Here is a 55,715-nt window from a genome sequence, read left to right as displayed (position 1 = left end):
CGGGCTGCGCCTGCCCGCCCCGGCGTCCACCGAGGGCAGGCTACGACTGGACCGTCCGGACGCGTACCGCGACGAGCTGGCCCGGCTGTACGAGCGGGTCCGCGCCGGGCGTCCCGGCTGGTCCCGGCGCGACGAGCGCTGGTGGTCGTACCTGCTGGCGGACCTCAAGGCGCACCGGGGCGGCGCCACCGAGCGCCGGGTGCTGCTGCACGAGGGCGCCGACGGCCCCGACGGGTACGCGCTCTACCGGACGAAGGACAGCTCGACGGCCACCGGACCGCAGGCCGAGGTGCAGGTCGGCGAGGTGGTGGCGGCGACGCCGGAGGCGTACACGGCGCTGTGGCGGCTGCTGCTCTCGGTCGATCTGACCCGCCGGCTGTCGTTCCCGATCGCGGCCCTGGACGAGCCGCTGCTGCGGCTGGTGGACGAGCCCCGTCAGCTCTCCCCGCAGCTCGCCGACGCGCTCTGGGTACGGGTGGTTGACGTGCCGGCCGCGCTGGCCGCCCGGCGCTACGCCACCGACGTCGACGTGGTGATCGAGGTCACCGACGAGCTGCTGGAGAACACCGGCCGCTGGCGGCTGGTCGGCGGACGCGACGGCGCGCAGTGCACGCCCACCACCGCCCCGGCCGGGCTGGCATGTGACGTACGCGCTCTCGGTGAGCTGTACCTCGGCGGCGCGAACCCGTACGCGCTGGCCGCCGCCGGCCGCGTCCAGGAGCTGATCCCCGACACCCTGACCACGCTCACCCCCGCCTTCACCTGGCACCGCACCCCCTCCCCCATGGAGGTCTTCTAACCCTCGCCCCGGCCCTCACCCGGTTCCGCGGGCGGACGCGGTGCGCTCGATCAGGGCGTGGGGGCGGTACGGTCGGGAGATGGGTGAGGCGGAGCGACGGCGACGGCGGCTGCGGCATCACGGCGAGGGCGGCGCCCCGGCTGACGCCCCCGCCCCCGGCACCGCTCCCGGCAGCGGCGACACCGCCGAGGCAACCACTGCCAGCACCGCACCCGTACACGATGAGGTGGCGCCCCGGCCCGCGCGCGGTGGACGGCCGGGCGAGCCGGAGCCCCGCGGTCGCCGCGCCGCGCCCGCCGAGGAGGGCGAGCGCGGGCTGCGCGGGCTGGTCGGCTCCGGCTCGTCGCAGGTGAGCGTGACGGCCGCGCTGCGGGCACGCGACGCCGCCCGCCCCAGCGAGGAGGACCTCGCCGAGGCCGAGCGGCGGGTGGTGCTCATCCGCCGTAACTGGGTGCCGCGCGAGGAACTGCCCCGCAACGGGCGCTGAGCCCGCGGAGGTCCGCTCAGGCAGGCAGCTCGGGCAGCTTGCGGCTCTGCTCGTAGGCGGCCACCTGCTCGATGCGCCGGCTGTGCCGGGGGTTGCCGGAGAACGGCGTGGTCAGGAACGCCTCGACCAGCGCGGTCGCCTCGTCGAGCGTGTGCTGCCGGGCGCCGATCGCGACGACGTTGGCGTCGTTGTGCTCGCGGGCGAGCTGGGCGGTGTCGACGTTCCAGGCGAGCGCGGCCCGGACGCCCGCCACCTTGTTCGAGGCGATCTGCTCGCCGTTGCCGGAGCCGCCGATCACCACGCCGAGGCTGCCCGGGTCACCGGCCACCCGGTCGCCGGTGTGCAGGCAGAACGCCGGGTAGTCGTCGTCCGGGTCGAAGACGTGCGGGCCCACGTCGACCACCTCGTAGCCCTGCTTGGCCAGGTGGTTGGTGAGGTGCACCTTCAACTCGAAACCGGCGTGGTCGGATCCCAGGTAGACGCGCATACCGCGCAGTCTGACAGGCCCGCCTCCGGGCCGGCGCGCGGGCGGCGACCCGGAGGCGGTTCGTCACACGGTCAGTGCGGCAGCTCGGCCACCACCAGGCCGGCCCGCGCCTTCGGGGTGAACCAGGTGCTCTTGCGCGGCATCTTCTCCCGGGCCAGGTTCACCGCGACGAAGTCGTCCACGGTCACCGGCGCGACGAGCACCGCCAGCTCGGCCCGGCCGGCGTCGACCTCACCGACGAGCCAGCTCGCCGGGTAGTCGCCGCCCACGTACGTGATCCGCTTGTCGCCCGGGTCGAGACCCAGGGCCTCGCGCAGCAGCAGGCGCTCGACGAGCGCGTGGTCGAGGTTCTCCAGCCGGCCGGCGCCGACGTGCGGCAGCGTCACCGCGTATCCCCGGCCACCGAGGTGGAGGTGCACGACGCCGCCGGTGGCCGGCACGTCGACCGGCCCGTCCGCCGGGGTGACCTCCGCGCCCGCTGCGCGCAGCCGGTCGAGCAGCTCGTCCGGGGTGGCGGTCAGCTCGCTGACCAGCCGGTTGTAGGGCTGGATGGCGACCGACGCGGGCGTGGTGATCACCGAGAGGAAGCGCGGGAACCCACCGGTCTGCGCGGCCAGGCTGCGGTGGTTGCCGTCCGCCACCACCAGCTCCCCGCCACCGGCCAGCGCGGTCAGCTCGTCCTGTGCCGCACCCGGGCCCAGCAGCCAGATCGCATGGGTACGACCGGACTGGTCGACGTCGGTCGCGGCGGGCGCCCCGGCCGCCTCGGTCGCCGCCGCGAGCGCGGCGTGCAGCTCGTCGCCCCGGCCGGTCTGGAGCAGGAGTACGGGCGAGAGCAGGTGACCGAGCGCCTCGGCCAGGGCGACGCGCTCGCGCACCTTGGCGATGAACACGTCCTCGTTGCGGATCACCAGGCCCGGCTCGTCGGCGCGGGTGGAGATCTGGTCGGTGTCGACCATGGCCCACAGCCCGTACGCGCTCTCCTCGCCCGGCGCGCTGATCCGGTAGAGCACCACCACCTGCTCGGCCGGCGTGTAGCTGCCGTCCGCCTTCGCCTCGGCCAGGCGCGCCACCGCGTCGGGCAGCGCGTCGAGGAAGGACTTCCCGAGGCTGCCGGGCGCCCGGTGGGGCATCTCGATGCCCAGGGCGCTGTGCGGATTCGCCTCGACGATGGAGGTGATCTCCGCGTCGTCGGCGAACTCGTCGTAGTTCTGCGCGCCGGTGCCGCCAGTGGTGATCCAGGCCCGGGCGATCGGATGCACGACCGTCATGTCCGCTGACGCTACCCGGGCCCCGATCGCCGCCGCCGTCCGACTCACCCGCTTACCACCAGGTGACAGCGCCGGGCCCCGGGCCGCTCAGGCGGTGGGGTTGCGGTGCCGGCCCGGAGCGGGACGGCGGGTCGGCGGGGCGGTGCGGGAGCCGGCGTTGAGGCGTACCGTCGTCGCACCGACGGCGGCCGGGTGGGCGGCGGCACCGGGCCGCGACGGCGCGCGGCCGGGGCGGCCGGGCTCGACCGGCGGCGTCATCCGCGAGGTGGCCACGACCCGGGCCACGCCGACCACGATCGGCGGGGCCAGCAGGTCGGCCACCTCCGCCGGGCCGGCCGGCCAGTCGCCTTCGGTCACCGACCAGTACGTCGCACCGGGGTCCTCGGTCGCCTGCTGCGGCGCGTCGTCGGACATGCGGCGGTGCTTGGCCATGGGAACGCCTCCAGGAGCTGCCGTGGTACGGCCCCGCACGGGCCGTCGGCTGGGACACCCGGTGAAACGAGCCCCGCACCGGCCCGGTGACGGGCGGTGCGGGGCTCGGGGCGGATCGCCGCGAGGGCGCGGGGGTTGCCAGAGGGCCCTTGCCCACCCCTCAGTCGAAGACGGGGCCCTGCTCGCGGGTGCGCTTCAGCTCGTAGAAGCCGGGGGTGGCGGAGACCAGCAGCACGCCGTCCCAGAGGCGGCCGGCCGCCTCGCCCTTCGGCGCCGGGGTGATCACCGGGCCGAAGAAGGCGACCTGCCCGCCGTCCGGACCCGGCGCGTGGATCACCGGGGTGCCCACGTCGGTGCCGACCGGCCGCATGCCCGCCTCGTGACTGGCGCGCAGCGCGTCGTCGTACTGGGTGGAATCGGCCGCGTCGGCGAGCGCCGGGTCCAGGCCGACGTCGGTGAGCGCGCCCACGATCATCTCCCGGCCCAGCTCCTCCTGGCGGAGGTGGATGCGGTTGCCCATCGCGGTGTAGAGCTTCGCCAGCGCCTCGGCGCCGTGCGCCTGCTCGACGGCGATGCACACCCGCACCGGGCCCCAGCCCTTGACCATCAGGTCCTGGTACTCCTCCGGCAGTTCCCGGCCGTCGTTGAGCACGGACAGGCTCATCACGTGGAAACGGATGTCCACGTCCCGGACCTGCTCGACCTCCAGCAGCCAACGGGAGGTGATCCACGCCCACGGGCACAGCGGGTCGAACCACATGTCCGCGGTGACACGTTCGGTCACTGTGACTTCCCTTCACGACATCGCCGCGCCGGGACCCGGCGCGATCACCTTCGATCCTCACCCGTACCGCACCGACCGGTACCGGAATGAGAGCGTGACCTCGACCACCGGGAGCGGTCCGTACATGGAAGACTCGGTTCGCAGCGCGCCGTCACGAGCGGCCGGGCGATAACCGGCGCCACGGGGCGCGGCGAGACGAGCGGGATGGAGACGAACAGTGCCGGGAGTGCGCAACCTGACCCAGGTCGAGGCTACCGAGCGGGCCCGCCTGCTCGAGGTGACCGGGTACGACATCAGCCTTGACCTGTCGACCGCGGTGCAGCCCACCGGTCGCACGTTCCGCTCGGTGACCGAGGTCCGGTTCCGCTGCGCCGAGCCGGGAGCGACCACGTTCATCGAGACCGCTGCCGAATCGGTGCGCTCGGCCACGCTCAACGGCGAGCCGGTCGACCTGTCCGGCTGGTCCGCCGAGAAGGGACTCACCCTCAGCGGCCTGGCCGCCGAGAACGTGCTGGTGGTCGACGCCGACTTCGGCTACTCCAACAGCGGGCAGGGCCTGCACCGCACCGTCGACCCGGTGGACGGCGAGACCTACCTCTACAGCCAGTTCGAGACCGCTGACGCGCAGAAGGTCTACGCCTGCTTCGACCAGCCCGACCTGAAGAGCGTCTACACCTGGCACGCCACCGTCCCGGAGCACTGGCGGGTCGTGTCGAACATGCCGGTGGCGCGCGAGGAGGCCGCCGGTGAGGGTCTGAAGACGGTGCACTTCACCGTCTCGGAGCGGATGAGCACCTACATCACCGCGCTCTGCGCCGGGCCGTACCACGAGGTGCGCCGCACCCACGACGGCATCGACATGGGCTACTTCTGCCGGGCCAGCATGGCTCCCCACATGGACGCCGACGACCTGCACCTGATCACCACGCAGGGCTTCGACTTCTTCCAGGAGAAGTTCGGCGTGCGCTACCCGCTGCCCAAGTACGACCAGCTCTGGGTGCCGGACTTCAACGCCGGCGCGATGGAGAACTTCGGCTGCGTCACGCACGCCGAGTCGCACTACATCTTCCGCTCGCAGGTCACCGACTTCGAGTACGAGCAGCGTGCCAACACGATCCTGCACGAGCTGGCGCACATGTGGTTCGGTGACCTGGTCACCATGCGCTGGTGGAACGACCTGTGGCTGAACGAGTCGTTCGCCGAGTGGGCCAGCCACTGGTGCAACACGCACGCCACCCGGTTCAACGACGCGTGGACCACGTTCCTGTCGATCCGCAAGAACTGGGGTTACCGGCAGGACCAGCTCTCCTCCACCCACCCCGTCTACTGCGAGATGCCGGACCTGGAGGCCGTCGAGGTCAACTTCGACGGCATCACGTACGCCAAGGGCGCGAGCGTGCTCAAGCAGCTCGTCGCGTACGTGGGCGAGGAACCGTTCCTGGCCGGCCTGCGCGCCTACTTCGGCAAGTACGCCTGGGGCAACGCCACCTTCGACGACCTGCTGTCCGAGTTGGAGGCGGCCTCCGGCCGGGAGCTGCGCAAGTTCGCCGCCCAGTGGCTGGAGACCGCGCAGGTCAACACGCTGCGCCCGGAGGTGACCATCGGCGCCGACGGCACGTACGAGCGGGTGGTGGTCCGGCAGGAGGCGCCGTCGGGCTACCCGACGCTGCGTACCCACCGCATCGGCGTGGGCCTGTACGACCTGACCGACGGCCGGCTGGTACGCCGGGAGCTGATCGAGACGGACGTGACCGGCGAACTGACCGAGCTGTCCGAGCTGCACGGCAGGCCCGCGGCGGACGTGCTGCTGCTGAACGACGAGGACCACACCTACGCCAAGCTGCGGCTGGACGAGCGGTCCATGGCCACCGTGGTGCAGCACATCGCCGGCTTCGACTCGTCGCTGGCCCGGGCGCTGTGCTGGACCGCCGCCTGGGACATGACCCGCGACGCGGAGCTGTCGGCCCGCGACTACGTGGCGCTGGTGCTGGCCGGGGTGACCGCCGAGACGGACATCAACCTCATCACCGCCACGCTGCGGCAGGCGACCACCGCGCTCACCTTCTACGCCGACCCGGCGTGGGCGCCGACCGGCTGGGCCGACCTGGCCCGTACCGCGCGGACCGCGCTGGCGGCGGCCGAGCCGGGCAGCGGCTTCCAGCTCGCCTGGGCCCGCGCGTACGCCTCCTCGGCCCGCTCCGGCGAGGACCTGGCCACGCTGCGCGGCTGGCTGGACGGCAACGGGGTGCCGGAAGGGCTGACCGTCGACACCGAGCTGCGCTGGACGGTGCTCCAGTCGCTGGTCGCCAACGGCGCGGCGGGCGCCGCCGACGTGGACGCGGAGCTGGCCGGCGACCGTACCGCCAGCGGCGAGCGGGAGGCCGCGTACGCGCACGCGCTGGTGCCGACCGTCGAGAACAAGGCGGCGGTGTGGGCGCTGCTCACCGGCCCGGACGCGCTGCCCAACTGGCGCAACCGGGCGCTGCTGCAGGGCTTCACCCACCCGGCGCAGGTCGAGCTGACCGCGCCTTACCGGGAGCGGTACTTCGCCACGGTGGACCAGGTGTGGGCGCAGCGCGACAGCGAGCCGGCGCAGGAGTTCGTGCAGCTCGCCTACCCGGCGTACCTGGTCGAGGAGGACACCGTCGCGGCCACCGACGCGTGGCTGGCCCAGGACGGGCGGCCGGCGTCGTTGCGGCGGCTGGTGGCCGAGGGCCGCGACGGCGTGGTCCGCGCGCTGACGGCCCGGGAGCGGGACGCGCGCACCGCCTGAGTGAGGCATGCCGGCCGGGGCCGGTGCGGGTGGCAGCCCGCGCCGGCCCCGGCTCGGGACCACGAGAAAGCCCGGCCCTGCGTACGCAGGGCCGGGCTTCGTCGTGTGCGGTGGATCAGCCCTTGCCGGCGTGGCTGGCGAGCTGGTCGAGGCCCTGGATGATGCCGCCGGTCAGGTCGCCGCCGCCGAAGGAGGCCACCATGGAGAGCGCGGCCAGCTTGGCGTACGTGTCCGGGATGCGCTTGCGCGCGTACTTGCCGGTGACGATCTCCAGCTGCCGCTGGTTGGGCGACACCGCGATCAGCACCGAGCGGTCCGGCTCACCGAGCTGCCGGTGCAGCCGCTCGGCGTGCTCCCGGATCGGCTCGTCGAGGCCGCCGACGAACACCGAGAAGACGAGGCCGGTGCCCTTGTCGGCGAGGCGCAGCGCCTCGTCGATACGGAGTAGCTGACGGGTCGAGAACGGGCCGTCCAGCACCGCGGGCGGGGTGGCCGTCCCCGTCGTGGTCCGCGCTTCACCAACGGTCACTTGCGCCTCCGGTTCCAGCGGCCGGCGCCTCCCGGCCGGCCTGCTCCTGCTTGCGGCTGGTCAACGCCGGCGCCTGCGCCCCGGCGGCCAGCGCCGTGCCGGCCGAGTCGGCCAGTTGCTCCGGACGGCTCAGGAACCAGACCGGAGTGAAGTCGAAGGGCCGGCCCGGCCGGTAGCGCTTCGCGCCGCCACCGTTGCCACGGCTGCTGGCGGCCGCCAGGGCGGCGATCAGCAGCACCGCGGCGGCCGGGATGCCGACGAAGACCACCAACGTCTCGGTAACAGACAATCCCAACGCCCCCAGGCGGAAAGAGAGACCAGGAATGGCGGGTCGGTTGGCCGGTCAGGACCGGTCGCGCCCCACCTCGGTTGTGATGTTCACGTTAGCGGAGTCGGCGGCCCGCCAGATTGCGGGGTGCTGATCCCATCCGTCACTCCAGTGCTCCAGCTGCGCGGCAGCCGCAAGCAACGTCGCGTCGTCGCCGTAGCGGCCGGTGAGCAGCACCCCCACCGGAAGCCCGTCGGCGGTCCGTCCGACCGGCAGGGAAACGGACGGATCGCCCGTGACGTTGAAGACCGCACAGTACGGCGAGAAGCGCCGCTGCCCGTCGAAGTCCGCTGCCGGTTCGAGGGCGGCGAACGCCCCCACCGGCGCCTGCGGGGCGGCGAGCGTCGGGCAGAGCAGCAGGTCACAACCGGCGGTACGGCGTACGCCACGGCGTACCTCTGCCTGGAGTTCGCCGAGCGCGGCCATCAGCCGGGCCGCGCCGAGCGCCTCGCCGCGTTCGCGCAGGAACCGGGTCAGCGGCAGCAGGTCACCCGCCCGCCCGGCCGGGACGGGGGTGACCGCCAGCGCGTACCAGACGGTCTCGAACAGCGGCCACGCCTCGGGGCCGAGTGGCGCGGGGACGTCGACCACCTCGTGGCCGGCGTCGGTGAGCAGCGCGGCGGTCCGGTCGACGGCGGCTGTGCAATCCGGGTGGACCGGTTCGTCGGCGAGCATCGGCGTGGTGAAACGGCCGACGCGCAGCCGGCCGGGGCCGGCGAAACGGGCGGCGCGGGTGACGCCGAGGTAGCCACCGACGGGCGCGGCCGGCGGCAGGTACGGCTCGCCGGGCACCGGCCGCGCGAGCACGTCGAGCAGCGCCGCCACGTCGGCGACGGTACGGCCGATCGGCCCGTTCACCGGCAGCCCGAAGCCGCCGAAGCCGAGCGGCCCGCCGGAGACCGTGCCCCGGCTCGGTTTGTAGCCGACCAGGCCGCAGAGCGAGGCCGGGATGCGCAGCGACCCGCCGCCGTCGGAGCCCTGCGCCACCGGGACCAGGCCGGCGGCGACAGCTGCCGCCGCGCCGCCGCTGGATCCACCAGCCGTGTACGCGAGGTTCCACGGGTTGCGGGCCGGTGGCGCCACCAGCCCTTCGGAGTAGAGCGAGCAGCCGAGTTCGGAGGTGGTGGTCTTGCCGAGGCTGACCAGACCGGCGTCGGCCAGGAGGCGGACCACGTCGGCGTCGACAGGTGGGACGAAGTCGGCGAAGGCGGCCGAGCCGAAGGTGGTGCGTACCCCGGCGGTGAGTGTGAGGTCCTTGATCGCGGTCGGCACCCCGTGCAGGGGGCCGCGTTCCTCCGCCGCGACGGCGTCGGCGGCGCGGGCGGCGGTCCGGGCCCGTTCGGCGGTGACTGTGACGAACGCGCCGACCGTGTCGCCGAGCGCTTCGACCCGGCGCAGGTGGTGCTCGACGAGTTCCAGGCTGGACAGCTCACCCCGGCGGATCGCGGCGGCCTGTTCCAGCGCGGTCAGGTCGTGCGGCTCGGCCATGCCGCCCATCCTGCCGGTCCGGCGGCCGGACGGCCGGGCGACACGTCCGACCGGCGGCGGCCGGTCCATATCCGGGGTGGCCCGTTCGCGATCACCCAGACCACCGTCTCCGCGTCGAGCGTCAGCGGCTTCCGCGGCGGCACGATCTACTACCCGACGAGCACCGCCGAGGGCACGTTCGGCGCAACCGGCTGGCGGTGATGGGGCACTCGATGGGACACCTGCCCGCACTCCTGAGCAGCGCCGGGTGCGTCCGTCGGCACTAGGGAGACGACGGACGCACCCGCGCCGGTCTTCAGCGCCGGCCGAGGAACCGCAGCGCGTTGCCGCCGAGCAGCGCGTCCCGCTGCGCGTCGGTGAGGAAGTCCGCCCGGTGCACCACCTGGCCGACCGGCCGCTCCCCCAGCGGGTACGGGTAGTCGCTGCCGAGCAGCACCCGCTCGGCGCCCATGGTGTCCACCAGCAGCCGCAGCGCGGCCGGTTCGAAGACCACCGAATCGACGTGGAACCGGTCGACGTAGGAGCTGGGTGGCGCGCTGGACGCGCCGCGTACCAGGTCGCCGCGGCGGTGCCAGGCGTTGTCGGCGCGGCCCAGCCAGAACGGGAAGCTGCCGCCGCCGTGCGCGAAGCAGATCCGCAGCGTCTCCGGCACCCGGTCGAACACGCCGCCGAGGATCAGCGCGAGCACCGACAGGTGCGTCTCGGCCGGCATCCCGGTCAGCCAGCGGGCCATCCACCGGTCCAGCCGAGGGCCGCCGGGCATGTCCCACGGGTGCACGAACACCGGCGCGCCCACCTCGGCGCAGTGGGTCAGGAACTGCACGATGCCCGCGTCGTCCAGATCCCGGTCGCCGACGTGGTTGCCGATCTCCACTCCGGCGTGCCCGGCCGCCAGGCAGCGGTCCAGCTCGGCGCAGGCCGCGTCCGGGTCCTGCAACGGCACCTGGCAGAACGGCACCAGCCGGTCGCCGCCGGCCGCGGTGACCTCCAGCGTGAGGTCGTTGAAGATCCGGGCCACCTTGACCGCCTGGTCGGCCGGGCGGTCGTAGCTGAAGAACACCGGGGTGGGCGAGACGACCTGCACGTCCACGCCGTCGGCGTCCATGTCGGCGAGCCGGGCCGGCGCGTCCCAGCACTGCCCGCCGATCGGGCGGAACTCCGTTTCCCCCACCATGATCATGGCGGCGCGCTCGGAGTCCACCCGCAGCCAGGGCCAGCCGGACCCGCCGCACGCCGCGGCGAGGTCCGGCCACCCCTTCGGTACGACGTGCGTGTGCACGTCCACGACCGGCACGCGTCAGCCCTTGCCCGGGTGCAGCGCGCCGCAGTTGTCGCAGGTGCGGGCCTTCTCGTCGGCGTAGAACGCGGCGAAGACCGGGGGCAGGTCGGCGGCGATGTCGCGGACCTGCAACTCCACCTCGTGCACCTTGTGGTGGCACTCGGCGCAGTACCACTGGAACTTCTCCAGCGTGCCCTCCTCGCGGACCCGCTCGATCACCATGCCGATCGACCCGGCCTCGGGACGCTGCGGCGAGTGCGGGGTGTTGCGCGGCAGCATCCACATCTGCCCCTCGCGCACGTGCACCGTACGCGGGCCCTCGGGCAGCATCAGGTTGATGTGCATGTTGCCCTTGACCTGGTAGAAGAACTCCTCGTACGGGTCGACGTGGAAGTCCGTGCGCTGGTTCGGGCCGCCGACCACCATGACGATGAAGTCGTCGCTGCCGGGCAGCATCTCCCTGTTGCCCACCGGGGGCTTGAGCAGGTGCTGGTTCTCGCCGATCCAGCCGGAGAAGCTGAACGGCTCGGCGATCTCACTCATGGGAACCTCCCGACGGAAGTAGGGCGACGGCCTGCATCTCGATCAGCAGATGCGGGTGCGGAAGCTGGTGCACGGCGACAGTGGTCCGGGTGGGGCCGGTGGCGTCGAAGAACTCCGCCCACACCTCGTTGTAGCCGCCGAAATCGTTCATGTTGACCAGGTAGCTGGTGACCTGCACCAGGTCGCTCAGCTCGGCGCCGACCGAGCGGAGCAGGTCGCGGATGTTCTCCACCACGGCCCGGGTCTGCTCCCGGATGTCGAGGTCGGTGGTGCCGAGCTCGTCCACCGACACCCCGGCGAACGTGTTGTCCGGCCGGCGCGACGACGTACCGGAGACGAAGACGAACCCGCCGGCCACCTTGACGTGCGGGAACGCTCCCCGCGGCACGGCCTTCCCGGCCACCACGCGGGCGGTCGCCGGGCCGCTTTCCGTTCGCGACTGCGGGGCTCGCAGACCCGGCTCACTCCTCGCGCTCACGAGACAGCCTTCAGGGAGGCGGAACCCAGCTTCTCCACAGTGGCGCGCACGTGCGCCCCCGGACGCAGCGGCACCGCCGCGGTGGCCGCGCCGGCCAGGAACACCCAGCCCTTGCGCAGCCGCACGCCGTGCCGGCCGGCCAGCCGCAGCCCCTCGTCCAGCGCGCGACGCGGGTCGCCGAGGATCGCCGCGGTCGAGCCGACCTGCGCCACCCGACCGTCGATCTCCAGCAGCACGCCGAGGTTGTCCAGCCCGTCCGGCACCGGCGACCACGGCCCGACGACGAACGCGGCGGCCGAGGTGTTGTCGGCGATCACGTCCGGCAGCGAGAAGGTGAAGTTCGCGTACCGGGAGTCGATCAGCTCGATCGCCGGGGCGACCGCGCGCACGGCCCGCGTGAACGAGCCGACCGGTTCGCCCGGGTCGGGCAGCCGGTCCAGCAGGAACGCCACCTCCGGCTCGACCCGGGGGTGGATGAAGTCGCCCACGTCCACCGCGCCGCCGTCCGGCACCCGCATCACGTCGGTCAGCCGGCCCCAGATCACCTCGTCCACGCCGACCTGGGCCATCTTGGCCTTGCTGGTCAGCCCCATCTTGAGCCCGACCAGCCGCTCACCCCGGTCGAGGCGGCGCTTCACCAGCGCGGTCTGCACCGCGTATGCGGCGTCGACGTCGAGCCCGGTCTCGGCCGCGAGCTGCGGGATCGCGGTGGCGTCGTCGGCCGCCGCACCCAGCTTCTCCGCGATACCGGCGATGTCCGGCCCGATCATGCTGTGCCACCTTTCGTTCGCGACTGCGGGGCTCGCAAACCCGGCTCACTCCTCGCGCTCACCGGGTCTCCTTAGCCGCCAGGTCCAGTGCCACGTCCACGATCATGTCCTCCTGGCCGCCGACCATCCGGCGGCGGCCCAGCTCGACCAGGATCGAGCGGACGTCCACGCCGTACTTGGCCGAGGCCCGCTCGGCATGGCGCAGGAAGCTGGAGTAGACGCCCGCGTACCCCAGGGAGAGCGTCTCCCGGTCGACCTGGACCGGCCGGTCCTGCAACGGGCGGACCAGGTCGTCGGCGGCGTCCATCAGCGCGAACACGTCGCAGCCGTGCTTCCAGCCGTGCAGCTCGGCGACCGCGACGAAGACCTCCAGCGGCGCGTTGCCCGCGCCCGCGCCCATGCCGGCCAGCGACGCGTCCACCCGGACGGTCCGCCCGGACGGCGAGCCGAGCGGGCCGTCGCCGAGGATCCGGCCGTGCTCGACCGCCAGCACGCTGTTCGCCACACCCAGCGACAGGTTGTGGTGCGCGTGGATGCCGATCTGCGTCTCCGGTTCCAGCACCTGCCGGTACGCGTCGACGCGCTGCGCCACGTCCGACATCAGCAGCCGCCCGCCGGAGTCGGTGACGTAGACGCAGTGCGCGCCGTACGACTCCATGAGCTTTGCCTGCGCGGCCAGCCCGGCCGGGTCGTTGAGGTGCGACATCATCAGGAACCCGGAGACGTCCATGCCGTTCTCCCGGGCCCAGGCGATGTGCTGGGCGGAGATGTCCGCCTCGGTGCAGTGCGTGGCGATCCGTACGCTCGTCACGCCCAGCGCCTTCGCCGCCTTCAGGTCGGCGATGGTGCCGATGCCCGGCAGCAGCAGCGTGGTGAGCCGCGCGGTGGTCAGCACCTCGGCGGCGGCGGCGATCCAGTCCGCGTCTGCGGCCGCGCCGTGCCCGTAGTTGACGCTGGACCCGGCCAGGCCGTCGCCGTGGGCCACCTCGACCGCTGCCACACCGGCCGCGTCGAGCGCGGCGGCGATGGTACGCACCTCATCGACCGTGTAGCGGTGCCCGATGGCGTGCATGCCGTCGCGCAGCGTCACGTCCTGGATGTAGAGGTCGGTCATCGCGCACTCACCTCCGTCGCGCGCAGCGCCACCAGCCGCTCCGCGGTACGCAGCGCGGCCGACGTCATGATGTCCAGGTTCCCGGCGTACGCGGGCAGGTAGTGCCCGGCGCCGGAGACCTCCAGGAACACCGACACCTGCAGGCCGGTGAAGTGCCGGCCGAGCACCGGCGCGTACGTGTCCACCCGGTCGAACTGCACGTCCTGCTTGAGCCGGTAGCCGGGCACGTACTCCTGCACGGCCTTGACCATGTCGGCCACCGAGGCGGCGATCGCGCCCCGGTCGGCGTCGGCGTCCGGGCACAGGCAGTAGACCGTGTCGCGCATGAGCAGCGGCGGATCGGCCGGGTTCAGCACGATGATGGCCTTGCCGCGCTCGGCGCCGCCGACCACCTCGATGGCGCGGGCGGTGGTCTCGGTGAACTCGTCGATGTTGGCCCGGGTGCCCGGACCGGCCGACTTCGAGGCGATCGAGGCGACGATCTCCCCGTACGCCACCGGGGTGACCCGGCCGACCGCGTGCACGATCGGCACCGTCGCCTGCCCGCCGCAGGTCACCATGTTGACGTTCGGCTCGCCCAGGTGCTCGTCGAGGTTCACCGGCGGCACCACGTACGGGCCGATCGCGGCCGGCGTCAGGTCGACGACGGTGCGGCCGTGTGCCCGCAGCACCTCGTCGTGACGCTTGTGCGCGCCCGCCGAGGTGGCGTCGAAGACCAGCTGGACGTCGGCGAACTCGGGCAGCGCGACGAGGCCGTCGACGCCCTCGGCGGTGGTGGTCACGCCGAGCCGGCGGGCCCGGGCCAGACCGTCCGAGGCCGGGTCGATGCCGGCCATCGCCACCATGCGCAGGCTCTCACTGAGCCGCAGCACCTTGATCATCAGGTCGGTGCCGATGTTGCCCGACCCGAGCACCGCCACTCCGACGCTCATGCCGGCCCTCCGCTGCGCTGCGTGCCGCCATGAGGCTCAACGGCCCTGTATCGATGATTCGCTCGCTGACGCTCGCTCATGCCGGCCCTCCGCTGCGCTGCGTGCCGCCATGAGGCTCAACGGCCCTGTATCGATGATTCGCTCGCTGACGCTCGCTCATGAGGTTCCCTCCGAGGAGAAACAGGTACGCACCGAGCCGAGCCCGGAGATGCGCGCCTCGTACGCGGCGCCGGGCGTGACCGGCACCATCGGGCCGAGCGCGCCGGAGAGCACCACGTCGCCCGCGCGCAACGGGTCACCTGCGCGGGCCATCGTGGCGGCCAGCCACTGCAACGCGTGCAGCGGATTGCCCAGGCAGGCCGCGCCCGCGCCGACCGAGACCGGCTCACCGGCGTGCTCCAGCACCATGCCGCACAGCCGCAGGTCCACGTCGGCGAGCCGGCGGGGCGCGGTGCCGAGCACGAACAGCCCGCTGGAGGCGTTGTCCGCCACCGTGTCGACGATGGAGATGTCCCAGTCGGCGATCCGCGAGTCGACGATCTCGATGGCCGGCAGCACGTGATCCACCGACCGGATCAGGTCGACAGTGGTGACCCGCTCGTCCGGCAGGTCCGCGCCGAGCACGAAGGCGATCTCCGCCTCCACCCGCGGCTGGAGCAGCCGGTCGATGGGCACCTCGACGCCGTCGCCGACGGCCATGTCGTCGAAGAGCACCCCGAAGTCGGGCTGGAAGACGCCGAAGCTCTCCTGCACGGTCCGCGAGGTCAGGCCGATCTTCGCGCCGACGCGGCGGTGCCCCTTGCCCAGCCGTTGCCGCGTGTAGACCTGCTGCACCTGGTACGCGGCCTCGATGTCGCCCTCGGGCAGCAGCCGGCCGCGCAGCGGCGGGCAGGGTTTCCCCTCCTGCCGGGCCACTGCGAGTTCCCGGTTGGCGGCCTCGATGTCCACGGTCATGGCGGCTCCTCGCTTACGTCGCTGCGGATTCCGGCCATTCTTCCCACCACGCGCGCTCATTGGAGGTCCACACAGACGTTTGTCAGTTCCGAGTAGAAGTCGAGCGAGTGCACGCCGCCCTCGCGGCCCACTCCCGACGCCTTCACCCCGCCGAACGGGGTACGCAGGTCGCGCAGGAACCAGGTGTTCACCCAGACGATGCCCGCGTCGAGCCGGACGCCGGCCCGGTGCGCCCGGCCCACATCCCGCGTCCACACCGTCGCGGCCAGGCCGTAGGCGGTGCCGTTCGCCAGCGCGTACGCCTCGTCCTCGTCGTCGAACGGCGCGACGTGCACCACCGGCCCGAAGATCTCCTCCTGGTTGGTGCGGGCGTCCGCACCGAGCCCGGTGAGCACAGTCGACTGCACGTACGCCCCGCCGTCGCGGGCGTCGCCGAAGCGCGGCACGCCACCCCCGGCGCGCACCTCGGCGCCCTCGGTGCGGGCCAGCGCGTAGTGACCGAGCACCTTGTCCCGGTGGCCGTGCGAGATGAGCGGCATGTTCGCCGTCGCCTCGTCAGCCGGCCAGCCGTACGCCAACTCGTCGGCTCGCTCGGCCAGCCGCGCGGTGAACTCCTCGAACACCGGCCGCTGCACGTAGATGCGCTCGGTGCACAGGCACACCTGGCCGCCGTTCGTGAAGCTGGACCGCACCGAACCGGCGACCGCCGCGTCCAGGTCGGCGTCGGCGAACACCAGGCCGGCGTTCTTGCCGCCCAGCTCGAAGCTGACCGCCTTCACCCCGTCGGCGGCGGCGCGCATGATCGCGCTGCCGGTGGCCGACTCGCCGGTGAACGTGATCGCGTCCACGCCCGGGTGCCGGGTCAGGTGCTCGCCGGCCGAACCGGGCCCGAAGCCGTGCACCAGGTTGAACACGCCGTCCGGCACGCCCGCCGCGGCCATCACCTCGGCCAGCAGTGTGGCCGAGGCGGGAGTTTCCTCGCTGGGCTTGACCACCACGGCGTTGCCGCAGGCCAGGGCCGGGGCGACCTTCCAGGTGAGCAGCAGCAGCGGCAGGTTCCACGGCACGATGACCGCCACCACGCCGACCGGCTTGCGGACCGCGTAGTTGAGCGCCCGGCCACCGGCCGGGGTGACTGTGGTGAACGACTCGGTCGGCGCTGTCGCCACGATCTCGGCGAACGCCCGGAAGTTGGCCGCGCCGCGCGGGATGTCGAGCGTACGGGCCTGCGAGATGGACTTGCCGGTGTCCGCCACCTCGGCGGCGACCAGGTCGTCGAAGCGCCGTTCCAACTCGTCGGCGACCCGGCGGAGCACCTCGGCGCGTTCCCGCTCGCCCATCCGGCCCCACGGGCCGCGCAGCGCCGCCCGCGCCGCGTCGACCGCGTCGTCCACTGTCGACTGCGACGCCTCGACCACCTCGAACACCGGCTCGCCGGTGACCGGGCTGCGCTTGGTGAACCGGGCGCCGGCGTCGACGAACTCACCGCCGACGAAGTTGCGCAGCAGGCCGGGGCCGTCCGGCGCGTGCCCGGTCATCAGCCGGGGATCCCAGAGCGTCATCGCCGCCGCCCCAGCGCCGCACGGACACCACCGGCAAGCAGCGCGACCGCGCCGGCCGCGACCGCGCCGACCACCGCGTACTGCGCGCGCACCCGGCGGCGCACCTGCGCGTACGGGGTGGTGGAGAAGGAGACCAGCTCGTACTGGGAGACGTAGCGGCCGGGCAGCGCGCGTTCCAGCGCGTGCTCGACCTGCTTGCGGGTGCGGAACACCGGTGAGGCGACCTTGTCCCGCATCTCCACGAAGTTCGCCAGCGCCATCCGGGCGATCGCCTCCGCGTTGTCCTGGCGGCGGTGCTGGAACAGCGGCAGCGCGGCGGCCCACTCGTCGTCGCACTCGTCGAGGCAGCGGTCCAGCTCGACCACGTCCTCGAACGCGCAGTTCGCGCCCTGGCCGTAGAACGGCACGATGGCGTGCGCGGCGTCGCCGATCAGGCCGACCGTCCCGGCCACCTGCCACGGCGTGCAGCGCACCGTGCCGAGCACGCCGACCGGGTTGTGCTGGTAGTCGTCGACCAGGTTCGGCGCGAGCGGGACCAGGTCCGGGTAGTGGGTGGCGAAGAACTGCTCGATCGCCGCCGGGCTGCTCAGCGACGCGAAGCTGCGGGTGCCGTGGGTGGGCCAGAACAGCGTGCAGGTGAAGGAGCGGTCCGGGTTCGGCAGCGCGATCATCATCGAGGTGCCGCGCGGCCAGATGTGCAGCGCACCCGGGTCGAGCGCGAACTCCCCGCCCAGCGGCGGGATGGTCAGCTCCTTGTAGCCGTAGTCGAGGAAGTCCAGGCTCTCGGTCAGGCCGCCGTACGCGAGCAGTTGCCCGCGCACCGCGGAGCCGGCGCCGTCGGCGCCGAGGACGACCGAGGCGGTGGCGGTGACCTTGCCCTGCGGCGTCTCGAACGTCATCTCGCCGCCGAGCGGGTCGAGGCCGACCAGCCGGTGGTCGAACGCGACGCGCACGTTCGGCAGCGCGGCGGCGGCGTCGAGCAGCGCGTTGTTCAGCGCGCCCCGGCTGATCGAGTTGATCGCCCGGTCCCCGGAGCCGCTGTACGACTGGAACTCCGGCTCGCCCTCGACCGGGTGGATCATGCGGCCGCGCATCGGCAGCGCGTCCGCCATCACCTCGTCCTCCAGGCCGATGCGGCGCAGCGCGTCCAGGCCGCGCTCGGACAGCGCCAGGTTGATCGACCGGCCCCGCTCGACAATGCCGGTACGCGGGTCGGGCCGCCGCTCGTAGAGGGCCACCGGGTAGCCGCGCCGGGCCAGGTAGCAGGCCAGCAGGCAGCCGGCCAGCCCGGCGCCGACCACCGCGATCTCGTCGCGCTCCCTCATGCGCCTGCCTTCCGTTCGCGACTGTGGGGCTCCCAGAACCGGCTCACTCCTCGCGCTCACGACCCCTCCTCAAACGTTGCCGCCAGCGCCTCGGCGACCCGCCAGCAGTCGTGGTACGTGGAGTAGAGCGGCACCGGGGCGAACCGGACGATGTCCGGCTCCCGGGCGTCCGCGACCACGCCGTGCTCGTGCCGCAGCCGCTTGGTCAGCTCGTTGGCGCTACCCACGCCGATGCGCACCGAGAGCTGGCAACCACGGCGGGCCGGGTCACGCGGGGTGACCACTGTGAGCGGGCGGCCGGGCGTCACCTCGTCCAGCAGCTGCTCCAGCCAGGCGGTCAGCCGCAGGCTGCGCTCGCGCAGCGCCGGCATGCCGACGGAGTCGAACAGCTCCAGCGAGGTCCGCACCGGGCCCATCGCGAAGATCGGCGGATTGGAGATCTGCCACGCCTCGACGGTGGCCGGCGGGCGGGACACCGGAGTCATCTCGAACCGGGTGGCCGCCGCGGTGCTCCACCAGCCCTCGAAGCGCTGGATCGACGGGTCGCCGAGGTGCCGCTCGTGGACGAAGACGCCACCCAGGGCGCCCGGCCCGGAGTTGAGGTACTTGTACGAGCACCAGGCCGCGAAGTCGACGTCCCAGTCGTGCAGCGCCAGCGGCACGTTGCCGGCGGCGTGCGCCAGGTCCCAGCCGACCACGGCGCCCGCGGCGCGGCCGGCGGCGGTGATGGCCGGGATGTCCATCAGCTCGCCGGTCAGGTAGTTCACGCCGCCGAGCATCAGCAGCGCCACCGTGTGCCCCTCGCGGGCCAGGAAGTCCAGCACGTCCTCGGTGCCGAGCGTGTCGGAGCCGGGGCGCGGCTTGAGGCGTACCACTGTGGTGTCCGGGTCCAGGCCGTGGAAGCGGGCCTGGCTGCGCACCGCGTAGCTGTCCGAGGGGAACGCGCTGTCCTCGATGACGATGCGGGTGCGCTCGCCGGCCGGCCGGTAGAAGCTGACCATCAGCAGGTGCAGGTTGACGGTGAGGGAGTTCATCACCACTGTCTCCGCGGGCAGCGCGCCGACCAGGCGGGCGGCCGGTGCGGTCAGCAGCTCGTGGTACGGCAGCCAGGGCCGCTCCGACTCCAGGTGCCCCTCCACGCCGAGGCGCTGCCAGGCGTCCAGGTCGGCGAGGAGTTCGTCCCGGGTGGCCCGGGGTTGCAGGCCCAGCGAGTTGCCGGCGAGGTACGCGGTGTCGGGGTAGCGCCCGCCGTCGGCCGGCGGGATGTGGAACAGGTGCCGGTGGCCGGGGTCGGCGTCGTCGCGGCGGAGGGCTTCGTTCTCGGGGGTGTGCATGCTGTTCTCTCTCGTCACATCGCGGTGCGGGCCGACCACAGCTCCGGGAAGACCACCCGGGCCATGCTGCGCTGCAACCATGCCAGGCCGGCGGAGCCGCCGCTGCCGACCTTGGCGCCCATGGTGCGCTGGACGGCCTTGACGTGGTTCCACCGCCAGTCGCCGAACTCCTCGGCGATCTCGGTCAGCGCGTCACCGAGCAGGCGCAGGTGGTTGTCCGGGCCGTTGTCGCCGTAGATCCGGACCCAGGCCGCCTCGATCGCGGGGTGCGCCTCGTGCTCGGCGTTCACGTCCCGGGACAGCAGCTCGGCGGGCACGTCGAAGCCCTTGCGGGCCAGCAGCGCCACCACCTCGTCCCAGAGACTCGGGGTGGCCAGCGCGGCGGTCAGCTCGTCGTACACCTCGGTCTGCCGGCGGAACGGGCGGATCAGCGCCCGGTCGCGCAGGCCGAGCAGGAACTCCAGTTGCCGGTACATGGCGGACTGGAAGCCGGAGCCCTCGCCGAGCCGGTCGCGGAAGCCGTTGAAGTCGGCCGGGCTCATCCAGCGCAGGCCGTGCCAGGCGGCGTTGAGGCCCTCCAGGTGCAGGGCGGCGCGGCGCAGCGGGGGCAGGGCCTCCCAGATCCGGTCCTCGCGCAGCTCGCGCTTGGCGTGCCGCAGCTCGTGGCAGGTCAGGCCGAAGTACAGCTCCATGATCTGGCTGATCATCAGGAAGGACATCTCGCCCGGGTCGTCGCTGAGCGGCTCCTGGAGCCGGTGCAGCGTGCTGGCCCGTACGTACGCGTCGTACGGCACGCGGTCGGCGAACTCCAGCGTCGGCTCGCCGCCGTTGCGCGCCGCCCGAGCCGCCCGTTCCTGGGGGGTTACCGGGCGCACCGCCGTCGTCTGTTCCACAGTCATTCTCCGTCCGTGCGCGGGGTAGACGTCATGATCCCGCTGGTGGGCGGCCGAATGGAATGCCTGTTCAACGGCGGTATGGTGGTATCACTTGGCGAACCGAAACCATCTCGCGTCACCCTCTTTACGGAAGGAAGGTCCGCGCGTGGACGACATGGACTGGGCGCTGCTGCGCGAGCTCCAGGCCGACGCCCGGCTGTCGTACAGCGAACTGTCCCGCCGGGTCCACCTGTCGCCGCCCGCAGTCGCCGAACGGGTCCGCCGGCTGGAGGAGGCCGGCGTGATCACCGGCTACCACGCCCACGTCGACCTCACCCGGGCCGGGCGCACGGTGCTCGCGCTGATCCGGATGTCCTGCTATGGCGCGCGCTGCATCCTCAACGACCCGGACGTCGCGGGCTGGCCGGAGATCATGGAGATCCACCGGATCACCGGGGACGCGTGCAGCATGCTCAAGGTCGCCGCGACCAACATGGGCGAGTTCGAGGAGGTCATCGACCGCCTCGCCCCGTACGGGCAGCCGTCCAGCACGATGGTGCTCTCCACTCCGCTGGCCTGGCGCCCCGTGGTCAAGGCGCCCCGTTAGCTTCCCCCGCCTCCCGGGAAAGCAGGCGCCGCTGCCCGTCAGTGGTCCGGCGCACCGTCGCGCCGGGAGGGGGGAACCATGCGAGGGCTCGTGTCACACCGTGCGTTGTCGTCACTGCTGGGCCTGCTCGGCCTGGTCGCGGCGTTCGTCCTGACCACCGCGCCACCGGCCCGGGCCGGGGAGAGCGTGTTCATCGAGGTGACGCCGAACAGCGTCCAGGCCGGTTCCCGGGTCAACCTGCGGGCCGGCTGCGACAACAGCAACAACCGTCAGGCGCAGGTCACCTCGGACGCCTTCGGGCGGGTGACGCTGCGGGCGGACAACGGCTTCCTCACCGGCTCGGTCACCGTGCCCGGCAACAAGGCGCCGGGCGACTACCCGGTGAACCTGGACTGCTCCAACGGCAACACCGCCTCGACCATGCTCACCGTGCTCAACATGGCGCAGCCGAGCAAGGGGCCGGCGACCGGTGGCGGTGGCACCGCGGGTAGCCGGGGCACGGGCTCGCTGCTGCTGGTCGGCGGTCTGGTCGCGGTGGCCGTGGTGGCCGGCGTGAGCGCCCGCCGCAAGACCGGCGGCCGCGTCTGACGGGGCGCCGCAATGGCCCGCTCATCGCGCCGCCGGGACCGTGCCGGCCCGGCGGCGGACCGCACCGGCCGTCGCGCCGCCCGCCGGTCGCCGGAACGCGCCGGACGGATCCGGGCCGCGCTGCGGCTGACCGCCGGGGCCGCGCGCCGGTTCGCCCACGTCGCCGGGCACGCGTTCACGGCCAGCGTCACCACGGCGGATCCGCGGTCGCGGCCGGTTCCGGCCCGCACGACCGGGACCACCCGCCGGTACGCCCCGGGCCGTGGTCCCGGTGTCCCGGTGCTCGTGGTGGCGAGCGTGATGGCGCTGATCGTGGCCATGCTCGGCGTGGAACGGGTGACCGGCGTCAGCGTGCTGCCCGACCGGATCGTCGCCGGCCTGCGTCCGCCGCCGAAGAAGTTCCCGGTGCTGCCGGCCAGCCCACCGACGGACCTGAGCATCGGGAAGCTGGACCTGCGCGCGCCGGTGCACCGGGTCGGCATCGCGCCGGACGGCAGCATCGCGGTGCCGGACGTGGAGCGTGCCGGTGAGGTCGGCTGGTACGACCGGGGCCCCACCCCCGGCCAGTACGGCCCGGCGGTGCTCGTCGGGCACGTCGACACCACCACCGGGCCGGCCGTCTTCCACGGGCTGCGGGAACTGGACGACGGCGACCGGATCGAGGTGACCCGCCAGGACCGCTCGGTGGCGGTGTTCGAGGTGACCTCGATCGAGCGGTACGGCAAGGAGAAGCTGCCGGTGCAGGACGTCTACGGCGACTTCAGCCGGCCCGCCCTGCGGCTGATCACCTGCGGTGGGCGCTGGGTCGGCGGCGAGACCGGGTACGCGGACAACCTGGTCGTCTACGCCTCGCTGGTCAAGGCGCGCTGAGCGCCGGTCAGGCCGCCTCGGGCTCGGGCTCGCGCAGGTCGAGCCAGTCCGCCCAGCGCGGGTCGGGGGCGCGGTGCCCGAGCACCCGCCAGGCGGTCCCTTTGGGCGCGGCGGGCAGGCGGTGCAGCCGCCAGCCCAGCTCGGCCGGCGTCTTGTCGCCCTTCGTGTGGTTGCACCGCGCGCAGGCGGCGACCACGTTCTCCCAGGCGTGCCGGCCGCCCCGGCTGCGCGGGAACACGTGGTCGATGGTCTCGGCCGGCCCCCGGCAGTACGCGCACCGCCACCCGTCGCGGGCGAACACGGCCCGCCGGGACAGCCCGATGTGGGTGCGGTACGGCACCCGGACGTAGCGGGTCAGGCGTACCACGGAGGGCACCGGTAACGCGTTGCGCGCGCTGTGCAGGATGCCCTCGCCGTCGGCGACGCAGACCGCCTTGGCGGAGAGGACGAGGATCGCGGCACGACGCACCGACACGACGCACAGGGGCTCGTAGGTGACGTTGAGAACGAGTGCACCGGAGCCCGCCGTGGGTCGTATGTCAGGCATCGCGCTCACCCTCCCGGTCCAGCCGCTCCCGCCCCTGCGCGCCGGAACGGCCCGCGAACAGCGCGGAACGGCTCCGACGCCGGCTGGATCACCGACGTCCGTTGCGCCAATAGTCCCTGATCGCGCCCGCGATTGCACGTACTAATCCCGGCTAACCCCCGGGGCGGCGCCACTTCGCCGAGGTGGCGATGTCGGCCGCTGCCCGCCCGTGCGGTACGAAAGCACTGTGAACGTCTCCGACCTGATCTCCGCCGTGGTGTCCGCCCTCTCCGACCGGCGCCCGGACTGCCAGGGCAGCAGCTCCTGCGAGTTCCTGTACCGGCTCACCGGCTCCGCCTGGTTCGCCGAGAGCAGCTACTGGATCCTGCTGAAACCGCTGCGGGTCGCGTTGATACTGGTCATCGCGGTGGCCGCCCGGTGGGCCCTGCACCGGACCATCAACCGGCTGGTGCGTACCACCACCGAGGGCGCGGTGCCGACCATGCTCCGCCCGCTGCGCGAGCGGATCCCCAGCGCCACGTTCGAGCCGAACCAGTTCGTGCCGGAGCGGCGGCGGCAGCGGGCCGAGGCGATCGGGTCGGTGCTGCGCAGCATGGTCACCGCATTCGTCTTCGGCATCGCGCTGCTGATGGTGCTCAAGGAGTTCAGCTTCGACCTGGCCCCGCTGCTGGCCAGCGCGGGCATCGCCGGCGTGGCGCTCGGCTTCGGCGCGCAGAGCCTGGTCAAGGACCTCATCGCCGGCCTGTTCATGCTCATCGAGGACCAGTACGGCGTCGGCGACACGGTCGACCTGGGCGAGGCGACGGGCGTGGTCGAGGCGGTGGGCCTGCGGGTCACCACCGTCCGGGACGGCCGCGGCGTGCTCTGGTACATCCGCAACGGCGAGATCATCCGGGTCGGGAACAAGAGCCAGGGCTGGGCGCTGGTGGTGGTCGACCTGCCGATCGGGTTCGCCTCCACCGAGGAGGCCACCGCCGTGCTTCGCACCGCGGCGGCGTCGGTGGCGCTGGACCCGGAGCTGGCGCCGAAGATCGTCGAGGAGCCGGAGGTGCTCGGCGTCGAGCAGATCACTGTCGACGGCGCGGTGATCCGTACCGTCGTCAAGACCACCGCGGACGGGCAGTTCGCGGTCGGCCGTGAGCTGCGCCGCCGCCTCGCAGAGGCGCTGGAGAACTCGGGGATCGTCGCGCAGATCGCGGCCGCCCGGCTGTTCCCGGGCCGGCCGGTCCCGCAGCCGGCGTCGGCCGCCACCGAGGGTACGGGCACCGGCGGACCCACCTGAGTCGCCGGACGAGCCGGACTGTTTCCGGGGGTCGCGCGCCGCGCGGCCCCTCGGGTATCGTCCGTTCGGTTCAGTCGGAGATGCGACGATCAATCCGTTCACCCTAGCCAGTTGTCAGACGATCGGGCAGAATCCGGTGCACACGCTCCACCGGGGAGCGTGCTCGTGTCCTCGCTGATCGGTTGATCTGACGACGGTTCCCGGTCGGGCCATCACAAGTGGTCGGCCAGGAACGATGGAGGCGACGGTGTCCGACGCGCGACCCGGCCAGGAGGGTCCGGCCACCTTTCGGGACGTCTTCGGTCAGTCGGAGTTCCGCGTCATCTTCGCCGCCAACACCCTCTCCTGGGTGGGCGACTATCTGGCCCGCGCCGCGGTCGCCGTGCTCGTGCTGCGTGAGACCAATTCGGTCGCGCTCTCCGCCGCCGCGTTCGCCGCCAGTTACCTTCCGTGGCTGGTCGGCGGCCCACTGCTCTCCGCGCTCGCCGAGCGGCACCACTACCGGCGGGTCATGGTGGTCTGCGACCTCCTCCGGATGGCGCTGATGGCGCTGGTCGCGATGCCCCGGATGCCGACCTGGTCGGTCTTCGCGCTGATCTTTCTGGCCACGCTCGCGAACCCGCCCAGCCAGGCGGCGCGGTCGGCGCTGATGCCGCACATCCTGACCGGGGACCGGCTGGTCGTGGGCCTGTCCGCGTTGACCAGCGCCGGCCAGGCCGCCCAGGTCGTCGGCTACCTGATCGGCGCCACCGTGGCGGCGCTCAACCCGAACATCGCGCTGCTCGTCAACGCCGTCACGTTCGCCGTGTCGGCCGTGCTGGTCCGCTTCGGCCTCCGCGAGCGGCCACCGGCGATGGCCGAGGCGCACCGCAGCCATCTGCTGCGGGAGACCGTCCAGGGCTTCCAGATCGTCTTCGAGCGGCCGGTGCTGCGCGCCATCGCGGTGCTGGTGTTCAGCGCGATGCTCTTCTCGATCGTCCCCGAAGGGCTGGCCGCGGGCTGGGCCGCCGACCGCACCGACGGCCGGATGAACACGGGCACCGCCCAAGGGTTGATCATGGCCGCCGTACCGGTCGGATACATCCTCGGGGGGCTGACCATCAGCCGGCTCGTCGGTCCGACCCGGCGGCTGACGCTGATGCGACCGTTGATGATCATCGCACCGGCGACACTCGTACCCGCGCTGTTCAACCCGCCACCGGCGGTGGTGGCGCTGCTCGCGGCCGGATGCGGTTTCGCCGTCGCCGGGCTCGTCCCGATCGCCAACGGCCTGTTCGTGCAGGCGCTGCCGGACGGATTCCGGGCCCGGGCGTTCGGCGTGATGGCCAGTGGCACACAGATCATCCAGGGCGCCGCGGTGCTGGCCACGGGGGCGCTCGCGGAGCGGTTCTCGGTTCCGACGGTGGTCGGCGCCTGGAGCGCGGCCGGGGTGCTGATCATGACCGTGGCGGCGCTCGCCTGGCCCCGGCCACAGGTGATCAACGACGCCATCGAGACCGCCCGCGCCGAGTCGTCGGCCGGCGGCGCCCACGCGCACTCGCCCGGCCCGGCGCCGGGCGACCGCAACCGCGAGCCCGGCCGGCACCGGCACGCGGTGACGTGATTCGCGCCGCCCGGTGGGCGGGCGCGGGTGCGGGGCCGCACCTGGCAGGATGGAAGCGTGACTTCCCCAGGCGAGTCGATGACCCTCTTCGAGGCGATCGGCGGTGAACCGGCCTTCCGCAAGCTGGTGGACGAGTTCTACGCCGGTATCGCCGACGACCCGCTGCTGCGGCCGATGTACCCGGAGGAGGACCTCGGCCCGGCGGCCGATCGGCTGACCCTGTTCCTCATCCAGTACTGGGGCGGCCCGCACACCTACTCGGAGCAGCGCGGCCACCCGCGACTGCGGATGCGCCACGCGTCGTTCCGGATCGGCGCGGCCGAGCGGGACGCCTGGCTGCACCACATGCGCCGGGCGGTGGACACGCTCGACCTGCCGCCGCAGCTCGCCGCCGCGCTCTGGGACTACCTGGAGCGGGCCGCCTACTTCATGGTGAACGTGATGGAGGACCCGGCCGCGGGCTGAGCCCGGCTCAGAGCAGGGCGCCCTCGTCGTGCAGCCAGTCGACGAACGTGACGGCGACCGCGGCGCCGCAGTCGAGCATCTCGACCAGCAGGGCGTCGTGGGCACCGGCGCCGAGCGGAACCTGCAACTCGGCGTAGATCGGGAGCTGACCGCGCTCGGTCGGGTCGCCGATGTACGCCTTGCAGAAGCGCCGGGTGTGGTTCCACTCGTTCACCACGCGGTAGGCCCGGTCGGCCCAGTCCGGCGGGACCGTCGCGTGCGGGCGGGCCCGCATCACCAGGATCTCGTCCTCCGGGCCCTCCAGCGCGACGAGCACGGCGTGGCGCTCCCACATGGCCAGCAGGTTGCCGTCCCCGTCGGCCAGATAGCGCACGTCGAGCAGGTCGAGCGCGTCGCAGACCCGGCTCAGGGTGACCGGCGCGACGGTGGCCGGCATGTCCGCGAGGGCCGGTCGCTCGGGTGGCGCCACGTCGTCGCCCGGAGGGCGAGGGGCCGGTGGCCCGACCCGGATGGTGTCATCCACTGTGGTCCCGCTTCGAGTCTCCGGCTCCCCGCCAGCGGCGGGACCAGGGCGCCATGACCACCACGGCATCGCTCGCGCACCTCACTCCCCAGCGGATCCGGACGCCTACGGTGCGTTGGATCCGAGGATGGACGGTACCCGGACAGACGGCATGAGGCATCCCCCCAACGACCGCCCCAGGCCGGAAGGACGACGCGGGGTCATCCGTTCGGATGACCTACTGTCGGCTTGAGTGCAAGATCGGCGACAGTCCGCGACCAGACCGCCCCGAACGGGCCGACGAGCCCGACCCATCGGCCCGCGCTGCGCACCTGAACGTCGTCCTCGCCGGCGCCGAGGAAACCCATCCGGACCAGACCCTGCACCAGCCGCTGCGTCACCTCAACCGGGGTGCGCGGCGCCTCGTCCGGGGTCACCACCACTGCGACGTGGTCCAGCAGCGCGTCCCGCAGCACCCGCTGCCCGACCGCGCGGCCCGCCACGCCGTGCACGGCGGCCTCGCGCAGCGTGCCGGCCGCCGCCTCCGCGATCCGCCGCAGCTCGGCGCCGGGCAGCGCCTCCACGGCCCGGCTCGCGGCCGGTGGGAGCTGCCACCGCCAGCCGTCGTCCCGGCGTACCGGAAGGGCCGTCCCCCTGGCGGAGAGTTCGGCCAGCAGCTCCCCCGCGGCGACAGTGACGTCGCCGGGGGCCGTGCCGGGCACGGTACGGACCACGAGCACCCCCCACGGCAGACGCGCCCAGAGGGCGGTACGGCCGGTGCCCGGCACCGGCCGCAGCCGGACCACTGTGGCCGGGTCGAACCGGACCAGCCGGGCCAGGAAGGCCCCAGCGTCGGCCGTCCCGGTCAACCCGTGCCCGGTCATCCGGTCAGCCCCGGCGCGTAGCGGAGCAGGAACGCCCGTTCCTCCGCCGAGATCCGGCGCGGGCGCTGCGCCGTCAGGTCGAACGGCACCAGCAGCGACCGGGCGGTGCCGGCCAGCGTGTCGCCGTCGTACAGCTCGTACGCGACCGAGAAGGAGGCGGCCCGGATCTCGTCCACCCACAGCTCGATCCGTACCGTCGGGGCGGCCTCCGCGCTGGCCCGGCCGAGCGCGTAGTCGACCGGGCGCAGGTAGTCGACCTCGTGCCGGCGGATGACCACGCCGTCGGCGAGCGAGCCCACCCCCCACGCCCGGCCGCCGGCGAACATCATCGCCACCCGCGCCTCCTCGTAGAGCGTGAGGAAGCGGGCGTTGTTGACGTGGCCGTACGCGTCCAGGTCGGACCAGCGCAGCGCGCAGTGGTAGACGAAGCGGTCAGTCACGGGTGAGCTTGCGGTAGGTCACCCGGTGCGGCCGGGCCGCCTCGGCGCCGAGGCGCTCGACCTTGTTCTTCTCGTACGCCTCGAAGTTGCCCTCGAACCAGAACCACTTGGCCGGGTTCTGGTCGTCGCCCTCCCAGGCCAGGATGTGCGTGGCGACCCGGTCCAGGAACATCCGGTCGTGGGAGATCACCACGGCGCAGCCGGGAAACTCCAGCAGCGCGTTCTCCAGGCTGGACAGGGTCTCCACGTCCAGGTCGTTCGTCGGCTCGTCGAGCAGGATCACGTTGCCGCCGATCTTGAGCGTCAGCGCCAGGTTGAGCCGGTTGCGCTCGCCGCCGGAGAGCACCTTCGTCGGCTTCTGCTGGTCCGGCCCCTTGAAGCCGAACGCCGCGATGTACGCCCGGGACGGCATCTCGACCTTGCCCACCATGAGGTGGTCGAGCCCGTCGGAGACGACCTCCCAGACGGTCTTGTCACCGTCCAGGCCCTGCCGGTTCTGGTCGACGTACGACAACGACACCGTCTCGCCGACCCGGACCGAGCCGCTGGTCGGCTGCTCCAGCCCGACGATGGTCTTGAACAGCGTGGTCTTGCCGACGCCGTTGGGGCCGATGATGCCGACGATGCCGTTGCGGGGCAGCGAGAACGACAGGTCCTCGATCAGCACCCGGTCACCGAACGCCTTGGTCAGGTTCTGCGCCTCGATGACCGTGTTGCCCAGGCGCGGGCCCGGCGGGATCTGGATCTCCTCGAAGTCCAGCTTCCGGGTCTTCTCCGCCTCGGCGGCCATCTCGTCGTAGCGGTCCAGACGGGCCTTGGACTTGGTCTGCCGCGCCTTGGCGTTCGAGCGGACCCACTCCAGTTCCTCGGACAGCCGCTTCTTCATCTTGGCGTCGCGGCGCCCCTCGACGGAGAGCCGGGCGGCCTTCTTCTCCAGGTAGGTGGAGTAGTTACCCTCGTACGGGTAGGCCCGGCCGCGGTCCAGCTCCAGGATCCAGTTGGCCACGTTGTCCAGGAAGTACCGGTCGTGGGTGATCGCCAGGACGGTGCCGGCGTACTTGGCCAGGTGCTGCTCCAGCCACTGCACGCTCTCCGCGTCCAGGTGGTTGGTGGGCTCGTCGAGCAGCAGCAGATCCGGCGCCTCCAGCAGCAGCTTGCACAGCGCGACCCGGCGGCGCTCACCACCGGAGAGGGTGGTGACGTCGGCGTCCGGCGGCGGGCAGCGCAGCGCGTCCATCGCGAGTTCGAGCTTGGAGTCGATGTCCCACGCGTCGGCGGCGTCCAGGTCCTCCTGGAGCTTGCCCATCTCCTCCATCAGCTCGTCGGAGTAGTCGGTGGCCATCTGCTCGGCGATGGCGTTGAACCGCTCGAGCTTGGCCTTGGTCTCGGCGACCGCCTCCTCGACGTTGCCGAGGACCGTCTTCTCCTCGTTGAGCGGCGGCTCCTGGGCGAGCATGCCGACGGAGTAGCCGGGCATGAGCCGGGCCTCGCCGTTGCTCGGCCGGTCCAGCCCTGCCATGATCTTGAGGAGGCTGGACTTACCGGCGCCGTTCGGACCGACCACCCCGATCTTGACACCCGGCAGGAAGTTCAGCGTCACGTTGTCGAGCACGACCTTGTCGCCGTGCGCCTTGCGCGCCTTGTCCAGGACGTAGATGAACTGGGCCACGGTGCGGGCTACCTCCGTCGGTTGCGATCGCGGGCTTGTCGGGTGCGGGGCGCGGGCGTCGATCTGCGCCTGCCGCCGCCGGCCGGGGGCCGGCCACACGCACGCCGCCGTCAATCCTGACAGGTACGGACCTCGACGCCCACATCACCCCACCCCAGGGGTACGGCGGCGAGCCTGGACCTCGCCCAGGTGGCGCTGGAGACCACCCGGGCCACCATCGGCCTCTGAACCGCCGTGTCGACAAGATCACGCGGTGATTCGGCGGTTCTGGGACGGGTAGGTAACTCCGGCACGGGGGATCAGAGGCCGCGGCTACGCTCAGTACGCTCATCGCGGTGGACCCGTCAGTACCCGGAGGTAGCAGATCGTGACCGTCCGTAGCTCCTTTGTCGTAGTGGCCAACCGCCTGCCGGTCGACGAGGTGAGCACACCCGAGGGGCGGCAGTGGCGGCGCAGCCCCGGCGGGCTGGTGACCGCACTGCACCCGGTCCTCGCCGAGCACCAGGGCACCTGGGTGGGGTGGGCCGGCGGCACCGGCGCCGCGCCCGAGCCGTTCGACCTGGAGGGCATCCGACTGCACCCGGTGCCGCTGAGCGCCGAGGAACTGGAGCGCTACTACGAGGGCCAGTCGAACGCGACGATCTGGCCGCTCTACCACGACGCGGTGGAGACGCCCGCCTACAAGCGACGCTGGCGCGAGGCGTACCGCCTGGTCAATGCCCGGTTCGCGGAGGCCGCCGCGGACGTGGCCGCCGAGGGCGCCACGGTCTGGGTCCAGGACTACCAGCTCCAGCTCGTGCCGGCGATGCTCCGCGAGCTGCGGCCGGACCTGCGGATCGGCTTCTTCCTGCACATCCCGTTCCCGCCGATCGAGCTGTTCATGCAGATGCCGTTCCGGGCCGAGATCCTGCGTGGGCTGCTCGGCGCGGACCTGATCGGCTTCCAGCAGCGGTTGGCGGCGCAGAACTTCGTCCGGCTGGCCCGGCACCTGCTCGGCCTGCGCTACGAGGGCCAGATGATCCAGGTCGACGGCCGGCAGGTGAAGGCGGGCGCGTTCCCCATCTCGATCGACACGAAGGAGATGGAGCGGCTGGCCGAGGACCCGGCGATCCAGGCCCGCGCGAAGCAGATTCGCGAGGAGCTGGGCAACCCGAAGACGATCATCCTGGGGGTCGACCGGCTCGACTACACCAAGGGCATCGAACTCCGCCTCAAGGCCTTCCGCGAACTCCTTGCTGACGGAAAGTTGACAGTTCCCGACGCGGTTATGGTGCAGGTCGCCACGCCCAGCCGCGAGCGGGTGGAGCATTACCAGGCACTTCGGGTGAAGGTGGAACGCGAGGTAGGCCGGATCAATGGTGAATTCGGCCGAGTCGGCGTGCCTGCAGTGCATTACCTGCATCAGTCGTACAGTCGCTCCGAACTGGCCGCGATGTACGTCGCGGCCGACGTCATGATGGTGACCCCGCTGCGAGACGGAATGAATCTGGTGGCCAAGGAGTACGTCGCATCGCGCGCCGACCAGGGCGGCGCGCTCGTGCTCAGTGAGTTCGCCGGCGCTGCCACAGAGCTGCGCCAGGCGTTCCTGTGTAATCCGCACGACCCGGACGCGGTGAAGGACGCGTTGCTGCGGGCCGTGCATGTCGAAAAGCCCGAAGCCCGCCGCCGGATGCGCGTCATGCAGCGCCATCTGCGCAGCCACGACGTGGGCCACTGGGCCAAGTCGTTCCTCAGCGAGCTCGGCGTCCCCGATACGGAGGCTGCGTGACCTCGCCCGCCCTCGCCGCCGCCCACGGCGGCGTGCTGGATCCCGAACTGCGTGCCGCGATCGGCCGCATCGCCCGGGTTCCGCAGCTTCTGGTCGCCTGCGACTACGACGGCACGCTCGCGCCGATCGTCGAGGACCCGAGCAGAGCCGTGCCGCTGCCGGAGTCGGTGGCCGCGGTACGCGCCCTGGCCGCGCTGCCGCAGACCAGCGTCGCGGTCGTCTCCGGCCGCGCGCTGCGCGACCTGGCCACGCTCTCCCGGCTGCCCAGCGAGGTGCACCTCGTCGGCAGCCACGGCTCGGAGTTCGACATCGGATTCGTCGAACGCCTCACACCCGAGCTGATCGCGGTCCGGCACCGGCTCCGCGAGGCGCTGCGGGAGATCGCCGCCGAGCACCCGGGCATCCGCCTGGAGCGCAAGCCGGCCAGCGTGGCGGTGCACACCCGCGGCGTCGACCCGCACGTCGCCGCCCGGGCCGTCGAGGCGGTCCGCAGCGGCCCCGCGACCTGGGAGGGCGTGACTGTCACCCAGGGCAAGGAGGTCATCGAGCTGTCGGTGGTGGTCACGAACAAGGGCACCGCCGTCGACCAGCTCCGCACCCAGCTCGCCGCGAGCGCGGTCCTGTTCATCGGCGACGACGTCACCGACGAGAACGCCTTCGGCAACCTGGCCGGGCCGGACGTCGGCATCAAGATCGGCCCCGGGGAGACCCGCGCCGACTACCGGGTGGCCGAGCCGATCGAGGCGGCCCGCGCGCTGGGGCTGCTGCTGGAGACGCGGCGGCACTGGCTGTTCGGCGAGCGGGCGGTGCCGATCGAGCGGCACTCGATGCTCGCCAACGGCCGTACGGTCGCGCTGGTCACACCGGAAGCCAAGATCACCTGGCTGTGCCACCCGAAGCCCGACTCGGCGGCGATCTTCGCCGACCTGGTCGGCGGCAGCCCGGCCGGGCACTTCACGGTCGGCCCGGAGCGCGGCGGCATCCCGCTGGGGCAGCGCTACCGCAGCAACACGATGACAGTCGAGACCCGCTGGTCCGGCCTCACCGTGACCGACTGGCTCGACCTGCCGGCGCGGGAGACCACGCCGGACGACCCGGCCGTGGTCAGCGGCGACTCGACACTGGTCCGGGTCCTCAGCGGCACCGGGCGGGCCCGGATCGAGTTCTCGCCGCGTCCCGAGTTCGGTCAGGTGGCGGTGCAGCTCCAGCCGCTCGACGACGGGCTGCTGGTGCTCGGCTCCAACGAGCCGGTGGCGCTGCACGCCCCCGGCGTCGAGTGGGAGGTCACGAGCGACGCCGGGTACGAGACCGCGAAGGCGGTGGTCGACCTGTCGGCGGCCGGCGGCCAGGTGGTGCTGGAGCTGCGCTTCGGCACGCAGAGCCTGGAGCCGCACCGGCTGCCGGTGCACGAGCGGCAGGCCGCCGCCGAGCAGCCCTGGAAGGACTGGGTGGCCTCGCTGCGGCTGCCGGCCACCGCCCGGGACCTGGTCGCCCGCAGCGCGCTGACGCTGCGCGGGCTCTGCCACGAGCCGACCGGCTCGATCCTGGCCGCGGCCACCACGTCGCTGCCGGAGGAGCTGGGCGGTGTCCGCAACTGGGACTACCGCTACTGCTGGCTGCGCGACGCCGCGATGACCGCCCGCGCACTCGTCGACCTCGGCTCGACCGAGGAGGCCGAAGGGCTGCTGCGCTGGATCGACGGCGTGGTCGAGCGCACCGGCGGGCACCCGGAGCGGCTGCACCCGCTCTACACGGTGGACGGCTACGAGCTGGGCGCCGAGGCGGTCATCGACACGCTGCCCGGGTACGCCGGCTCCCGGCCGGTACGGGTCGGCAACCTCGCCAACCACCAGCTCCAGCTCGACGTCTTCGGCCCGGTCGCGGACCTGATCGCGGCGGTGGCCGACGCCCGGGGCTCGATCCGCGACGACGAGTGGCGGGTGCTGGAGAACATGGTCGAGGCGGTACGCCGCCGCTGGCACGAGCCCGACCACGGCATCTGGGAGGCCCGCCTCCCCCCGCGGCACCACGTCTTCTCCAAGGTCATGCTCTGGATGACAGTGGACCGGGCGCTGCACGTGGTACGCCGGCACGGCGGCGAGGACCGACCGGAGTGGGTCGAGCTGCGCGACCGGATCGCCTCGAACGTGCTGGAGCACGGCTGGCACCCGGAGGCCGAGGCGTACAGCGTCGCCTACGGCTACGAGGAGATGGACGCCTCGTCGCTGTGGATCGGCATCTCCGGGCTGCTCGCCGGCGACGACCCGCGCTTCCTCTCCACCGTGCTCAAGATCGAGGCGGAGTTGCGCAGCGGTCCGGTCGTCTACCGGTACCACTGGGACGACGGCCTGCCCGGCCGGGAGGGCGGCTTCCACATCTGCACGTCGTGGCTGATCGAGGCGTACCTGCGCACCGGCCGCCGTACCGACGCCGAGGAGCTGTTCACCCAGATGGTCGACACGGCCGGCCCCACCGGCCTGCTCCCCGAGCAGTACGACCCGCTGGCCGAACGCGGGCTGGGCAACCACCCGCAGGCGTACAGCCACCTCGGCCTGATCCGCTGCGCGCTGCTGCTGGACAACATGCTCAAGCAGTGACCTGACCGAAGCGCCCGGACGGCGGCGGGAGACCCGACGGTCCCCCGCCGCCGTCCCCGTTCCACCCCGACCCCGCCCGCCGCCGATCTTGCACTTGCCGCCCCGGCAAAGAGGGCGGTAACGGGCACCTGGCGGGCGCCAAGTGCAAGATCGACGCTGTCAGGCGGGGGCGGTGGGAGTCAGGGCGTGGACGACGTCGCCCAGCACCACGATCGCGGGCGGGCGCAGGGCCGCGGCCTCGACGTCGGCGGCGACGGTGGCGAGCGTGGCGCGCAGTGTCCGCTGGGCGGCGGTGGTGCCCTCCTGGATCACCGCGGCCGGGGTGTCCCCCGGCTTGCCGTGCGCGATCAGGGTGGCGCTGATCGCGGCGAGGTTCTTCAGCCCCATCAGGATCACCAGCGTGCCGCGCAGCCCGGCCAGTGCGTCCCAGCGCACCAGCGACGCCGACGAGTCGGGCGCGACGTGTCCGGAGACCACTGTGAACTCGTGCGCCACACCCCGATGGGTCACCGGCACCCCGGCCACCTCCGGCACCGCGATCGCGCTCGTCACGCCGGGCACCACTGTCACCGGCACGCCCGCCTCGGCGCAGGCCAGCAGTTCCTCGCCGCCGCGACCGAAGACGTACGGGTCGCCGCCCTTGAGCCGCACCACCACCTTGCCGGCCCGGGCCCGGTCCACCAGGATCCGGTTGATCTCCTCCTGGGCGCGCGACGGCCCGTACGGGATCTTGGAGGCGTCGACCAGCTCCACGTCCGGGCGCAGCTCGTCCAGGAGCAGGCCGGGCACGAGCCGGTCGGCGACGACCACCTCGGCCTCGGTGAGCAGCCGCCACCCCTTCACGGTGATCAGCTCCGGGTCGCCCGGCCCGGCACCCACCAGCGCGACGCGCCCGCCCGTGTCAGGCGGGGCCCCTTCCGCTGCCGCAGGCGTTGACAGAGGGCCCTTCCTTCCCAGCAGCTCGCGCACGGCGTCGCGGGTCGCCATCGCGCGGCGGGGGTCGCCGCCGCCGAGGACCGCCACGGTGACCGGGCCGTGCCGGGTCACCGCCGGGGTCCACGCGCTCGCCGCCGTCCGGTCGTCGGCGCGGACGCAGAAGATCCGCCGCTCGGCCGCGGCGGCGCTGACCGACGCGGCAGCGGCCCGGTCGTCCACCGCCACCTGGACCAGCCACGCGCCGTCCAGGTCGCCGGGGACGAACCGGCGCGCCTCCCAGTGCAGCCGCCCGGCGTCCACCTGCGCGCGCAGCGCCGGGGTCAGCGCGGGCGACACCAGCAGCACGTCCGCGCCGGCGTCCAGCAGCGCCGGCACCCGCCGGGTGGCGACCGCTCCCCCGCCCACGACGACCACGCGCCGCCCGGCCAGCCGCAACCCCAGCGGGTACGGGCTGGGTGGCGTCGGCCCGGCCGGCCCGGTCACTTCTCCGCCACCCCGGCGGAGTCGAACGTCGCCACCTCGTGCAGCACCCGGACCGCGCCGGTGACCACCGGCAGGGCGAGCAGCGCCCCGGTGCCCTCGCCGAGCCGCAGCCCCAGGTCGATCAGTGGCTCCAGCCCGAGGTGCCGCAGCGCGGCCGTGGCGCCCGGCTCGGCGCTGCGGTGCCCGGCGACCATGGCGCCCACGGCGTCCGGCGCGAACGCGGCGGCGGCGAGCGCGGCGCTCACCGCGATCACGCCGTCGAGCAGCACCGGCACCCGCCGCGCGGCGGCGCCGAGGATCAGGCCGGCCAGCGCGGCGTGCTCCAGCCCGCCGACCGCCGCGAGCACGCCCAGCGGGTCCGCCGGGTCGGGCTCGTGCCGGGCCAGCGCGGCCCGCACCACAGCCACCTTGCGGGCGTACGTCTCGTCGTCGACCCCGGTGCCCCGACCGGTGGCCGCCTCCGCATCCGCACCGGAGAACGCGGCGATGAGCGTGGCGGACGGGGTGGTGTTGCCGATGCCCATGTCACCGGTGAGCAGGATGCCCGCCCCGGCGTCGATCAGCTCACCGGCGACCCGGATGCCCGTCTCGACGGCGGTACGGGCCTCGTCCCGGCTCAGCGCCGCGGTGAGCGTCATGTCCCGGGTGCCGGGGCGGACGTTCGCGGACACCAGGCGCGGCCCGGCCGGGTCGGCGGACTCGGCGCCGGGGATCGGGGTGGCCACGCCGACGTCCACCACCGTGACCGAGGCGCCGGCCTGCCGGGCGAACGCGTTCACCACCGCGCCGCCGGCCAGGAAGTTGGCGATCATCTGGGCGGTGACCTCCTGCGGCCACGGGGTCACCCCCTGGGCGTGCACGCCGTGGTCACCCGCGAAGATCGCCACCGCGGCGGGCTCGGGCAGCGGCGGCGGGCAGGCACCGGCCAGCCCGGCGAGGCGTACCGAGAGCGGTTCCAGGGCGCCGAGCGAGCCGGCGGGCTTGGTCAGCCGCCCGTGCAGCTCGCGGGCCGCCACCATGGCGGCCTCGTCCAGCGGCCGGATCGCCGCGACTGTGGACTCCAGCATCATGCCTCCAGGATCCGTGCCAGCGTCTCGATGAACGCGTCGGTGGTGCCCCGGTCGCGCACGGCGATCCGGAGCCAGTCCGGGCCGAGCCCGGGGAAGGTGTCGCCCCGGCGTACCGCCCAGCCGTGCGCGCGCAGCCGCTCGCGTACCTCGGCGGCGCCGGCCACGTGGATCAGCACGAAGGCGGCGGCCGGGCGGCCCGCCACGCGTACCCCCGGCAGGCCGGACAGGCGGGCCACCAGGTGGTCGCGGTCGGCGGCGAGTTCGGCGGCGATGGCGCGTTCGGCAGCGACCGCGGCCGGTGCGGCGCAGGCGGTGGCGGCGGCGAGCGCCGGGGTGGAGACCGCCCAGAGTGGCTGCGCGGCGGCGAGCCGGGCCAGCAGCGCGGCGTCGCCGAGCAGGTAGCCGATCCGCAGCCCGGCCAGACCCCAGGTCTTGGTGAGGCTGCGCACCACCACGAGGCCGGGCAGGTCACGGCGGGCCGCGAGCGACTCGGGCTCGCCGTCGACACCGGGTGCGGCCGTCGTGTCGGCGAACGCCTCGTCGACCACGAGCACCCGGCCGGGGCGGGCCAGCGCGGCGATCGCACCCGCCGGGTGCAGTACCGAGGTCGGGTTCGTGGGGTTGCCGATCATGACCAGGTCGGCGTCCTCCGGGACGCGGGCCGGATCCAGTCGGAAGCCGTCGGCCGGGTCGAGCAGCACCCGGTCCACCCGGTGCCCGGCGGCCCGCAGCGCGGCCTCCGGCTCGGTGAACTGCGGGTGCACCACCACCGGGTGGCGGACGCCGGACAGGGCGCGGGCGATCAGGACGAAGCCCTCGGCGGCCCCGGCGGTGAGGAGGACCTCCTCCGGGGGTCGCCCGTGCCGGTGAGCGACGGCGGCGCGGGCGGGCACCGGATCCGGATACGCGGCCAGGTCGCCCAGGGCCGCGGTGATCGGGTCGGCCAGCCAGTCCGGCATCGCGGCGCGGCGCACGTTCACCGCGAGGTCCACCAGGCCGGGAGTGGCCTCGGCGTCCCCGTGGTGGCCCAGGTCGGGCTCGTCGAGCGCGGCGGCGCTCCCGGTCGCTGGTGCGGACATGTCCGCGATCCTGCCGGGTAGCCGCAGCCCGGGACAGCTCATCCCGGCGTGGGTCGCGTCACGGTCCGCCGGTTTATGAGTTCTTCTCATTTTCGAATCGGAAATGTCATAGCTTGACCCCGTGAGCAGTCGTCCCCTTGCTTCCGCAGGTCGTCTCGTTCCCCTACTCCGCGCCGGGCTGATCGCCGGCATCGTGGTCGCCGCCGCCCTGTACCCGCTGGCCGCCGTCACCGGCCTCGGGGCCAAGGCCACCGCGCACGCGGTGGAACAGAAGACGAACATCCTCAAGACCGCGTTGCCGGCCGAGACCTCGTACGTGTACGCGCCGGACGGCAAGACGGTGCTGACCATGTTCTACGAGGAGTACCGGCAGTACACCAAGATCGAGAACATGTCGCCGAACGTCCAGCAGGCGATCGTCGCCGCCGAGGACAACCGCTTCTACCAGCACCACGGCGTCGACCCGAAGGGCGTGGCACGCGCCTTCGTCTCCAACGCCCAGTCCGGCGGCGTGTCCCAGGGCGCGTCGACGATCACCATGCAGTACGTCCGGATGGCGCTGCGGGACAGCGCGACCACGCCCGAGGAGGTTCAGGAGGCGACCCAGCAGACCAGCCTGCGCAAGGTCAAGGAGATGCGCATGGCGCTGGACATCGAGAAGCAGCTGAGCAAGGAGAAGATCCTGGAGCGCTACCTCAACTCGGCCTACTTCGGGCACCGCGCGTACGGGATCTACGCCGCCTCGCAGATCTTCTTCTCCAAGACCCCGGCCACGCTCAGCCCCGTCGAGGCGGCCACGCTGGCCGGGCTGGTGAAGTCGCCGTCGGAGTACGACCCGATCACCTCGGACCAGAAGGACGCCACCGGCCGGCGCAACTACGTGCTGGACAACATGGCCCGCCTCGGCTACCTGTCGCCGGACGCCGCCGCCGCGGCCAAGAGCCAGCCGATCAAGCTGAAACTGACCGACCCGCCAAACGACTGCGCCGCGATCGACGGCGGCCACCGCAGCTGGGGCTTCTACTGCGACTACCTCAAGAACTGGTGGAGCGCCCAGCCCGCGTTCGGCGAGAACCGGCTGGAACGGATGGACAAGCTGCGTCGCGGCGGCTACCGGATCGTGCTCGCGCTCGACCCGAAGACCCAGGCGTCGGCGGAGAAGAACGTCGGCGCCGAGGACAACACCGGCAGCCCGTTCGCCAACGGCATCGTGGTCGCCGAGCCCGGCACCGGGCGGATCAAGGCGATGGCCGTGAACCGGAACTACTCGCTCGACCTGGCCGAGAACCCGAACAGCTCGAACCCGGAGGCCGGGCCGAAGGTGAAGGCGAACTATCCCAACACGGTGGCGCCGCTGCTCGGCGGCGGGACGCTCCCGGGCTACCAGGCCGGTTCGACGTTCAAGATGTTCCCGATGCTCGCCGCGCTCAACGCCGGAATGCCGCTGTCCACCGCGTACGACTCGCCGTACCGGTACAAGTCGGCCGTCTACGACGGGTGGGCGCCGTCGAACGCCAGCGGCGCGATGACCGGGCGGCAGACCATGTGGTCCGGCTTCGGCAAGTCGGTGAACACGTACTTCGTCCAACTGGAGGAGAAGGTCGGCGCGGACGCCGGGGTGCGCCTGGCCGAGCAACTGGGGCTGCGCTGGCGTACCGACGTGGACAAGGACCAGGCGTCGCCGGGCAAGGCGAAGAAGTGGGGCGCGTTCACGCTCGGCGTCTCCGACGCCACCCCGCTGGAGATGGCGAACGCGTACGCGGCCATCGCCGCCGACGGGCGCTACTGCGAGGCCATCCCGGTCAACGCGATCATGAACCGCGACGGCACGCCGGCCACGTACACCACGCCGGGCGGGGTACGGCGGGAGGTGGCCAAACCGCGATGCCGGCAGGTGGTGAACGCCGACGCGGCCCGGGCCGCCACCGACGCGGCGCGCTGCCCGACCGGCGACACCCCGGCGAAGGGGAGCTGCGGCGGCTGGTCGACGGCCGACAGCGTCCGGCGCACCGTCGGCCGCCCGGTCGCCGGCAAGACGGGTACGACCGACAGCACCCGGTCGGCGTGGTTCGTCGGCTACACGCCGGAGCTGGCGGCGGCGAGCTTCATCGCCGATCCGGACAACCCGTTCAACGCGGTGGGCGACGGGCAGTCCCAGATCCCGGTGAACGCGGTGGCGCAGACCCTGCGGGACTCCCTGAAGGGCCAGCCCACCCGCCAGTTCACGCCACCCTCAGACCAGATAGTCGGCTGACCGCCGGCCCACCCACCCATCCCACCCTGATCCGCCCGGGGGTGCGCCCGGGTAGTCGATCAAGGAGTTTGCGTCAGGGATCGCCCGATCAGCCGACGCGAACTCCTTGATCGACGTTGGGAAGGGAGGGCGGACCGCCACCTGCCCGATCAGGCCGACGTCCCCTCCGGGGCCGGCGCGGCGGCCACCAGCCGGGCCGCGATTCCCGGATGCGCGGCCCAGTGCGGCACGAGCTGCGAGGCGTGCACCGCCTGCCGGACGAAGCCCTCCGGGTTGCCGCCCTCCCACCGCCACGCCGGCCGGTCACCGGCGCGCGGGGTCAGCACGGCGGCGTGCTGCTTGTGCCCGGTCACCGTCGTACCGGCCGCCGCCACCACGCTGTCGGTGACCGCGGTGGCCGTGCGGTAGCCGACCACCAGGCCCTCCCGGACCGTGCCGACCGCGTCGAGCACCCCGCACATGGGCAGGCCGTCCAGTTCCCGGGCCAGCCAGAGCAGACCGGCCCCCTCGGCGATCACCGGGCGGCCGGAGCGGGCCAGTTCGGCGACCGCGATGCAGAGGCGGCGGTTGGCGGAGAGCTCCTCCGCGTACGTCTCGGGCAGCCCGCCGCCGACGACCAGCGCGCGGGTCCCGGCGGGCAGCGCCTCGTCGCGCAGCGGATCGAACGTGACCACCTCGGCGCCGGCGGCACGCAGCAGCTCAGCGGTCTCGGGGTAGCTGTAGGCGCCGGCCGGTCCGCCGGCCAGCGCCACCACCGGGCGCTCCCCCGGCGAGGACGGGCCGTCAGCCGGCTCCGGCGACCACGGCTCGACGGTGAGCGCGGGGGCGGAACGGGCCAGCGCCAGCAGCCGGTCGAGATCGACTGTCGCGGCCACCGCCTCACCGAGTCGGCGTACGCCGCGTTCGGCGTCGGCGTCGGCGCGCACCACCGGCCCGGTGCCGTACCGGCGGGCGGGCAGCACCGGGGGCAGCTCGTGCCGGCGCAACGCCCCGTAGACCGGGACGCCCACGTCGTCGAGCGCCTCGCGCAGCAGCACCTCGTGCCGGGGCGAGGCCACCCGGTTGAGGATCACGCCGCCCAGCCACAGCTCGTCGTCGTACGCCCGGAAGCCGTGCACCAGAGCGGCCACCGACTGGCCCATCGCGGCCACGTCCACCACCAGCACCACCGGGCTGCGCAGCGCGGTGGCGACGGCCGCCGTCGACTCGCTCTCGGGCCGCCCGGCGACCGAGTCGTAGAGGCCCATCGTGCCCTGCACCAGCGCGAACTCGGCCCCGGCGGCGCCGTACGCGAACAGGGGTGCGATCCGCTCCGGACCGGCCAGCCGCGGGTCCAGCGTGCGCCCCGCGCGGCCGGCGGCGAGCCCCAGGTACGCCGCGTCCACCTGGTCCGGCCCGACCTTGAACCCGGCCACCGGAAGCCCCCGGTCGGTGAGCGCCGCGAGCAGGCCGAGGGATACGGCGCCGGTGCCGTGCCCCGAGGAGGGCGCACTCAGCACGACGCGCGGCACGTCGGTCATCATCGACTCCTGATGTGGGTGGTTTCCGCCGCGTGACCATACCCGTCCGGTCCGGCGCGCGAGAGCCGCGCACACCACCCTTTCTCCCTGGCTGCGGCGAGTGGCTCCGCTCATACGAGTAGCCTTGGCCAACGTGTACCGGTTCCTGCTGACCCCGCGCTGGCTCGGCTACCTCGCGCTCACGCTCGTCGCCGCGACGGTGATGGTGTTCCTGGGCAACTGGCAGCTCGACCGCTACCGGGGCCGGACGGCGGTCAACGAGCGGATCGACGCCGGGGCCACCATGACGCCCGCGCCGCTGCGCGACGCGCTCCCCGCGCCCAGCGGCGGCGCCGGTGACGTCGGTCCCGCCCCGTCCGAGCAGGTCACCTGGAGCCGGGTCACCGCCACCGGCCGGTACGACACCGCGAACGTCGTCCTGATCCGCGGCCGGACCGTCGACAACAAGGTCGGCTTCGAGGTGCTCACCCCGCTGGTGCTGGCCGACGGCAGCGCGGTCCTCGTCGACCGCGGCTGGATCCCGCCCGCCCCGGGCGCCGCGGCGACCGTTCAGCCGCAGGTGCCGGCGGCGCCGACCGGCGAGGTGACGGTGACCGGCCGGGTGGTCGGCAGCGAGAGCGGCGGTGGCGCGGTCACCCGGCGCGACGGCAGGCTGGAGGCCCGGCGCATCGAGATCTCGCGCCTGGCCGAGCAGCTTCCCTACCCGGTGAGCGGCGGCTACGTGCTGCTCGACGGGCAGACGCCGGCCGCCGACCCGGCCTTCCAGGCGGTCCAGATCGGGCACACGAACAACTGGCAGAACTTCGGCTACGTCTGGCAGTGGTGGATCTTCGCGGTGATGAGCCTGTTCGGCTACGGCTGGGTCGCCCGCCGGGAGGCCCGCCGCCTCGCCGGACTGGACAAGCCGGGCGAGCCGGTGGACCGGGCCGCCGAGCCGGCCGCCCCCACCTCCGCCTGAGTACGCCCGCCCTTTCGGTGGGCACACCGGGCGGGTGGGACGTTGTAGGGTCCGCGGATGATCGTCAATCGTGGGGGTCGCGGTGACCTCTGACTCCACGACGCCCCCGGCCGCCGAGCCGCCCGCGTACGACCCCTGGTCGGCCATGCCGCCGGCCGTCGCACCGCCCACCGAGCAGTTCCCGGTGGTGGCCGTGCCGGACGCACCGGTCACCCCCGCGCCCTTCCCCGCAGCGCCGGCCCTTCCGGCGCCGCCGCCGTTCTCCGCGCCGCCCGCCACCGCGCAGTTCCCGGCCGCGCCGCCGTTCTCCGCGCCACCGGCCCAGTTCTCCGCGCCGCCGGGGCCGCCGGCCGGGGCGGTCGCACCGCACCACGGGCCGTACCCGCCGGCCGGACCGGTGCCGCCCGCGCAGTCGGCGGTCGCCGTGCAGATCGCCGAGATCGTGGTGACGCCGCCGGTCATCCGTACCCCGGCCGGTGTGCTCCCGCTCGCCGGCGCCTCCTGGTACGTGACCGACTACTGGCAGCGGGAGGAGAAGATCGCCCCCTGGGCCATCGTCGCCGCGATCCTCGGCTTCTTCTGCCTGACCGTGTTCAGCCTCCTGTTCCTGCTGATCAAGGAGACGCGGCACTACGGCACCGTGCAGGTGACGGTGAGCAGCGGCGGTCACCAGTACGTCGCGCGGATCCCGGTGACCGACCAGTTCCAGGTGCACCAGATCAACAACCAGGTCAACTACGCCCGGTCGCTGTCGGCCGGCTGAGCCGTCAGCCGGCGACCCGGCCGGCGTGGATGGCGCGGACCGCGTCGATGGTGTCCGCCTCGGCGGCGGTCTTGTCGTCGCGGTAACGCAGCACGCGGGCGAAGCGCAACGCCATGCCGCCCGGGTACCGGCTGCTGGTCTGCACCCCGTCGAACGCGATCTCGACGACCTGCTCCGGCCGTACCCGCACCACCCAGTCGCCCTTCTCCACCGCGAGCGACAGGAACCGCTCGGTCTGCCAGCGCAACAGCTCGTCGGTGAGGCCCTTGAACGTCTTGCCGAGCATGACGAACTCGCCGGTACGCGGATCGCGTGCGCCCAGGTGCAGGTTGGACAGCCACCCCTCCCGCCGGCCGCTGCCCCACTCGACAGCGAGGACCACCAGGTCGAGCGTGTGCCGCGGCTTGACCTTGACCCAGGCCGAGCCCCGCCGGCCCGCGTCGTAGGGCGCGGCCGGATCCTTCACCACCACGCCCTCCTGACCGGCGTCGACCGCCGCGGCGAACGCGGTGGCGGCCTGCGTCGCGTCGTCCACCTCGACCCGGCCGACCAGCAGCGAGGCGTCGACCGCACCGGCCAGGGCCGCCCACCGCTCCCGGCCGGGCGCGTCGATCAGGTCGTCGCCGTCGATGTGCAGCAGGTCGAAGAAGTACGGCGTGAGCACCGGCTCGCCGGCGCTCACGGCTGCGGCCACCACCGCCGGCGCGACAGGCACCTGCCCGGTGGTGCTGGGCGTGGTGCGCCGGGCCGCCCGGCTGGACGTCTCCTGGAACGGCAGCGGCCGGCCGGCGGCGTCCAGCCCGATCGCCTCGCCGTCGAGCACCAGCTCGCGGGCGGGCAGCGCGCGGACGGCGGCCACCACCTGCGGCAGCCGGCCGGTGATCTCGTCCAGGCTGCGGGTGAAGACGGCGATGTCCGGGCCGGAGCGGTGCACCTGGATGCGGATGCCGTCGAGCTTGACGTCCACCACCGCCGGCACGCCGGTGGCGGTGAGCGCCTCGTCGACCGAGGGCGCGCTCTGCGCGAGCATCGGCGCGAGCGGCCGGCCCACCTGGAGCCCGAACCCGGCCAGCGCGTCGGCGCCGCCGGTGAGCGCCGCGACCGCCACCGCCCGCAGGTCACCGGCGAGCAGCAGGGCCCGCCGGACGGCCGTGACCGGTACGTCGGCGGCGCGCGCGACCGCGTCGGCCAGCAGCCCGGCCTGCGCGCCCTGGCGCAGCTCGCCCCGGAACAGCCCGGTCAGCAGGCGCTGCTCGTCGGCGGTGGCGGCGGCGAAGAGACGGCCGACAAGTTCCCGCCGCCGGGCCTGCGAGCCGGCACCGGTGACGCGGGAGATCTCCTCGATCGCCGCGTCCACGGCGGCGACGGTGAGCGTCGGCTCGGCGGCCGGTGGGGGCAGGTCACGCAGGCCCGCCCAGCCGACACCGGTCTGGCGCTGGCGCAGCTCACCGGCGAGGTAGCCGGCGCCGGCCGGGATCTCGCCCGGCTCCAGCCCGCGCAGGGCGGCGGCCAGCAGCTCCACCTTGGCCCGACGGCCGCTGGTGGCGCCGACCGCGGCCGAGGTGGCCGCCAGCTCCGCGAAACGCACGTCCACATCCTGCCAGCCGCCTGTGAGATCGGGGCGGATCCGGCGACCTGGCACACCGCACGGGTGCGTCAGGCCACCGGATCGCCGGGCGGCCAATCCGACGTGTCGCTCGTCCGACGTGTCGCCGGGCCGGGGGTCAGGCCGAGACGGGTTCCTCGATGCGCAGACCGCGCCCGCGCACGCCCTCGGCGACCCGGGTGAGCAGCGCGTCGAGCGTGACCAGGGCGGCGGAGAGCTCGCCGATCTGTTCGTTGAGCGTGGCCTCGGACCACGCGGAGACGTCGACGTCCCCCAGAGCACGGACGGCGGCCTGAAGCCGCTCCATCTCGTTGTTCGTACGCATGTTCGAAAGGCTATAACACCCCGCCCGCCGACACACCACAAACTCTGACATCGGCCCCGAAGTTACGGTTTCGACACCTCAGGAGCGGTTTCCGACCTCGGCCACCCGGGCCAGCAGCAGCGCCTCGGCCAGGCAGACCCGGGCGAACTCGCCGAGGTGCAGGCTCTCGTTCGGCCCGTGCGCCCGCGCGTGCGGATCCTCCACCCCGGTCACCAGGATCGCGGCCTGCGGGAACATCTCCTGGAACGTGGCGATGAACGGGATCGACCCGCCCACCCCGATGTCGACCGGGTCGGTGCCGTCCCAGGCCGTCCGGAACGCCGACCGGGCCGCGTCGAACATCGGCCCGGAGGCGTCGATGACGCAGGGTGCGCCGTCGTGCTCGAACGTCACCGACACCTGCGCGCCCCAGGGCGCGTGCCGCTCCAGGTGCGCGGTCAGCGCCGCGTACGCCTTCTTCGGGTCGTCGCCCGGCGCCAGCCGTACGCTCAGCTTCGCCTTCGCGGACGGCACCAGCGCGTTCGGCGCCTCGCCGGTGGCCGGCGCGTCCACGCCGAGGATCGCCAGCGCGGGCTTGGTCCAGAGCCGGTCGGTGATCCGGCCGGTGCCGAGCAGCTTCGCGCCGTCGACCAGGCCGGCCTCGGCGCGGAACCGGTCCTCCGGGTAGTCCACGCTGGCGCCCTCGCGGCCGATCAGCCCGTCCACCGCGACGTCGCCGGCCTCGTCGTGCAGCGTGCCGAGCAGCTTCACCAGCGCGGTGAGCGCGTCCGGCACGGCGCCGCCGAACATGCCGCTGTGCACCGCATGGTCGAGCGTGCGCACCTCCACGAAGCAGTTGACGATGCCGCGCAGTGAGGTGGTCAGCGCCGGCACGCCGACGTCCCAGTTGGTGGAGTCGGCGATGACGATGACGTCCGAGGCCAGGTCGTCACGGTGCTCGGCGAGCAGCCGCTCCAGCGAGTCCGAGCCGTACTCCTCCTCGCCCTCGATGAACAGCACCACACCGACCGGGAGCCGGTCGCCGAACGCGCGCAGCGCGGCGACGTGCGCCATGATGCCGGCCTTGTCGTCGGCGGCGCCCCGGCCGTAGAGGCGGCCGTCGCGCTCCACCGGCTCGAACGGGTCCGACTCCCACAGCGACAGGTCGCCGACCGGCTGCACGTCGTGGTGCGCGTACATGAGCACCGTGGGTGCGCCGGGCGGGGCCGCCCTGGTGCCGATCACGGCCGGCTGGCCGCCGGACCGGACGATCCGCGTGTCGAGGCCGCAGCCGCGCAGCAGCTCCGCCACCGCCTCGGCGGAACGCTCCACGTGCGAGTGGTCGAAGCCCTCGAAGGCGATGCCCGGGATGCGGACGAGTCGCTCGAGGTCGGCGCGGACGCCCGGCAGTTCCCGCTCGACGGCGGCCCGCACCTCGGGCTCGGAGAGGATCGGAGTGGTCATGACCGGAATCGTATGCTGGCCTTACCCCCTCACGTCGCCCGAGCCCGATCGCCGGCCCACCCGCACGTAGTAGCGGTCCGCGTCGTGCGGCAGGCCGGGAGCGCCGTCGACGACCAGGTCCACCGCCGCCGCAGTGCCGTCGGCGGCGAAGTGCGCCCGCTCCCCCGCGTGCCAGCGCCGCAGCTCCGGCAGGATCTGCGCGCCGTCGCGGGCCAGCGCCCGCCGCAACCGCAGTTCGGCCGGCGCGGTGACCAGCACCGACAGCGTCAGCTCGGGACGTACCACGGCGCGGGCGGCGCTCACCCCCTCGACGATCAGCACCGGTGCGGCCGGCACCGGGACCACCCGGTCCAGGAAGCGGCGCCGCACCCAGCTGTAGCGGCGGTAGCCACCCGCCCGGCCGGCCCGCACCGGGCCGAGCACCTGCTCCTCCAGCCGGGTCCAGAACGTGAGCTGGTCGTCCCAGCCGTCGAGCAGGTCGTCGGTGTGCACGAGCGGCGGGCGCACACCGCCCGCCGACGCCGCGAGGGCGTCCGCGAGGCGCGTCGCGAACCGGCTCTTGCCCGCGCCGCTGGGCCCGTCGACGGCCACCAGCCGGGTACGCCCCAACCGCGCCGGACCGGCCAGCACCTGGCGGGCCAAACCGGTGTACGCCTCGATCACGGCCACGTTCACCCGACCGACGCTAACGTTCCCCCGTCCGCTGGAAACTGCGACCCGGACGGACCGTTTCGTCGAACGGCGACGCGCCGCGCTGGGCATCATCTGAGGGTGCTCCATGACGTGATGTGTCCGGGCGTCGACGCCCTTCTGGAACAGGCCCGCGCCGGTCTCCGCCGGCTCACTCCGCACGAGACCGTCGAGGCGGTCCGTGGCGGCGCGCTGCTTATCGACACGCGTACCGAGGCGCAGCGCCGCGAAGAGGGTGAGCTGCCCGGCGCGATCGTCATCGACCGCACGGTGCTGGAGTGGCGGCTCGACCCGGCCAGCGCGTGGCGCATCCCGGAGGCGACCGGGTACGACCGCGAGATCATCGTGGTGTGCCGGGAGGGGTACAGCTCCAGCCTGGCCGCCGCCAGCCTTCAGACGCTCGGGTTGCGGCAGGCAACCGACATGGTCGGCGGGGTGCAGGGCTGGCGGGAGGCCGGGCTGCCGATGTCCGACCGCCCGGCCGACGTGCGTTACTGACCCGGTGGCGCGCCGGGTGGCACGAACGGCAGTCCCGGCGGTGGCCCGGACTCGATCAGCCGCCACACCGCGTCCGTGTCCAGGTGCTCCTCCACCAGGTCGCCGAGCAGGTCCAGGGTCCGCTCCCGGGCGGCCTCGAAGGACGTGTCCGGCGCGACCTTGAACCCGGTCCGCCCGGCCGCATCCGCGACCTCGGTCAGGAACCGGCGGCGGAACGCGTCGGACGAGAAGGCGCCGTGCCAGTGCGTGCCGTACACGGCGCCGAGGCGCGCGCCCTCGCCGGTGCCGTCGGCGTAGCGCAGCAGCGGCGCCAGGCCCGGGTCGGCGGCCGAGACCCGGCCGTGGTGGATCTCGTAGCCGTGCACCGGCACGTCTCCGGAGGCGGTGCCCTCGGCCCGGCGTACCGTCTTGCGCGGCTCGAAGGTGATCTCGACCGGCAGCAACCCGAGGCCGGGAACCGTGCCCCGGCGGCTCTCCACCTGATCGTGGACCGCCCGGCCCAGCATCTGGAAGCCGCCGCAGATGCCGAGCAGCGGCCGTCCGGCGGCGGCGTGCGCCCGCACCGCGTCGGCCAGTCCGGTCTCCCGCAGCCAGGCCAGGTCGGCCACCGTCGACTTGGTGCCGGGAAGCACCACCAGGTCGGCGGCGGCCAGTTCGGCCGGCTCGACGGTGAGGCGTACCCGCACGCCCGGCTCGGTCGCGAGGGCCTCCACGTCGGTGGCGTTGCTGATCCGGGGCAGCCGGACCACTGCGACGTCGAGCCAGTCGGTGCCCCGGGGCGCGGGTGGGCGGCCGAGCACCCGCCCGTACGCGAGCGAGTCCTCCGCGTCCAGCCACAGGTCCAGCGCCCAGGGCACCACACCGTACGTCGGGCGGCCGGTGACCCGGCGCAGCATGTCCAGCCCGGGCTGGAGCAGGCCACGGTCGCCGCGGAACTTGTTCACCACGAACCCGGCCACGAGCGCCTGATCGGCCGCGTCGAGCAACGCGACGGTGCCGAACATCGAGGCGAACACCCCACCCCGGTCGATGTCGCCGACCACGATCGCGGGCAGGCCGGCCTGCCGCGCCAGCCCCATGTTGACGTAGTCGCCGTCGCGCAGGTTGATCTCGGCAGGGCTGCCCGCGCCCTCGCAGATCACCACGTCGTACTCGGCCCGCAGCTCGGCCAGCGCCGCGTACGCCGTGGTGGCCAGCCGGGTCCGCACCTCGTGGTAGTTGCCGGCGGTGACCGTGTCGACCGCCTCGCCGAGCAGCACCACCTGGCTGGCGTGGTCGCTGCCCGGCTTGAGCAGCACCGGGTTGAAGCGCAGGTCGGCGTCGAGTCCGCAGGCGGCGGCCTGCATCGCCTGGGCCCGGCCCAGTTCTCCGCCGCGACCGTCCGGGCCGACCACCACCGCGGAGTTGTTCGACATGTTCTGCGCCTTGAACGGTGCGACCCGGACGCCCCGGCGACGCAGCCAGCGGCAGATGCCGGCGGTGAGCACGCTCTTGCCGGCGTCGGAGGTGGTGCCGGCGACCAACAGCCCGCCGCTCACCGCCCGCTTCCCCGCCGGGCCGCGCCGAGAGCGCCCAGCGTGGCCCGCCCGGCGGCACCGGCCAGCCGGCCGACTGTCACCGGGTAGAGCGCGGCCAGGCCGAGCGCGGCCGCACCCACCGCGCCGGAGATCCGAGCGGCCCGCTTCAGGTGCCGCGCGTCGGGTCGTGGCCCGTCACCGAGGAACGGGCGGGTCTCGGCGCGGCCGAAGTAGACGTTGCGTCCGCCGAGCCGTACGCCGAGCGCGCCCGCCATGGCCGCCTCGCACTGGCCGGCGTTCGGGCTCGGGTGGTCGGCCCGGTCCCGCCGCCACACGTGCCAGGCGGTGGCGCGACTTCCGTTCGCCACCGGCGCGACGGCCACCGTGAGCAACCCGGTCAGCCGGGACGGCACCAGGTTCAGCGCGTCATCCAGCCGGGCGGCCGGGGTGCCGAAGCGGGCGTACCGGGGCGAGCGGTGCCCGACCATCGCGTCGAGCGTGTTCGCCGCCCGATACCCGAGCAGCCCCGGCAGGCCCGCGACCGCACCCCAGACCAGCGGGGCGACCACGGCGTCCGAGGTGTTCTCGGCGACCGACTCGACTGTGGCGCGGGCGAGATCGGGCTCGTCGAGAGCGGACGGGTCACGCCCGCAGAGGTTGCCGAGGCGGGCCCGGGCGGCGGGCAGGTCGGCCCGGCCCAGCGCCCGCGCCATCACCCGGGACTCGTGCCGCAGGGTGCGCCCGCCGAGCACCGTCCAGGTGCCGGCAGCCACCAGCGCGGCCCGCGCGATCGGATGGCGCCGGGTCGCCAGCGCGGCGGCGGCGCCGAGCAGGACGGGCCCGCCGACCGCCAGCGCGGTGAACGCGGTGCCGGCCGCCCGGTCGGGGCGGTAGAGCCGCCGTTCCAGCGCGCCGGCCGCCCGACCGAATCCGGCCACCGGATGCCACCGGCGGGGGTCACCGATCAGGGCGTCGAGCGCGTAGCCCGCCACCAACCCGGTCGCGTTCGCCATGGCGGTCGCCTGCCGCACCCGTCACCACCTCCGGCCGGCCAGCCTAGTCGTACCGCGGGGTGGTGACGCCGCTGTCACCACCCCGCGCCCCCGTCGGACGGAGGGTCAGGCGGGCACCGGGGTACGCCGCCGTCCGCGACGCCCCGGGGTGCTCCCGCCGGCGCCGCCCGGACCGTCGCCGGTCGGCTCGTCCCCGCCCGGTCCGGAACCACCTGGTGCGTCGATGTCCGGCGGTGCGACAGCGCCCAGCTCGTCGTCGTCGGCCGTGACCGGGTCGTCGTCCTCCACGTCGCCCAGCTCGTCCTCCTCCTCCGCGACCGGGCCGCCCGGCCCCGGGTCGAAGCCGGTGGCCCGCACGTGGGGCCGGGCGTCGAACGGGTCGGGCTCACCCACCCGCTCGCCGGCGGGCCCGCCCCGGCCGCCCCCGTACTCCGGCGGCGGGAAGTCGTCGTCGAAGGGCCGGTCGTCGAACGTCGCGGGGGCCTGTGCGTCCGGCACCGGCTCGGTCGCCTCGCCGTGCACCCGCTGCTCGGCCTGCGCGTCCTCGACTGTGCTGGTGGCCGCGCGGGGCTGGTTGCGCAGGAAGCGGGCGCGGCCGCGGGACAGGTCGTGCCCGACGGCGACCGCCTCCAGCTCGTAGAGCGTGCGGTGGGTGCCGGACTCGTCGGTCCAGTCCCGGGTGTAGAGGCGGCCGGCGACGATCACCGGATCACCCACCGCCACCGAGGCGGCCACTCCCTCGGCGAGGCGGCGCCAGCAATTGACGCGTACCCGAAGGCTGTTGCCGTCGACCCAGCGGCCGCTGTCGCGGTCGAGGCGGCGGGCGGTCGAGGCGACCTTGAAGTTGGCCACCAGCGTTCCACTCTGCGTGGTACGGCGCCACTCCGGCGCGGTGAGCACGTTGCCGACGACCGTCACGTACGTATCGAACATCGCCCCTCCCAGGGATCGACTTGTCCCGGTGAGCGTCGGCCGAATGCCCCGCCCGGACCACCCGCCGGCCCGGACCTGTGGATGACGAGCGGCCCTGTGGACAACCACCTGATCAAGGTCCCGATCTGCTAGGCCAACTGGCCCTACGGTCCTGACCTGCGACGACGCATGATCGAAAGAGCCGGCAGGCAGGCGTTCCGGAATCACGCCGGTTGGGTAAGTGGTCGATCAACCGAGAGAAAGGGAGCTCCCATGCTTCTCCGAGACGTCCGCGAGGCAGCGCGATGAGCGCCGTGGCGAACCCCGCGACCGTGGCCGAGTGCCTGCGGGTCGGCGCCGGGTTCTCCCAGGGCGACCGCAACTGGATCGCCGAGCAGTTCGCTACCCTGGACTCCCGGCTCGCCGGCTTCCACGCCGACGCCACCGAGCTGGAGGTGACAGTCAAGGATCGCGAGGCCCGGGGCCAGAAGGTGACCCTGGAGTGCTGGATCGCCGGACGGCAGAAGATCGTTACGACCTCGACCGAGGAGGATCTGCACGCCGCGCTCAACGACGTCCGGGACGACCTGCGCCGCAAGCTCAACGACGCGAAGACCCGGCAGGAGCCGCGCAACAACAAGCACCTGCGCGCCGTCGACCAGCCCGAGGTCACCCCGTTGCAGGACGCCGAGCGCGAGGACGCCGAGACCGCCTGAATCCCGGCACGGCCCGCCCGCCCGGTGCCGGCGGGCGGGCCGTCCCCGCGCTGGGGCGGTCCGCCGTTGCGAACAAGGGCCCCTCCCTACGCCCACCCCTACCGCCGGGTAGCGCGGCGGCGTACCGTCGCGGTCGTGGAACCGGACGTGCTGGGCGCCCCCTACGAGCGGCGGACGATCGAGCTGGGCACCGACGACGAGGGGCCGGTGGTCGCGACACTGGTGCGGCGGCGGGCCGACCGCCCGACCGGCCGCGCCGTGCTCTACGTGCACGGCTTCGTCGACTACTTCTTCCAGACCCACGTGGCCGACTTCTTCGCCGAGCGCGGCTGGGACTTCTACGCGGTCGACCTGCGCAAGTACGGCCGCAGCCTGCTCCCGCACCAGACCCCGAACTTCTGCCGCGACCTGAGCGACTACTTCCCCGAGCTGGACGCCGCCGCGGAGATCATCCGCACCGAGGAGGGCCACGACACCCTGCTCGCCATGGGCCACTCGACCGGCGGCCTGATCATCTCGCTCTGGGCGCACGACCGCCGCGACGCCGGCCTGGTCGACGGCATCGTGCTCAACAGCCCCTTCTTCGACATCAACGCGCCCTGGATGGTGCGCCGGCCCCTCGCGGCCGCCGTCTCCCGCCTGGGCCGCAGGGCGCCGCAGCGTGTCCTGCCGTTCGGCCTGGGCACGGTGTACGGCGAGAGCCTGCACGCCGACCACCGGGGCGAGTGGCGGTACGACCTGAACTGGAAGCCGCTCGCCGGGTTCCCGGTGCGGGCCGGCTGGATCAACGCGATCCGCGCCGGTCAGCGCCGCCTGCGGGCAGGGCTGGACATCCCGGTGCCGGTGCTGCTCGCCTGCTCCACGCGTAGTTTCCGGGGCACCAAGTGGCACGACAGCGCCACCGGCGCCGACGCGGTGCTGGACGTCGAGCACATGGTGCGCTGGGCGCCACGCCTCGGCCGGCACGTCACGCTCGCCCGCTTCGACGGCGGGCTGCACGACCTCACGCTGTCCAGTCCCGGCGTACGCGAGAAGGTCTTCGTGGAGGTCGGACGGTGGGCGGAGGGATTCCTGCGGGCCGGGCCGACCGAGCCGGAGCCCACGACGCCGCCGGCCCCGCGGCGGCCGGCCGACGCGACCTCCGAGGGCTGAGCCCGGTCGCCCTCCCCGCCCGGCGGCCTCGTTCCCGCGAGCCGGGGTGGCCGGTTCAGTCGGCGGCGACCGCCGCGAGCGCGACGCGGATCCGGTCGAACGTCGCGATCGGATGACCGCCCGACCGCGGCGGCAGCACCACGCCCAGGCAGCGCAGCGCCGGTCCGCCGTCCGGCCCGGCCTCGACCGCGAACACCGGCGCGCCCACGTAGCCTGCGGGCAGCTCCGTCGTGACCCGCACCTCGCCGCCGTCCCGGGCGACCCGCTCCACCACCGCCTCCAACGGCCGCGACCCGCCGTCGCCGACGCCCAGGGCCAGCACGAACGCCGAGGCGGGCGCCGCGCTGATCCGGGCGACCGCGTCGGCCGGCGCGGCCACGGCCTCGGTGACCTGCTGGGTACGCCAGCGCCAGCCCCTGTCGTCGGCCCAGCCGTGCAGGCCGCCGGTCGGCATCGCGGCGAGCCCCAGTTCCGGCAGGTGCAGCCAGTGGTCGGCGAAACCGGGCAGGTCGATCGGCTCGTCCGCCCCCTCGGCCGGGTCGGTGACGCTCGGCCGCAACCCGATCTCGCCGTACGCCCGATCGGTGAGCGCGTCGGCGGTGAGCAGCCACTCGTGCGCGATCTCGCCGTCGTCGGTGGCGCCGACCAGCTCGCTGTAGAAGAAGGCGGTGCCGACGACGCCCACCGGGGCACCCGGCGCATCCGATCCGGTGAGGGGCAGGATGGCCCGCCCGAGGAGCCGGCACAGCTCGAAGACGGTCTCGTTCTCGGTTTCCTGGTCGAGCAGCATCCGACGAGGGTACGGATCGCGTCCCGCCCGGACGGCGCCGGACCCACCGGAACTGTGGTGCCGGTCCGGGCCCCGGCATGGGACGCTGACGGCGGAACGGACGCGCCGACCCGTACCCCCGGCCACGCGGAGACCGGCGGTACCCTCTTGGCGCGACGATCGTCGGCGCGCGCCCGTAGCTCAGCGGATAGAGCAGGGGACTTCTAATCCCAAGGCCGCAGGTTCGAATCCTGCCGGGCGCACAGGCACTTTCCCGGTCCGGCCGGTTTGCCGGTGCTGATATCGACCGCCGCATCGAAGTAGGTTGGTGGTCATGAATGCGAGGCTGTCGCCGGCGGTCGTTCGCGGCGCGGCGGCTGCGCTGCTGGCCGTTGTCCTGCTGCTCGCCGGCCAGGCGTGCGCCGTAGCCGATCGGCTGCGGGCCGAGCCGTGCGACCCTGCGGTCCCCGTCGCGTCGTGGGTGACCCGTCTGCCGGGCGCCGGCGAGCCGGTGCTCGGTGGGGTGACCGTGCCGACCGGTGCCGCCCTGATCGGTCGGGCGTTCGCCGACGGCAGGGGCCACACGGAAGCGTTGTTGCTGGTGACCGGGTGCGACCCGGTCGGCACGTTTCGGGACCTGGTCGCACGCATCGAGCGGGCCCGCTTCGACGTGACCTCGACAAGTCCTGACGGGCACCTGTGTCTTCTGAGAATCGTCGAACCTTCCCAGACGTTGACGGATCTGCCCGGAGACAGCACCGTGCCGTCCGGTGCGCGACTGAGTGCTCTGGACTGTAGAGCGAGCGGGCAGCGGTCTGCCGCCGACAGCGGATCCCAAGACGAGAGGTCGGTGGAGGCCCGCCTCTTCATCCCGGCAGAGAGTCCTGACAGCCTATGGCCCATGATCAGGCTGGTGAGCCCGTCGAAAGAGCAGGGCCGACCCGCGACCACAGACGTGAAGGTACCCTCGCCGGTCGTCGCGTTGCCGCTGAACCAACCGCCGACGTCAGTACCCGGCGAAGGGGAAAAGGCCGACAAGGTCAGGGTGGTCACCGGCAGCCGGGCCATCGCGCCGCCGCTCGACCCCAACTACGGGGCGCACGTCGGCGGGTGCGACGGTGGTTCGCTCACGGTGCTGCAGGTGAGCGGGGACGCGGAGAAGATCCACCGGGAGTATGTCCGTCAGGCTCTGAACGTCTACCGCGAGAATCCTGAGGACACGACCTTCCGCAGCGGACCCGTCACGGTTCTTCGGTTCCGGGTCCACGGTAGACGCGCCGCGATGTACATCGAGACATTTGTCGAGCCGGGGCGTCCTACGTACACGCGGATCGAGCGCTGCACGGACTGAGGTGATCTCAGCGACTTTTCGGTAGGTATTTGCACTCGAAGTGGGTCAGGTGTAGCGCGGCAGCGACGATGTCGCCGATTCGGCGTGGGCTGATGTTTGTATGGCGTAGCGTTTTCCAGCGTCCGACCAGGATCGCGAAGCCGCGTTCTCCTTGCCAGCGCAGGCCGCGTAGCAGTCGGTTGTAGGCGCGGTTGTCGGGCAGGGCCCCGGCAAAGTCGTCAGGTGACGCCGAGGAGTGCCAGTGGGCGGGTGCTGTCGCGGGCGTGATGGCGGGTGCCGGCGGCGATGTTGGTG

The 55,715-nt window shown here is 73.3% G+C and carries 53 protein-coding genes, 1 tRNA gene and 2 pseudogenes (1 of these 56 running past the window's edge); 20 read left to right on the top strand and 36 right to left on the bottom strand.

Annotated elements, in window-relative coordinates:
- Positions 1-799, top strand: partial view of a GNAT family N-acetyltransferase gene (locus tag ACFYO8_RS28185; protein WP_387257754.1) — the 3' portion only. 419 nt of this gene lie to the left of the window's left edge; 799 of the gene's 1,218 nt are visible here — the last part of the coding sequence; its start codon lies beyond the left edge, outside the window; the stop codon is at positions 797-799.
- 79 nt (positions 800-878) lie between these two features.
- On the top strand, positions 879-1,286 hold the full coding sequence (locus tag ACFYO8_RS28180; protein ID WP_354870860.1) for a hypothetical protein: 408 nt from the start codon (positions 879-881) through the stop codon (positions 1,284-1,286).
- A 16-nt stretch (positions 1,287-1,302) separates the two neighbouring features.
- Here the strand turns inward: ACFYO8_RS28180 and ACFYO8_RS28175 are convergent, their stop codons facing one another.
- The 4 genes from ACFYO8_RS28175 to ACFYO8_RS28160 form a co-directional block, all read right to left on the bottom strand.
- Positions 1,303-1,773: a ribose-5-phosphate isomerase gene (locus ACFYO8_RS28175; RefSeq protein WP_354870862.1), complete on the bottom strand. Its 471-nt coding sequence runs from the start codon at positions 1,771-1,773 to the stop codon at positions 1,303-1,305.
- Between the two features lie 71 nt (positions 1,774-1,844).
- Positions 1,845-3,044 carry a DUF1015 family protein gene (locus ACFYO8_RS28170; RefSeq protein WP_354870865.1) on the bottom strand — a complete coding sequence of 400 codons (1,200 nt, stop codon included), beginning with the start codon at positions 3,042-3,044 and terminating at the stop codon, positions 1,845-1,847.
- Between the two features lie 87 nt (positions 3,045-3,131).
- Positions 3,132-3,458, bottom strand: a complete 327-nt coding sequence (locus ACFYO8_RS28165) for a hypothetical protein (RefSeq protein ID WP_355015049.1) — start codon at positions 3,456-3,458, stop codon at positions 3,132-3,134.
- A 178-nt stretch (positions 3,459-3,636) separates the two neighbouring features.
- Positions 3,637-4,260 (bottom strand): disulfide bond formation protein DsbA, encoded by a 624-nt coding sequence (locus ACFYO8_RS28160; protein ID WP_354870870.1) that lies wholly within the window; start codon positions 4,258-4,260, stop codon positions 3,637-3,639.
- A 226-nt stretch (positions 4,261-4,486) separates the two neighbouring features.
- Between ACFYO8_RS28160 and pepN the strand changes: the two genes are divergently transcribed.
- On the top strand, positions 4,487-7,033 hold the full coding sequence (pepN, locus tag ACFYO8_RS28155) for an aminopeptidase N (protein WP_354870872.1): 2,547 nt from the start codon (positions 4,487-4,489) through the stop codon (positions 7,031-7,033).
- A 115-nt stretch (positions 7,034-7,148) separates the two neighbouring features.
- Here the strand turns inward: pepN and ACFYO8_RS28150 are convergent, their stop codons facing one another.
- From ACFYO8_RS28150 to ACFYO8_RS28140, 3 genes are all read right to left on the bottom strand, one after another.
- Entirely contained in the window at positions 7,149-7,562 is a 414-nt protein-coding gene (locus ACFYO8_RS28150; RefSeq protein WP_354870874.1) for a DUF5130 family protein, read from the bottom strand.
- Positions 7,549-7,833: a hypothetical protein gene (locus ACFYO8_RS28145; protein ID WP_354871245.1), complete on the bottom strand. Its 285-nt coding sequence runs from the start codon at positions 7,831-7,833 to the stop codon at positions 7,549-7,551. Before ACFYO8_RS28145 ends, ACFYO8_RS28150 begins: the two co-directional genes overlap by 14 nt.
- Before the next feature lie 72 nt (positions 7,834-7,905).
- Positions 7,906-9,378: an amidase gene (locus ACFYO8_RS28140; RefSeq protein WP_354870876.1), complete on the bottom strand. Its 1,473-nt coding sequence runs from the start codon at positions 9,376-9,378 to the stop codon at positions 7,906-7,908.
- Here ACFYO8_RS28140 and ACFYO8_RS28135 point away from each other — a divergent pair.
- Entirely contained in the window at positions 9,364-9,579 is a 216-nt protein-coding gene (locus ACFYO8_RS28135) for a hypothetical protein (RefSeq protein ID WP_387257752.1), read from the top strand. The genes ACFYO8_RS28140 and ACFYO8_RS28135 overlap by 15 nt on opposite strands.
- A gap of 94 nt (positions 9,580-9,673) precedes the next feature.
- Here ACFYO8_RS28135 and ACFYO8_RS28130 read toward each other — a convergent pair whose 3' ends face one another.
- The 11 genes from ACFYO8_RS28130 to ACFYO8_RS28080 form a co-directional block, all read right to left on the bottom strand.
- Positions 9,674-10,672, bottom strand: coding sequence for an amidohydrolase family protein (locus ACFYO8_RS28130; protein ID WP_354870879.1), 999 nt, complete (start codon positions 10,670-10,672; stop codon positions 9,674-9,676).
- Between the two features lie 3 nt (positions 10,673-10,675).
- On the bottom strand, positions 10,676-11,200 hold the full coding sequence (locus ACFYO8_RS28125; protein ID WP_354870882.1) for a 3-hydroxyanthranilate 3,4-dioxygenase: 525 nt from the start codon (positions 11,198-11,200) through the stop codon (positions 10,676-10,678).
- Positions 11,193-11,654, bottom strand: coding sequence for a RidA family protein (locus ACFYO8_RS28120; RefSeq protein ID WP_354871248.1), 462 nt, complete (start codon positions 11,652-11,654; stop codon positions 11,193-11,195). Before ACFYO8_RS28120 ends, ACFYO8_RS28125 begins: the two co-directional genes overlap by 8 nt.
- A 20-nt stretch (positions 11,655-11,674) precedes the next feature.
- The gene (locus tag ACFYO8_RS28115; RefSeq protein ID WP_354870884.1) at positions 11,675-12,448 is read right to left on the bottom strand and encodes a 4-oxalocrotonate decarboxylase; all 774 of its coding nucleotides are present in this window, start codon (positions 12,446-12,448) and stop codon (positions 11,675-11,677) included.
- Positions 12,449-12,506: 58 nt separating this feature from the next.
- Entirely contained in the window at positions 12,507-13,562 is a 1,056-nt protein-coding gene (gene dmpG, locus ACFYO8_RS28110; protein WP_354870886.1) for a 4-hydroxy-2-oxovalerate aldolase, read from the bottom strand.
- Entirely contained in the window at positions 13,559-14,494 is a 936-nt protein-coding gene (locus ACFYO8_RS28105) for an acetaldehyde dehydrogenase (acetylating) (RefSeq protein ID WP_354870887.1), read from the bottom strand. Before ACFYO8_RS28105 ends, dmpG begins: the two co-directional genes overlap by 4 nt.
- A 156-nt stretch (positions 14,495-14,650) precedes the next feature.
- Positions 14,651-15,448: a fumarylacetoacetate hydrolase family protein gene (locus ACFYO8_RS28100; RefSeq protein WP_354870890.1), complete on the bottom strand. Its 798-nt coding sequence runs from the start codon at positions 15,446-15,448 to the stop codon at positions 14,651-14,653.
- Positions 15,449-15,504: 56 nt separating this feature from the next.
- On the bottom strand, positions 15,505-16,986 hold the full coding sequence (locus ACFYO8_RS28095) for a 2-hydroxymuconic semialdehyde dehydrogenase (RefSeq protein ID WP_354871251.1): 1,482 nt from the start codon (positions 16,984-16,986) through the stop codon (positions 15,505-15,507).
- A 20-nt stretch (positions 16,987-17,006) separates the two neighbouring features.
- On the bottom strand, positions 17,007-18,335 hold the full coding sequence (locus ACFYO8_RS28090; RefSeq protein ID WP_354870893.1) for an NAD(P)/FAD-dependent oxidoreductase: 1,329 nt from the start codon (positions 18,333-18,335) through the stop codon (positions 17,007-17,009).
- A gap of 56 nt (positions 18,336-18,391) precedes the next feature.
- On the bottom strand, positions 18,392-19,669 hold the full coding sequence (gene kynU / locus ACFYO8_RS28085; RefSeq protein WP_354870895.1) for a kynureninase: 1,278 nt from the start codon (positions 19,667-19,669) through the stop codon (positions 18,392-18,394).
- A 14-nt stretch (positions 19,670-19,683) separates the two neighbouring features.
- Positions 19,684-20,568, bottom strand: a complete 885-nt coding sequence (locus ACFYO8_RS28080) for a tryptophan 2,3-dioxygenase (RefSeq protein ID WP_387257750.1) — start codon at positions 20,566-20,568, stop codon at positions 19,684-19,686.
- 142 nt (positions 20,569-20,710) lie between these two features.
- Here ACFYO8_RS28080 and ACFYO8_RS28075 point away from each other — a divergent pair, with 142 nt between their 5' ends.
- The 3 genes from ACFYO8_RS28075 (at position 20,711) to ACFYO8_RS28065 (ending at position 22,609) form a co-directional block, all read left to right on the top strand.
- On the top strand, positions 20,711-21,151 hold the full coding sequence (locus ACFYO8_RS28075; RefSeq protein WP_387257749.1) for an Lrp/AsnC family transcriptional regulator: 441 nt from the start codon (positions 20,711-20,713) through the stop codon (positions 21,149-21,151).
- A gap of 78 nt (positions 21,152-21,229) precedes the next feature.
- On the top strand, positions 21,230-21,739 hold the full coding sequence (locus ACFYO8_RS28070; RefSeq protein WP_354870904.1) for a hypothetical protein: 510 nt from the start codon (positions 21,230-21,232) through the stop codon (positions 21,737-21,739).
- A gap of 12 nt (positions 21,740-21,751) precedes the next feature.
- On the top strand, positions 21,752-22,609 hold the full coding sequence (locus ACFYO8_RS28065; protein ID WP_354870905.1) for a class F sortase: 858 nt from the start codon (positions 21,752-21,754) through the stop codon (positions 22,607-22,609).
- 7 nt (positions 22,610-22,616) lie between these two features.
- Here ACFYO8_RS28065 and ACFYO8_RS28060 read toward each other — a convergent pair whose 3' ends face one another.
- Entirely contained in the window at positions 22,617-23,156 is a 540-nt protein-coding gene (locus tag ACFYO8_RS28060) for an HNH endonuclease (RefSeq protein ID WP_354870908.1), read from the bottom strand.
- A 253-nt stretch (positions 23,157-23,409) separates the two neighbouring features.
- Between ACFYO8_RS28060 and ACFYO8_RS28055 the strand changes: the two genes are divergently transcribed.
- The 3 genes from ACFYO8_RS28055 to ACFYO8_RS28045 all read left to right on the top strand — a co-directional run bounded on the left by ACFYO8_RS28055 (position 23,410) and on the right by ACFYO8_RS28045 (position 26,506).
- Positions 23,410-24,438: a mechanosensitive ion channel family protein gene (locus ACFYO8_RS28055; protein WP_354871254.1), complete on the top strand. Its 1,029-nt coding sequence runs from the start codon at positions 23,410-23,412 to the stop codon at positions 24,436-24,438.
- A gap of 235 nt (positions 24,439-24,673) precedes the next feature.
- Positions 24,674-26,041 carry an MFS transporter gene (locus tag ACFYO8_RS28050; protein WP_354870910.1) on the top strand — a complete coding sequence of 456 codons (1,368 nt, stop codon included), beginning with the start codon at positions 24,674-24,676 and terminating at the stop codon, positions 26,039-26,041.
- A 78-nt stretch (positions 26,042-26,119) separates the two neighbouring features.
- Complete coding sequence (locus ACFYO8_RS28045) at positions 26,120-26,506, top strand: globin (RefSeq protein WP_354871257.1); 387 nt, start codon at positions 26,120-26,122, stop codon at positions 26,504-26,506.
- 7 nt (positions 26,507-26,513) lie between these two features.
- Here ACFYO8_RS28045 and ACFYO8_RS28040 read toward each other — a convergent pair whose 3' ends face one another.
- From ACFYO8_RS28040 to ettA, 4 genes are all read right to left on the bottom strand, one after another.
- Positions 26,514-27,098, bottom strand: coding sequence for a YbjN domain-containing protein (locus ACFYO8_RS28040; protein WP_354870913.1), 585 nt, complete (start codon positions 27,096-27,098; stop codon positions 26,514-26,516).
- Between the two features lie 131 nt (positions 27,099-27,229).
- On the bottom strand, positions 27,230-27,892 hold the full coding sequence (locus ACFYO8_RS28035) for a hypothetical protein (RefSeq protein WP_354870916.1): 663 nt from the start codon (positions 27,890-27,892) through the stop codon (positions 27,230-27,232).
- Positions 27,889-28,332, bottom strand: coding sequence for a thioesterase family protein (locus ACFYO8_RS28030; RefSeq protein ID WP_354870918.1), 444 nt, complete (start codon positions 28,330-28,332; stop codon positions 27,889-27,891). The genes ACFYO8_RS28035 and ACFYO8_RS28030 overlap by 4 nt, the downstream gene beginning before the upstream one ends.
- The gene (gene ettA, locus ACFYO8_RS28025; RefSeq protein ID WP_354870920.1) at positions 28,325-30,001 is read right to left on the bottom strand and encodes an energy-dependent translational throttle protein EttA; all 1,677 of its coding nucleotides are present in this window, start codon (positions 29,999-30,001) and stop codon (positions 28,325-28,327) included. Before ettA ends, ACFYO8_RS28030 begins: the two co-directional genes overlap by 8 nt.
- 367 nt (positions 30,002-30,368) lie before the next feature.
- On the opposite strand from ettA, the gene ACFYO8_RS28020 reads away from it, so the two are divergent.
- The gene (locus ACFYO8_RS28020; protein WP_354870923.1) at positions 30,369-31,769 is read left to right on the top strand and encodes a trehalose-6-phosphate synthase; all 1,401 of its coding nucleotides are present in this window, start codon (positions 30,369-30,371) and stop codon (positions 31,767-31,769) included.
- Complete coding sequence (gene otsB / locus ACFYO8_RS28015; RefSeq protein WP_354870925.1) at positions 31,766-34,366, top strand: trehalose-phosphatase; 2,601 nt, start codon at positions 31,766-31,768, stop codon at positions 34,364-34,366. The genes ACFYO8_RS28020 and otsB overlap by 4 nt, the downstream gene beginning before the upstream one ends.
- Before the next feature lie 159 nt (positions 34,367-34,525).
- Here the strand turns inward: otsB and cobA are convergent, their stop codons facing one another.
- From cobA to cobC, 3 genes are read right to left on the bottom strand one after another with little or no spacing between them, the layout of a single operon-like run.
- Complete coding sequence (gene cobA / locus ACFYO8_RS28010) at positions 34,526-35,785, bottom strand: uroporphyrinogen-III C-methyltransferase (protein ID WP_354870927.1); 1,260 nt, start codon at positions 35,783-35,785, stop codon at positions 34,526-34,528.
- Positions 35,782-36,852 (bottom strand): nicotinate-nucleotide--dimethylbenzimidazole phosphoribosyltransferase, encoded by a 1,071-nt coding sequence (cobT, locus tag ACFYO8_RS28005; RefSeq protein WP_354871260.1) that lies wholly within the window; start codon positions 36,850-36,852, stop codon positions 35,782-35,784. Before cobT ends, cobA begins: the two co-directional genes overlap by 4 nt.
- Entirely contained in the window at positions 36,852-37,934 is a 1,083-nt protein-coding gene (cobC, locus tag ACFYO8_RS28000; RefSeq protein ID WP_355047225.1) for an Rv2231c family pyridoxal phosphate-dependent protein CobC, read from the bottom strand. The genes cobT and cobC overlap by 1 nt, the downstream gene beginning before the upstream one ends.
- Positions 37,935-38,055: 121 nt before the next feature.
- Between cobC and ACFYO8_RS27995 the strand changes: the two genes are divergently transcribed.
- Positions 38,056-40,188, top strand: coding sequence for a transglycosylase domain-containing protein (locus tag ACFYO8_RS27995; protein WP_355047224.1), 2,133 nt, complete (start codon positions 38,056-38,058; stop codon positions 40,186-40,188).
- 149 nt (positions 40,189-40,337) lie between these two features.
- On the opposite strand, the gene ACFYO8_RS27990 is transcribed toward ACFYO8_RS27995, so the two are convergent.
- Positions 40,338-41,708 (bottom strand): cobyrinate a,c-diamide synthase, encoded by a 1,371-nt coding sequence (locus ACFYO8_RS27990; protein WP_354870933.1) that lies wholly within the window; start codon positions 41,706-41,708, stop codon positions 40,338-40,340.
- Positions 41,709-41,841: 133 nt separating this feature from the next.
- On the opposite strand from ACFYO8_RS27990, the gene ACFYO8_RS27985 reads away from it, so the two are divergent.
- Both ACFYO8_RS27985 and ACFYO8_RS27980 read left to right on the top strand, forming a co-directional pair.
- On the top strand, positions 41,842-42,666 hold the full coding sequence (locus ACFYO8_RS27985) for an SURF1 family protein (protein WP_355094909.1): 825 nt from the start codon (positions 41,842-41,844) through the stop codon (positions 42,664-42,666).
- 82 nt (positions 42,667-42,748) lie between these two features.
- Positions 42,749-43,429 carry a hypothetical protein gene (locus tag ACFYO8_RS27980; protein ID WP_354870935.1) on the top strand — a complete coding sequence of 227 codons (681 nt, stop codon included), beginning with the start codon at positions 42,749-42,751 and terminating at the stop codon, positions 43,427-43,429.
- Between the two features lie 4 nt (positions 43,430-43,433).
- On the opposite strand, the gene ACFYO8_RS27975 is transcribed toward ACFYO8_RS27980, so the two are convergent.
- The 4 genes and pseudogenes from ACFYO8_RS27975 to ACFYO8_RS27960 form a co-directional block, all read right to left on the bottom strand.
- A complete protein-coding gene (locus tag ACFYO8_RS27975; protein WP_355094907.1) occupies positions 43,434-45,017 on the bottom strand; it encodes an ATP-dependent DNA ligase in 1,584 nt (527 codons plus the stop codon).
- Between the two features lie 136 nt (positions 45,018-45,153).
- Positions 45,154-45,360: a hypothetical protein gene (locus ACFYO8_RS27970; protein ID WP_354870940.1), complete on the bottom strand. Its 207-nt coding sequence runs from the start codon at positions 45,358-45,360 to the stop codon at positions 45,154-45,156.
- 78 nt (positions 45,361-45,438) lie between these two features.
- Complete coding sequence (locus ACFYO8_RS27965; protein WP_354870943.1) at positions 45,439-46,803, bottom strand: dipeptidase; 1,365 nt, start codon at positions 46,801-46,803, stop codon at positions 45,439-45,441.
- A pseudogene (locus ACFYO8_RS27960) lies at positions 46,778-47,478 on the bottom strand (uridine kinase); the annotation flags it as partial. The pseudogene ACFYO8_RS27960 and the gene ACFYO8_RS27965, both read right to left, overlap by 26 nt.
- Before the next feature lie 111 nt (positions 47,479-47,589).
- Between ACFYO8_RS27960 and ACFYO8_RS27955 the strand changes: the two are divergent.
- A complete protein-coding gene (locus ACFYO8_RS27955; RefSeq protein ID WP_354871265.1) occupies positions 47,590-47,991 on the top strand; it encodes a rhodanese-like domain-containing protein in 402 nt (133 codons plus the stop codon).
- Here the strand turns inward: ACFYO8_RS27955 and ACFYO8_RS27950 are convergent.
- The 3 genes from ACFYO8_RS27950 to ssb form a co-directional block, all read right to left on the bottom strand.
- Positions 47,985-49,529 carry a cobyric acid synthase gene (locus tag ACFYO8_RS27950; RefSeq protein ID WP_355094906.1) on the bottom strand — a complete coding sequence of 515 codons (1,545 nt, stop codon included), beginning with the start codon at positions 49,527-49,529 and terminating at the stop codon, positions 47,985-47,987. The genes ACFYO8_RS27955 and ACFYO8_RS27950 overlap by 7 nt on opposite strands.
- Complete coding sequence (locus tag ACFYO8_RS27945; protein WP_387188722.1) at positions 49,526-50,539, bottom strand: cobalamin biosynthesis protein; 1,014 nt, start codon at positions 50,537-50,539, stop codon at positions 49,526-49,528. The genes ACFYO8_RS27950 and ACFYO8_RS27945 overlap by 4 nt, the downstream gene beginning before the upstream one ends.
- Before the next feature lie 87 nt (positions 50,540-50,626).
- Positions 50,627-51,454 (bottom strand): single-stranded DNA-binding protein, encoded by an 828-nt coding sequence (ssb, locus tag ACFYO8_RS27940; protein WP_387190606.1) that lies wholly within the window; start codon positions 51,452-51,454, stop codon positions 50,627-50,629.
- 284 nt (positions 51,455-51,738) lie between these two features.
- Here ssb and ACFYO8_RS27935 point away from each other — a divergent pair, with 284 nt between their 5' ends.
- Positions 51,739-52,149 (top strand): HPF/RaiA family ribosome-associated protein, encoded by a 411-nt coding sequence (locus tag ACFYO8_RS27935; RefSeq protein ID WP_354870949.1) that lies wholly within the window; start codon positions 51,739-51,741, stop codon positions 52,147-52,149.
- Positions 52,150-52,284: 135 nt separating this feature from the next.
- Positions 52,285-53,301 (top strand): alpha/beta hydrolase, encoded by a 1,017-nt coding sequence (locus ACFYO8_RS27930; protein ID WP_354870951.1) that lies wholly within the window; start codon positions 52,285-52,287, stop codon positions 53,299-53,301.
- A gap of 55 nt (positions 53,302-53,356) precedes the next feature.
- Here ACFYO8_RS27930 and ACFYO8_RS27925 read toward each other — a convergent pair whose 3' ends face one another.
- Positions 53,357-54,091, bottom strand: coding sequence for a hypothetical protein (locus ACFYO8_RS27925; protein WP_354870953.1), 735 nt, complete (start codon positions 54,089-54,091; stop codon positions 53,357-53,359).
- A 169-nt stretch (positions 54,092-54,260) separates the two neighbouring features.
- On the opposite strand from ACFYO8_RS27925, the gene ACFYO8_RS27920 reads away from it, so the two are divergent.
- Both ACFYO8_RS27920 and ACFYO8_RS27915 read left to right on the top strand, forming a co-directional pair.
- Positions 54,261-54,333, top strand: a tRNA-Arg gene (locus ACFYO8_RS27920).
- Positions 54,334-54,404: 71 nt separating this feature from the next.
- Entirely contained in the window at positions 54,405-55,421 is a 1,017-nt protein-coding gene (locus tag ACFYO8_RS27915; protein ID WP_355094650.1) for a hypothetical protein, read from the top strand.
- A gap of 7 nt (positions 55,422-55,428) precedes the next feature.
- Here the strand turns inward: ACFYO8_RS27915 and ACFYO8_RS27910 are convergent.
- Positions 55,429-55,715 (bottom strand): annotated as a pseudogene (locus tag ACFYO8_RS27910) (hypothetical protein); the annotation flags it as partial.

It is taken from the genome of Micromonospora sp. NPDC005257 (assembly GCF_042872445.1).
Taxonomy (GTDB): Bacteria; Actinomycetota; Actinomycetes; order Mycobacteriales; family Micromonosporaceae; genus Micromonospora.
This window is presented reverse-complemented; position numbering and strand designations above follow the sequence as displayed.

Excerpts from the sequence above, each read along its gene's own strand:
- ACFYO8_RS28180 (WP_354870860.1), top strand. The coding sequence starts at position 879 with ATGGGTGAGGCGGAGCGACGGCGACGGCGGCTGCGGCATCACGGCGAG.
- ACFYO8_RS28175 (WP_354870862.1), bottom strand. The coding sequence starts at position 1,773 with ATGCGCGTCTACCTGGGATCCGACCACGCCGGTTTCGAGTTGAAGGTG.
- ACFYO8_RS28170 (WP_354870865.1), bottom strand. The coding sequence starts at position 3,044 with ATGACGGTCGTGCATCCGATCGCCCGGGCCTGGATCACCACTGGCGGC.
- ACFYO8_RS28165 (WP_355015049.1), bottom strand. The coding sequence starts at position 3,458 with ATGTCCGACGACGCGCCGCAGCAGGCGACCGAGGACCCCGGTGCGACG.
- ACFYO8_RS28140 (WP_354870876.1), bottom strand. The coding sequence starts at position 9,378 with ATGGCCGAGCCGCACGACCTGACCGCGCTGGAACAGGCCGCCGCGATC.
- ACFYO8_RS28125 (WP_354870882.1), bottom strand. The coding sequence starts at position 11,200 with ATGAGTGAGATCGCCGAGCCGTTCAGCTTCTCCGGCTGGATCGGCGAG.
- ACFYO8_RS28115 (WP_354870884.1), bottom strand. The coding sequence starts at position 12,448 with ATGATCGGGCCGGACATCGCCGGTATCGCGGAGAAGCTGGGTGCGGCG.
- dmpG (WP_354870886.1), bottom strand. The coding sequence starts at position 13,562 with ATGACCGACCTCTACATCCAGGACGTGACGCTGCGCGACGGCATGCAC.
- ACFYO8_RS28105 (WP_354870887.1), bottom strand. The coding sequence starts at position 14,494 with ATGAGCGTCGGAGTGGCGGTGCTCGGGTCGGGCAACATCGGCACCGAC.
- ACFYO8_RS28100 (WP_354870890.1), bottom strand. The coding sequence starts at position 15,448 with ATGACCGTGGACATCGAGGCCGCCAACCGGGAACTCGCAGTGGCCCGG.
- ACFYO8_RS28095 (WP_354871251.1), bottom strand. The coding sequence starts at position 16,986 with ATGACCGGGCACGCGCCGGACGGCCCCGGCCTGCTGCGCAACTTCGTC.
- ACFYO8_RS28090 (WP_354870893.1), bottom strand. The coding sequence starts at position 18,335 with ATGAGGGAGCGCGACGAGATCGCGGTGGTCGGCGCCGGGCTGGCCGGC.
- kynU (WP_354870895.1), bottom strand. The coding sequence starts at position 19,669 with ATGCACACCCCCGAGAACGAAGCCCTCCGCCGCGACGACGCCGACCCC.
- ACFYO8_RS28080 (WP_387257750.1), bottom strand. The coding sequence starts at position 20,568 with ATGACTGTGGAACAGACGACGGCGGTGCGCCCGGTAACCCCCCAGGAA.
- ACFYO8_RS28070 (WP_354870904.1), top strand. The coding sequence starts at position 21,230 with ATGCGAGGGCTCGTGTCACACCGTGCGTTGTCGTCACTGCTGGGCCTG.
- ACFYO8_RS28065 (WP_354870905.1), top strand. The coding sequence starts at position 21,752 with ATGGCCCGCTCATCGCGCCGCCGGGACCGTGCCGGCCCGGCGGCGGAC.
- ACFYO8_RS28060 (WP_354870908.1), bottom strand. The coding sequence starts at position 23,156 with ATGCCTGACATACGACCCACGGCGGGCTCCGGTGCACTCGTTCTCAAC.
- ACFYO8_RS28050 (WP_354870910.1), top strand. The coding sequence starts at position 24,674 with ATGGAGGCGACGGTGTCCGACGCGCGACCCGGCCAGGAGGGTCCGGCC.
- ACFYO8_RS28045 (WP_354871257.1), top strand. The coding sequence starts at position 26,120 with ATGACCCTCTTCGAGGCGATCGGCGGTGAACCGGCCTTCCGCAAGCTG.
- ACFYO8_RS28040 (WP_354870913.1), bottom strand. The coding sequence starts at position 27,098 with ATGCCGTGGTGGTCATGGCGCCCTGGTCCCGCCGCTGGCGGGGAGCCG.
- ACFYO8_RS28035 (WP_354870916.1), bottom strand. The coding sequence starts at position 27,892 with ATGACCGGGCACGGGTTGACCGGGACGGCCGACGCTGGGGCCTTCCTG.
- cobT (WP_354871260.1), bottom strand. The coding sequence starts at position 36,852 with ATGCTGGAGTCCACAGTCGCGGCGATCCGGCCGCTGGACGAGGCCGCC.
- cobC (WP_355047225.1), bottom strand. The coding sequence starts at position 37,934 with ATGTCCGCACCAGCGACCGGGAGCGCCGCCGCGCTCGACGAGCCCGAC.
- ACFYO8_RS27990 (WP_354870933.1), bottom strand. The coding sequence starts at position 41,708 with ATGACCGACGTGCCGCGCGTCGTGCTGAGTGCGCCCTCCTCGGGGCAC.
- ACFYO8_RS27970 (WP_354870940.1), bottom strand. The coding sequence starts at position 45,360 with ATGCGTACGAACAACGAGATGGAGCGGCTTCAGGCCGCCGTCCGTGCT.
- ACFYO8_RS27965 (WP_354870943.1), bottom strand. The coding sequence starts at position 46,803 with ATGACCACTCCGATCCTCTCCGAGCCCGAGGTGCGGGCCGCCGTCGAG.
- ACFYO8_RS27955 (WP_354871265.1), top strand. The coding sequence starts at position 47,590 with ATGTGTCCGGGCGTCGACGCCCTTCTGGAACAGGCCCGCGCCGGTCTC.
- ssb (WP_387190606.1), bottom strand. The coding sequence starts at position 51,454 with ATGTTCGATACGTACGTGACGGTCGTCGGCAACGTGCTCACCGCGCCG.
- ACFYO8_RS27935 (WP_354870949.1), top strand. The coding sequence starts at position 51,739 with ATGAGCGCCGTGGCGAACCCCGCGACCGTGGCCGAGTGCCTGCGGGTC.
- ACFYO8_RS27925 (WP_354870953.1), bottom strand. The coding sequence starts at position 54,091 with ATGCTGCTCGACCAGGAAACCGAGAACGAGACCGTCTTCGAGCTGTGC.
- ACFYO8_RS27915 (WP_355094650.1), top strand. The coding sequence starts at position 54,405 with ATGAATGCGAGGCTGTCGCCGGCGGTCGTTCGCGGCGCGGCGGCTGCG.